General features: G+C 67.4%; 46 protein-coding genes and 1 tRNA gene (1 of these 47 running past the window's edge). 23 read left to right on the forward strand and 24 right to left on the reverse strand.

Annotation, left to right across the window (positions count from 1 at the left end):
* Nucleotides 1-128: 50S ribosomal protein L28 (gene rpmB / locus Q0082_RS06240; protein WP_298191033.1), on the reverse strand; the 128-nt coding region annotated here is incomplete at its 3' end.
* A gap of 125 nt (nucleotides 129-253) precedes the next feature.
* Here rpmB and Q0082_RS06245 point away from each other — a divergent pair.
* Nucleotides 254-709: a nucleoside deaminase gene (locus Q0082_RS06245; RefSeq protein ID WP_298190935.1), complete on the forward strand. Its 456-nt coding sequence runs from the start codon at nucleotides 254-256 to the stop codon at nucleotides 707-709.
* Between the two features lie 3 nt (nucleotides 710-712).
* Here the strand turns inward: Q0082_RS06245 and Q0082_RS06250 are convergent, their stop codons facing one another.
* From Q0082_RS06250 to Q0082_RS06270, 5 genes are read right to left on the reverse strand one after another with little or no spacing between them, the layout of a single operon-like run.
* A complete protein-coding gene (locus tag Q0082_RS06250) occupies nucleotides 713-1,099 on the reverse strand; it encodes a VOC family protein (protein WP_298190937.1) in 387 nt (128 codons plus the stop codon).
* Between the two features lie 51 nt (nucleotides 1,100-1,150).
* The gene (locus Q0082_RS06255; protein WP_298190939.1) at nucleotides 1,151-1,846 is read right to left on the reverse strand and encodes a ribonuclease T2; all 696 of its coding nucleotides are present in this window, start codon (nucleotides 1,844-1,846) and stop codon (nucleotides 1,151-1,153) included.
* A complete protein-coding gene (gene nadC, locus Q0082_RS06260; protein ID WP_298190941.1) occupies nucleotides 1,846-2,709 on the reverse strand; it encodes a carboxylating nicotinate-nucleotide diphosphorylase in 864 nt (287 codons plus the stop codon). The genes Q0082_RS06255 and nadC overlap by 1 nt, the downstream gene beginning before the upstream one ends.
* A gap of 51 nt (nucleotides 2,710-2,760) precedes the next feature.
* Nucleotides 2,761-3,558 (reverse strand): LytTR family transcriptional regulator DNA-binding domain-containing protein, encoded by a 798-nt coding sequence (locus Q0082_RS06265; protein WP_298190943.1) that lies wholly within the window; start codon nucleotides 3,556-3,558, stop codon nucleotides 2,761-2,763.
* A 3-nt stretch (nucleotides 3,559-3,561) separates the two neighbouring features.
* Nucleotides 3,562-4,719, reverse strand: a complete 1,158-nt coding sequence (locus Q0082_RS06270) for a histidine kinase (protein WP_298190946.1) — start codon at nucleotides 4,717-4,719, stop codon at nucleotides 3,562-3,564.
* A gap of 94 nt (nucleotides 4,720-4,813) precedes the next feature.
* Here Q0082_RS06270 and Q0082_RS06275 point away from each other — a divergent pair, with 94 nt between their 5' ends.
* Nucleotides 4,814-5,437, forward strand: coding sequence for an HD domain-containing protein (locus Q0082_RS06275; RefSeq protein WP_298190948.1), 624 nt, complete (start codon nucleotides 4,814-4,816; stop codon nucleotides 5,435-5,437).
* Here Q0082_RS06275 and Q0082_RS06280 read toward each other — a convergent pair.
* The 9 genes from Q0082_RS06280 to Q0082_RS06320 form a co-directional block, all read right to left on the reverse strand.
* Nucleotides 5,434-6,351: a M48 family metalloprotease gene (locus tag Q0082_RS06280; protein WP_298190950.1), complete on the reverse strand. Its 918-nt coding sequence runs from the start codon at nucleotides 6,349-6,351 to the stop codon at nucleotides 5,434-5,436. The two genes, Q0082_RS06275 and Q0082_RS06280, sit on opposite strands and share 4 nt — an antisense overlap.
* Nucleotide 6,352: 1 nt before the next feature.
* The gene (locus Q0082_RS06285; protein WP_298190951.1) at nucleotides 6,353-7,138 is read right to left on the reverse strand and encodes a DsbA family protein; all 786 of its coding nucleotides are present in this window, start codon (nucleotides 7,136-7,138) and stop codon (nucleotides 6,353-6,355) included.
* A gap of 31 nt (nucleotides 7,139-7,169) precedes the next feature.
* Nucleotides 7,170-8,492, reverse strand: a complete 1,323-nt coding sequence (locus Q0082_RS06290; RefSeq protein WP_298191034.1) for a M48 family metalloprotease — start codon at nucleotides 8,490-8,492, stop codon at nucleotides 7,170-7,172.
* Nucleotides 8,493-8,552: 60 nt separating this feature from the next.
* A complete protein-coding gene (locus Q0082_RS06295) occupies nucleotides 8,553-9,530 on the reverse strand; it encodes an alpha/beta hydrolase (protein ID WP_298190952.1) in 978 nt (325 codons plus the stop codon).
* Between the two features lie 43 nt (nucleotides 9,531-9,573).
* Nucleotides 9,574-10,983, reverse strand: a complete 1,410-nt coding sequence (locus Q0082_RS06300) for a hypothetical protein (RefSeq protein WP_298190953.1) — start codon at nucleotides 10,981-10,983, stop codon at nucleotides 9,574-9,576.
* A 131-nt stretch (nucleotides 10,984-11,114) separates the two neighbouring features.
* A complete protein-coding gene (locus Q0082_RS06305) occupies nucleotides 11,115-11,999 on the reverse strand; it encodes a CoA ester lyase (RefSeq protein ID WP_298190954.1) in 885 nt (294 codons plus the stop codon).
* An 85-nt stretch (nucleotides 12,000-12,084) separates the two neighbouring features.
* Nucleotides 12,085-12,579, reverse strand: coding sequence for a DUF2141 domain-containing protein (locus Q0082_RS06310; RefSeq protein ID WP_298190955.1), 495 nt, complete (start codon nucleotides 12,577-12,579; stop codon nucleotides 12,085-12,087).
* Nucleotides 12,576-13,286: a sterol desaturase family protein gene (locus Q0082_RS06315; protein WP_298190956.1), complete on the reverse strand. Its 711-nt coding sequence runs from the start codon at nucleotides 13,284-13,286 to the stop codon at nucleotides 12,576-12,578. The genes Q0082_RS06310 and Q0082_RS06315 overlap by 4 nt, the downstream gene beginning before the upstream one ends.
* A 129-nt stretch (nucleotides 13,287-13,415) precedes the next feature.
* The gene (locus tag Q0082_RS06320; protein WP_298190957.1) at nucleotides 13,416-14,942 is read right to left on the reverse strand and encodes a DEAD/DEAH box helicase; all 1,527 of its coding nucleotides are present in this window, start codon (nucleotides 14,940-14,942) and stop codon (nucleotides 13,416-13,418) included.
* A 285-nt stretch (nucleotides 14,943-15,227) separates the two neighbouring features.
* Here Q0082_RS06320 and Q0082_RS06325 point away from each other — a divergent pair, with 285 nt between their 5' ends.
* Together Q0082_RS06325 and Q0082_RS06330 are read left to right on the forward strand one after the other, a co-directional pair.
* On the forward strand, nucleotides 15,228-16,553 hold the full coding sequence (locus Q0082_RS06325) for a M20/M25/M40 family metallo-hydrolase (RefSeq protein ID WP_298190958.1): 1,326 nt from the start codon (nucleotides 15,228-15,230) through the stop codon (nucleotides 16,551-16,553).
* Nucleotides 16,553-16,738 carry a DUF1289 domain-containing protein gene (locus tag Q0082_RS06330; protein ID WP_298190959.1) on the forward strand — a complete coding sequence of 62 codons (186 nt, stop codon included), beginning with the start codon at nucleotides 16,553-16,555 and terminating at the stop codon, nucleotides 16,736-16,738. The genes Q0082_RS06325 and Q0082_RS06330 overlap by 1 nt, the downstream gene beginning before the upstream one ends.
* Here Q0082_RS06330 and Q0082_RS06335 read toward each other — a convergent pair.
* Nucleotides 16,711-18,093, reverse strand: coding sequence for an alginate export family protein (locus tag Q0082_RS06335; RefSeq protein ID WP_298190960.1), 1,383 nt, complete (start codon nucleotides 18,091-18,093; stop codon nucleotides 16,711-16,713). The genes Q0082_RS06330 and Q0082_RS06335 overlap by 28 nt on opposite strands.
* A gap of 378 nt (nucleotides 18,094-18,471) precedes the next feature.
* Here Q0082_RS06335 and Q0082_RS06340 point away from each other — a divergent pair, with 378 nt between their 5' ends.
* Complete coding sequence (locus tag Q0082_RS06340; protein WP_298190962.1) at nucleotides 18,472-19,047, forward strand: TMEM165/GDT1 family protein; 576 nt, start codon at nucleotides 18,472-18,474, stop codon at nucleotides 19,045-19,047.
* Here the strand turns inward: Q0082_RS06340 and Q0082_RS06345 are convergent.
* The gene (locus Q0082_RS06345; protein WP_298190963.1) at nucleotides 19,044-19,559 is read right to left on the reverse strand and encodes an MmcB family DNA repair protein; all 516 of its coding nucleotides are present in this window, start codon (nucleotides 19,557-19,559) and stop codon (nucleotides 19,044-19,046) included. The genes Q0082_RS06340 and Q0082_RS06345 overlap by 4 nt on opposite strands.
* 53 nt (nucleotides 19,560-19,612) lie before the next feature.
* Complete coding sequence (locus Q0082_RS06350; RefSeq protein WP_298190965.1) at nucleotides 19,613-19,930, reverse strand: hypothetical protein; 318 nt, start codon at nucleotides 19,928-19,930, stop codon at nucleotides 19,613-19,615.
* Nucleotides 19,931-20,111: 181 nt separating this feature from the next.
* Here Q0082_RS06350 and Q0082_RS06355 point away from each other — a divergent pair.
* The 8 genes from Q0082_RS06355 to Q0082_RS06390 all read left to right on the forward strand — a co-directional run bounded on the left by Q0082_RS06355 (nucleotide 20,112) and on the right by Q0082_RS06390 (nucleotide 26,485).
* Nucleotides 20,112-20,188: transfer RNA gene (locus Q0082_RS06355), tRNA-Arg, on the forward strand.
* Between the two features lie 190 nt (nucleotides 20,189-20,378).
* Nucleotides 20,379-20,621 (forward strand): hypothetical protein, encoded by a 243-nt coding sequence (locus tag Q0082_RS06360; protein WP_298190967.1) that lies wholly within the window; start codon nucleotides 20,379-20,381, stop codon nucleotides 20,619-20,621.
* Entirely contained in the window at nucleotides 20,618-22,882 is a 2,265-nt protein-coding gene (locus tag Q0082_RS06365) for a phage/plasmid primase, P4 family (protein ID WP_298190968.1), read from the forward strand. Before Q0082_RS06360 ends, Q0082_RS06365 begins: the two co-directional genes overlap by 4 nt.
* Nucleotides 22,883-23,142: 260 nt before the next feature.
* Complete coding sequence (locus Q0082_RS06370) at nucleotides 23,143-23,481, forward strand: HNH endonuclease signature motif containing protein (RefSeq protein WP_298190969.1); 339 nt, start codon at nucleotides 23,143-23,145, stop codon at nucleotides 23,479-23,481.
* Entirely contained in the window at nucleotides 23,478-23,714 is a 237-nt protein-coding gene (locus Q0082_RS06375) for a hypothetical protein (RefSeq protein WP_298190970.1), read from the forward strand. The genes Q0082_RS06370 and Q0082_RS06375 overlap by 4 nt, the downstream gene beginning before the upstream one ends.
* Before the next feature lie 111 nt (nucleotides 23,715-23,825).
* Nucleotides 23,826-24,068, forward strand: coding sequence for a hypothetical protein (locus Q0082_RS06380; RefSeq protein WP_298190971.1), 243 nt, complete (start codon nucleotides 23,826-23,828; stop codon nucleotides 24,066-24,068).
* Nucleotides 24,065-25,534 (forward strand): phage major capsid protein, encoded by a 1,470-nt coding sequence (locus Q0082_RS06385; protein ID WP_298190973.1) that lies wholly within the window; start codon nucleotides 24,065-24,067, stop codon nucleotides 25,532-25,534. The genes Q0082_RS06380 and Q0082_RS06385 overlap by 4 nt, the downstream gene beginning before the upstream one ends.
* A 321-nt stretch (nucleotides 25,535-25,855) precedes the next feature.
* Complete coding sequence (locus Q0082_RS06390; RefSeq protein ID WP_298190974.1) at nucleotides 25,856-26,485, forward strand: hypothetical protein; 630 nt, start codon at nucleotides 25,856-25,858, stop codon at nucleotides 26,483-26,485.
* Here the strand turns inward: Q0082_RS06390 and Q0082_RS06395 are convergent.
* Nucleotides 26,482-26,619 (reverse strand): hypothetical protein, encoded by a 138-nt coding sequence (locus tag Q0082_RS06395; protein WP_298190976.1) that lies wholly within the window; start codon nucleotides 26,617-26,619, stop codon nucleotides 26,482-26,484. The genes Q0082_RS06390 and Q0082_RS06395 overlap by 4 nt on opposite strands.
* Before the next feature lie 137 nt (nucleotides 26,620-26,756).
* Between Q0082_RS06395 and Q0082_RS06400 the strand changes: the two genes are divergently transcribed.
* The 4 genes from Q0082_RS06400 (at nucleotide 26,757) to Q0082_RS06415 (ending at nucleotide 29,390) form a co-directional block, all read left to right on the forward strand.
* A complete protein-coding gene (locus tag Q0082_RS06400) occupies nucleotides 26,757-27,278 on the forward strand; it encodes a hypothetical protein (protein WP_298190977.1) in 522 nt (173 codons plus the stop codon).
* 71 nt (nucleotides 27,279-27,349) lie between these two features.
* Nucleotides 27,350-27,502 (forward strand): hypothetical protein, encoded by a 153-nt coding sequence (locus Q0082_RS06405; protein WP_298190979.1) that lies wholly within the window; start codon nucleotides 27,350-27,352, stop codon nucleotides 27,500-27,502.
* A 93-nt stretch (nucleotides 27,503-27,595) separates the two neighbouring features.
* Nucleotides 27,596-28,132, forward strand: coding sequence for a hypothetical protein (locus Q0082_RS06410; RefSeq protein WP_298190981.1), 537 nt, complete (start codon nucleotides 27,596-27,598; stop codon nucleotides 28,130-28,132).
* The gene (locus Q0082_RS06415) at nucleotides 28,086-29,390 is read left to right on the forward strand and encodes a site-specific integrase (RefSeq protein WP_298190983.1); all 1,305 of its coding nucleotides are present in this window, start codon (nucleotides 28,086-28,088) and stop codon (nucleotides 29,388-29,390) included. Before Q0082_RS06410 ends, Q0082_RS06415 begins: the two co-directional genes overlap by 47 nt.
* 208 nt (nucleotides 29,391-29,598) lie before the next feature.
* Here Q0082_RS06415 and Q0082_RS06420 read toward each other — a convergent pair whose 3' ends face one another.
* The 5 genes from Q0082_RS06420 to Q0082_RS06440 all read right to left on the reverse strand — a co-directional run bounded on the left by Q0082_RS06420 (nucleotide 29,599) and on the right by Q0082_RS06440 (nucleotide 37,926).
* Nucleotides 29,599-31,116 carry a phosphomannomutase gene (locus tag Q0082_RS06420; protein WP_298190985.1) on the reverse strand — a complete coding sequence of 506 codons (1,518 nt, stop codon included), beginning with the start codon at nucleotides 31,114-31,116 and terminating at the stop codon, nucleotides 29,599-29,601.
* 126 nt (nucleotides 31,117-31,242) lie between these two features.
* Nucleotides 31,243-31,731 (reverse strand): GNAT family N-acetyltransferase, encoded by a 489-nt coding sequence (locus tag Q0082_RS06425; protein WP_298191035.1) that lies wholly within the window; start codon nucleotides 31,729-31,731, stop codon nucleotides 31,243-31,245.
* 61 nt (nucleotides 31,732-31,792) lie between these two features.
* The gene (gene ggt / locus Q0082_RS06430) at nucleotides 31,793-33,517 is read right to left on the reverse strand and encodes a gamma-glutamyltransferase (RefSeq protein WP_298190987.1); all 1,725 of its coding nucleotides are present in this window, start codon (nucleotides 33,515-33,517) and stop codon (nucleotides 31,793-31,795) included.
* 107 nt (nucleotides 33,518-33,624) lie between these two features.
* The gene (locus tag Q0082_RS06435; protein WP_298190989.1) at nucleotides 33,625-36,279 is read right to left on the reverse strand and encodes a TonB-dependent receptor; all 2,655 of its coding nucleotides are present in this window, start codon (nucleotides 36,277-36,279) and stop codon (nucleotides 33,625-33,627) included.
* A gap of 240 nt (nucleotides 36,280-36,519) precedes the next feature.
* Nucleotides 36,520-37,926: an HlyD family type I secretion periplasmic adaptor subunit gene (locus tag Q0082_RS06440; protein ID WP_298190991.1), complete on the reverse strand. Its 1,407-nt coding sequence runs from the start codon at nucleotides 37,924-37,926 to the stop codon at nucleotides 36,520-36,522.
* 157 nt (nucleotides 37,927-38,083) lie between these two features.
* Here Q0082_RS06440 and Q0082_RS06445 point away from each other — a divergent pair, with 157 nt between their 5' ends.
* The 6 genes from Q0082_RS06445 to Q0082_RS06470 all read left to right on the forward strand — a co-directional run.
* Nucleotides 38,084-40,348 carry an ATP-binding cassette domain-containing protein gene (locus tag Q0082_RS06445; RefSeq protein WP_298190993.1) on the forward strand — a complete coding sequence of 755 codons (2,265 nt, stop codon included), beginning with the start codon at nucleotides 38,084-38,086 and terminating at the stop codon, nucleotides 40,346-40,348.
* Nucleotides 40,349-40,440: 92 nt separating this feature from the next.
* Nucleotides 40,441-41,169, forward strand: a complete 729-nt coding sequence (locus tag Q0082_RS06450) for a hypothetical protein (RefSeq protein WP_298190995.1) — start codon at nucleotides 40,441-40,443, stop codon at nucleotides 41,167-41,169.
* A gap of 47 nt (nucleotides 41,170-41,216) precedes the next feature.
* Complete coding sequence (locus tag Q0082_RS06455) at nucleotides 41,217-42,872, forward strand: hypothetical protein (RefSeq protein WP_298190997.1); 1,656 nt, start codon at nucleotides 41,217-41,219, stop codon at nucleotides 42,870-42,872.
* Nucleotides 42,872-43,219 carry a PilZ domain-containing protein gene (locus tag Q0082_RS06460; RefSeq protein WP_298190999.1) on the forward strand — a complete coding sequence of 116 codons (348 nt, stop codon included), beginning with the start codon at nucleotides 42,872-42,874 and terminating at the stop codon, nucleotides 43,217-43,219. The genes Q0082_RS06455 and Q0082_RS06460 overlap by 1 nt, the downstream gene beginning before the upstream one ends.
* Before the next feature lie 80 nt (nucleotides 43,220-43,299).
* Nucleotides 43,300-45,372, forward strand: coding sequence for a TolC family outer membrane protein (locus Q0082_RS06465; RefSeq protein WP_298191001.1), 2,073 nt, complete (start codon nucleotides 43,300-43,302; stop codon nucleotides 45,370-45,372).
* Nucleotides 45,373-45,463: 91 nt separating this feature from the next.
* On the forward strand, nucleotides 45,464-57,671 hold the 5' portion of the coding sequence (locus Q0082_RS06470; RefSeq protein WP_298191003.1) for a hypothetical protein. It continues 7,739 nt past the right edge of the window; only the first 12,208 of its 19,947 coding nucleotides appear in the window; its start codon is at nucleotides 45,464-45,466; its stop codon lies beyond the right edge, outside the window.

Genomic DNA, 57,671 nt, shown 5'->3' on the forward strand with positions numbered 1-57,671 from the left:
AGCTTTTCCGACATGAGCGTGACGTTCTGCAGGTTGGGCAGGAACAGACGCTTGGTCTTGTTGTTGGCGTGGCTCACGTTGTGGCCGACCTGGCGGCCCTTACCGGTCAGTTCGCAGATGCGCGACATGGCTGAAAACTCGCTTGGATTTGAACGATCATGGATCGGGAAGGGCGCGCTCTTGCCGATCTGGGGGGCAAAGTCAAGGATTCGCACGTTGCGCGCAAGGCCCAAGGCGCGCTAGCCCGCACGGCATGACCCGCTGGCCCCTTCCCGAACCCATGCGCAAGGCGCTGGATGCCGCAGCGGAGGCGGCTGCGGGCGGTGAAGTGCCCATCGGTGCGGTGATCGTCAAGGATGGCGTGGTGATCGCCGCCGCACACAACACGCCCCGGCTGGACCACGATCCGACCGCCCATGCCGAGGTCCTGGCGATTCGTGCAGCGGCCGCCATCTTGGGGCAGGAACGGCTGACGGGCTGCGATCTGTGGGTCACGCTGGAGCCGTGCGCGATGTGCGCGGGCGCGATTGTCCACGCCCGGCTGGCGCGGGTCTACTACGCCGCCAGTGACCCAAAGGGCGGCGCGGTGGAGCACGGCGCGAAAGTATTCGACGCGCCCGGCTGCCTGCACCGGCCCGAAGTCTATTCCGGCATCGGCGAGGCCGAGGCGGCGGACCTTCTGCGCGATTTCTTCAAGGCGCGCCGCTGAGCCTCAGTCGACCGGCGGGGTCCCCGGCGGATACCACGAGACTTCGACCCGCAGCCCATCGGGATCGGGCAGGAACAGCGCGGTGGTGCCGCCCGGAAAGCGCTGCAGCCGGGCGACATGGCCAGCCGCTTCCATCACGGTGGCAAGCTCCTCCACCATCGCCACCGAAGGCGCGGTGAAGCCGAAGTGGTTGAGGCCGGGCCCATAGCGTTCGTATCCGGGGGTATCGTCCTTGGCCGGGCCGAACTGGATATGGAGGCCATCCTCGTTCGCCCAGATATGCGGCTTCTTCTGCATAAAGCCGAGCCGGGGCAGGAGCAGACCGTAGAATGCCGCGCTTGCCTTGGGATCACGCGAGAGGATCGTGAGGTGATCGAGCTTGAACGACAAGGTGGCCTCCCGAGTTTGTGCGCGTCTGGTTCGCGCAAGGCGGGCTTCCCGTTACAGGCCGCGCCAGATCTTGAGCGGGGCGACATCTTCGGCGCCGCGATCGGTGCAGGGCGCGGGCATGAAGTCCTTGCCGTAGCAGACGTGGACCTCTTGCAACCACCCGCGCGCATTGGCCTTCACGCGGATTGCAGCCGCAGGCAGGAACGGGGTGGCAGCGCGGAAGGCTGCACGAAAGTCTCCGGCGGTAAGGCCCTGCCGCCGGGATAGGCGCATCATGTCAGGGTAACGCAGCGAGCGGAGCAGCGCTGCGCCTGCCTTGAAATACCCCTCCGGCCTGCCCGCCATGCACGCGCCGTGCTTGGCCCATTCGTGCGCCATGAGATCGGGCGAGGGGGTCATGCACAAGTTGCGGCGCACCGTCTCTGCAGGCAGCGGCGCGGCCTCGCACCATTGCGGCCAGTTGCCGGGGGTCGATTCGGGCCAGAGACCGTGGAGAATGAAGCCGAAGCGCCCCAGTTCGCCCCCGCATTGGAACGCCGCGCGCGGATCGCGCCCGCGCGTGCGGCAGTATTCGGGCGACCAGCTGAGCGCGAGCGTGTAGCCCGCAATCGGCAGCACCCGACGCGGGCCATCCGGCGCCGGGAGCGCAGGGGCAGAGATCCGCGGTGGCACGCGGCATTGAGGCACCTCAGCCTGCGCTGCCATGGGCAGCAGGACCGCCAGGGCAAGAAACAGCCGGCGCAGCATCACAGCGGCGTGAAATCGAGCCCGATATCGGCAGCGGGCGCGCTTTGCGTCAGGCGGCCGACCGAGACGTAGTCCACCCCCGAAGCGGCGATCGCGCCGATGGTTTCGAGGCGGACGCCGCCCGAAGCCTCGCAAGGTGCCCGGCCGGCGACAAGTGCCACCGCCTCTCGCAGCAAGTCCGGACCCATGTTGTCGAGCAGCAGGCGGGTCGCACCGGCCTGCAGTGCGGGCTCGATCTGGTCGATATGGTCGACCTCGCAGATCACCTCACGCACCCCTGCCGCGAGCGCCCTGCGCACGGCTTCGGCGACGCCCCCCGCGACGAGCACGTGGTTGTCCTTGATCATCGCCGCGTCCCACAGCCCCATGCGGTGGTTCACCCCGCCGCCGGTGCGCACAGCGTACTTTTCGAGGTGCCTGAGGCCGGGGATGGTCTTGCGCGTATCCAGAAGGCGCGCTTTGGTTTCGCCCATCGCATCGACATAGCGCCGTGTGAGCGTGGCAACGCCCGAAAGGTGCTGGACGGTGTTGAGCGCGCTGCGCTCGGCGGTGAGCATCGCGCGGGCGCTGCCGGTGAGGCGCATCAGCGCGGAGCCGGGCGCGACCTGCGCTCCCTCTTCGACCAGCACTTCAATTGCCATCGCCGGATCAAGCGCGCGGAAGAAGGCGGCGGCGATGGGGAGCCCGCAAACGTTGATCGCATCTCGGCTGTCCATCACCCCGGCAAAGCGCGCCTCAGCGGGGATCACGCTCTCGCTCGTCACGTCATGCCCGCCGCCCGGAAGGCCGTGGCCCAGATCCTCGGCAAGCGTGGCGGCGACAAAGGCATCGAGATCGAAGCCGGGCAGGGTGAATATGCTCATGCCTTGCGGCCTAATCACCCTGCGCGCGGCTGTCGAGCATCCCGGTGGTTCCTAGTGGACGAAGCGCGCCACCACATCGCGGTAGGAGCGCGAGACTTTCACTTCCGAGCCGCTGTCGAGCACGAGGAAGCATTCGCCATTGGTATGCGGGCGTACCTGCCGCACGCGATCGAGGTTGACGATCTTCGAGCGGTGGACGCGCTGGAACACGCGCGGATCGAGCCGCCGTTCGAGGTCCTTCATCGTCTCGCGCAGGATCAGCGAATTGTCGCCAGTGTAGATGCACATGTAATCGCCCGCCGCCTCGATCCGCTCGATCGTATCGACATCGACACGGAAAATCTGGCCGCGGTCCTTGATGTTGATGAGCTTCTCGAACCGCCCGATCGCCGGTTCGCTGTCGTCGGGCATCGCGTCCATCGCATCGGGGGCCACTTCGGCGAGCACGGTCTTCAGTTTCTCCGCCTCTTCCAGTCCGCGCTTCTCGGCAAGCCGGGTGCGCGCGCGGTCGAGCGCGTCGGCGAGGCGGGCGGGTTCGACCGGCTTGAGGAGATAGTCCACCGCATTGGCCTCGAACGCGCGGATCGCGTGCTCGGAATAGGCCGTCACGAAGACGAACAGCGGCGGATCGATCTCGATCACTCCGCTCACCACGCTGAACCCGTCGAACCCGGGCATCTGGATATCGCAGAACACGAGATCGGGCTTCTCGGTCTTGATCTTGCGGATCGCCTCGCGCCCGTTGGAGCAGGTGTCGATCACTTCGACATCGGGGAAGGCTTCTAGCCGCAGCTGGAGTCCCTGGATCGCGAGCTTTTCGTCATCGACGAGGATCGTGCGAATGGTCATGCGCTACCTTTGCTGTGTGGCGAGCTGCGCAGCAGATTGCTGGCCCGAGGGTACTTCGCGCGCTTCAAAGGGCAGCTCGATCACCACCATGAAGCCTCCACCCGGTCGCTCGCCGATTTCGAACCGCTGGTTCTCGCCATAAGCCTGGGCGAGCCGGTCACGGATGTTGGCGAGCCCGACGCGCGTGGAGTCCGATTGAGAACTGGTCACGCCGAACAATGTCGAGGGGTCGGTGCCCGGTTGCAAGCCCGGGCCGGTGTCGGACACGGTGACTCGCAGCACCGGGCCGATGAGTTGCGCCGCAATGGTGATGGTGGCCCCCTCTTCGAGCGGACTGACGCCATACTTGATCGCGTTCTCGACCAGCGGCTGGAGCAGCAGCGAGGGCATCAGCGCAGGCGCGGCAGCATCATCGATGCGAAACTCGGTGCCGAGCCGCTCCTCGAAGCGCATCCGCTCGATATCGAGATAGAGCTTCAGCGTCTCGACTTCCTGCGCCACCGTCACGCGGCCGGTCGGCTCGTTGATCAGGGTGTAGCGCAGGAACGAGGAGAGCCGGCTCAGCATCGCGTTGGCGGGTTCGGTCTGTTTCAGGAGCACAAGCGTCGAGATCGAGTTCAGCGTGTTGAACAGGAAGTGCGGGTTGAGCTGGTAACGCAGCATCGCCAGCTGCGCCGAAGTTGCCTGCGCTTCCAGCCGCATGAGCTGGTCGTTCTGCTCCTCCACCTGCACGTAGAAGTTGATCGCGTAGTAGAGCGCCGACCATGCGCCAAGCAGCGTGAGATCGAGGTAGAACACGCCGAGGAACAGCTGCGCGAACCCGGAATCGCCGCCAGACCGGTAGAGGCTGATCACCCAGGAATCGATGAAAGCATAAAGCCCCACCGCAATCGCCAGCACCAGCGCAGTAATGCCCCAGGTGATCAGCGGGGTGCGGTTGATCAGCGCGCGGTAGATCACCGAAAGGATGAGGCTGATCGAAAAGCCGGTTATCGTCGCGATCAGCACGATGATCAGGAACGACCAAGGCTGCGCGTTGGCGAGGCTCGAAAGCGCACGCAGCAGCATCGCGCCGCCCCAGCCGAGCATCTGCAGACGCCAGAAGGCGCGGTTCTTGTTGCCGAAGAACGGCGTCGGGCGGAGCGGCAGATTCATTGCCATGCGGGGTGTGTAGCCCACAGATTGGCATCGCGCCACAGGTGGGCTTTGCGCGGCTGGGTAAAGCGGTTACTCTGCCGGCAAAAGGGAGAGAACCATGGATCATCACGGCGATTCCGCGGAGCGCGCGCAGTTCCATTCGATGGAGGAAGGCACGCAGGAAGACTGGGCAATCATCGCGCGCGATTATGTGGGCTTTGCCGCAGGCCTGCCAGACCGCGTGCTGGCGCACCTCAGGCTCCTCGATGGCGATTTCGGCGGCTTCCCGATCGACCGCCTCACCCACAGTCTGCAGACCGCGACCCGCGCCTACCGCGACGGCCGTCCCGAAAGCTACGTGGTGATGGCGCTGCTGCATGACATCGGCGACACGCTGGGTTCGTACAACCACCCCGAAATCGCCGCCGCGATCCTCCAGCCCTTCGTGAGCGAGGAAGAGCACTGGATCTGCCGCAACCACGGTGCGTTCCAGGGCTACTACTACTTCCACTACCTCGGCATTGATCGCAACGTGCGCGAGAAGCACCGGGGCAATCCGCATTTCGATGCCTGCGCCGAATTCTGCGCCAAGTACGATCAGAGCGCCTTCGATCCCGATTATGATACCCTTCCGCTCGATTTCTTCGAGCCGATGGTGCGCCGGGTCATGGCGCGCCCGCGCAGCGAGACGTCGATTCTGGCGATGGAAACGACCGCCGCGAAGGCAGGCGTTCCGGCTTAAGGCTCGCGCCGGAAACGCAGCGCCCAGTTGGTATCCGGCTGGGTGCGCATGACCGCGATTTCTTCCGCCATCTCCCGCGCGCGGGTGCTGGCCTTCCCGTGGCTCGCGCCCGGGATCACGAGCAAACCGCGCGGAGTGATCAGCCGGATCATGCGCAGGGCAGCTTCCGGCGAGTACCCGGCATTCGCCATGATCCAGACCGAGAGCCGGTCCGCCTCGCGCTCGGTGCGCCGAACGGCTGCCGTGGGCCGCTGGCCCGGGCCGAGCAGGGTTTCGTGATCGAGCGCCGCGTGGGCCAGTTCATGTGCCAGCACCGCCGCGATCATCGCTTCGTCGCGGCCGAGCTGGTCCAGCGCCCTGCGCCCGATGCGCACCTGGCTGCGGGTTGCACCGGCATTGTCCTTCGCATCATCGAGAATGAAGCGCACCCCGCACGAGGGCGCGGCCGGCACGGTCACTGCGCGCCCGTCGGCGAGCGTGAGCGCCACTTCGCCGCGCTGCGCCGCTGCCTGTTCGAGCCGCGCCTGCAAGGCCCAGACGCGGTCCCAGTTGCCCCGCGCCGGTGGCGGGCCAACCGGCGTGCCCTCGACTGCGGCGACGACTGCATTGGCAGCGAGTCCTGCCGCCTCCGCCGGGCTCCCCGCCGCCACCGCCGCCACCGCAATGTCTCCGGAAAGGCCATAGGCCGCGCGCGCCGCTGCCGGATCGGCGAAGGTCTGGACGTCGCCGAGCAGCAAGCCGGTCGCTGGCGCGGCGCGCGTGCAAAAGGCTGCGTTGGCATGGCTCAGCCGCCAGCCGATCGTCTGGACCAGCGCATCGTCCCGCTGCAGATCGTCTGCCGGCTGCGCCTGCGCCGGAACGGAGACCGCCAGCGCCAGCTCCAGGGCCAGCAGCGCAGCGCCCCGCCTCGCCACGTCAGCCCTTTCGCGCGGCGTTGATCGCCTGCTGCAGCGCCTCGCGCCCCACCGCGCCGGACAGCAGCTTGCCGCCCACGCTCCACGCCGGAGTGCCATTGATGCCAAGCTGCCGTGCAAGCCCGAGATTGCGCTCCAGTTCCTGCCGCACGCCCGGCTGCTGGGTGAAGGCAGCGGCCGCAGCGCCGTCCACACCCGCCGCATTGGCGGCTGCCGCGATGCTGGTGCTGCTTGGCCGTTCGCCGGAGAACATGGCCTTGTGGAAGGCGGCGTATTTGCCCTGCGCGGCAGCGGCGAGGCCCATGCGCGCGGCGGGTTCGCTTTCGGGGGCGATGATCGGGAGCTCGCGCACCACCACGCGCAGATCGGGATTGTCCTTCACCAGCGCTTCGACATCGGCCACGCTGCTGCGGCAATAGGTGCACGCAAAATCGGTGAACTCGACAAGCGTGACCTTGCCGCCCGGGTTGCCGAGTACGGCGCCGGGGAACGGCGTTTCGATCGCGCCGCGCAAGGGGGCCAGCCGGGCCTCGGTCTCGCGCGCCTGAAGCTTTTCCATCGCTTCGGGAAGGATTTCGGGGTGCTCTAGGATGTAGCTGCGCACCAGCGCTTCGATCGCGCCGCGCTGGCGGGCATTGATCCCGGCCTCGGCGAGCTGTCCCTCAAGCTTGGTCTCCGCCGCGGCGGCTTCCGCTCCGCTGCCCTCGCCATGCAGGGCCCACCACCCGCCGGCGGCTCCAGCTGCGCCGACAAGCAGCGCCAGGGCAAGAAACGGACTGAAACGCATGCATTGAACTCCTGCTGGGCCGTTCCCCGCGCTACCGCGACTTCTTCATCCGCTCAATCATCGCGCGCGCCGACATTGCGATATCCTGCGCGCGCAGCCAGTCGGGCGAGCCTTTGGGCAGTGCGGCCTCGGCAGCTTCGGCGCTGCGCAGCGCCTCGGGCAGCTGATATTCGCCGAGCTGCTGCTCCGCGCTGGCAAGCCGCGCACGCGGGATATCGCCCTGTGCTTCGTAGACCACGCCAAGCTGGTACCACGCGAACGGATTGTCCCGGTCGCGCGCCACGGCGGTCCGCAGCACGCGCTCGGCCTCGGGGAAATTGGCCTTGTCCTCGGTCGCGATCAGGGCGTGGCCAAGTGTGGTTGCGATCAGCGGCGTGTTGCGGGTCAGCTCCACCGCACGGCGCAGCGGGGCAAGCGCATCATTGGGCTTGCCCGATTCGAGCAGGACCTGTCCCTTCAGCTCAAGCGCATAGGGATCGTTCGGGTCCATCTTGAGCAGCGCGTCGGTTTCGGCGAGCGCCTTGTCCATCAGCGCTTCCTTGTGGAAGGCATAGGCCCGGGCGAGGTGCGCCGGTGCATCCTGCATCCAGTCGGGATAGGCGGCGAGCGTCGCGGCCGGCTCCGCCAGATAGCCCACCAGCTTGGCCTTCACCCGCAGGAACCGCGCCTGCAGCGCCGCGTCGCCGGGCTTGTCCCACGCCGGATCCTGCGAGAACGAATCCTGCAGTGTCGTCAGGCGGTCCGAGGTCATCGGGTGGGTCGAATAGAACTCGGCGTCGCTGTCGCGCTTGAAGCCGTAGCGGAACTCCATGTTCTGCAGCTTCTTGAAGAAGTCGATCGAGCCCTTGCCCGAGATGCCTGCCTTGGTCAGGAACTGCACGCTGGCCGCATCGGCAGAGGATTCCTGCGCGCGGCTGAACGCAAGGTATTTGCCGAGCGCCGCCTGCTGGCCGGCCATCATGATGCCGATGCCTGCATCGCCCGAACCTGCCGCCGCCGCCGCCGCGCCGAGCAGCAGGCTGAGGATGGTGATGCCGGTAGCGGGCTTGCCGCCCTCGTCGCCCCGGATCACATGGCCACCGGTGATGTGGCCAAGCTCGTGCGCGAAGACGCCTTGCACTTCCTGCGCGTTGTCCGCCGCGCTGATCAGGCCCGAATGGATATAGACCGCCTGTCCCCCCGCGACGAACGCGTTGATCGAGGGATCGTTGAGCAGCACCAGATCGATCGCGCGCGGGTTGAAGCCAGCCGCCGCCACGATCGGTGCGGCCATGTCCTGGAAGAAGGCTTCGGTCTCGGCATCGCGCAGCACCGATTGCGCGGCTGCCGGGACCGGCACGAGCAGCAGCGCGATGGTGGCCGCGAGGGCTTGGCCGAAGCGGCGGTGAAAGGGGTGTGTCACAATGAGCGCAGCTTATCCGCCGTTCGCCTGAACCACCGGTGAAGCGGTAACTCGGGCAAGGAACGGCAGCACTGCATCAAGGCCGCGCGGATCGCGCGAGAAGGGCCGGGCGAACAGCATGATCAGGCCCTCATGGGTCACCCCGTCCAGCAGCACCGCGCGCGTCGGCGCGCCGGCACGAGTCATGGTGCGCGCGAGTTCCACCGAATTGCGCGGGCGTACCCGTGTATCTGCGGTGCCGTGGACGAGCAGCAGCGGGGGCCCCCCGGCGCGGGCATGGACGACCGGCTGGGTTTCTTCGGGGCTCAGCGCCTTGCCGAAGCTGAAGCGGGTCGTATCGCTCTCGAACGGATAGAAATCGTAGGGACCAGAAAGGCCGACCACGCCGCGCAGGGCATCGGCGGAGAGGCCGCGGGCCGCCAGCCAGCGCTTGTCGAGCCCGAGCATGACCGCGTTGTAGGCCCCTGCGGAATGGCCCATCAGCACAATGCGGTTCGGATCGCCGCCCAGCGCGCGGGCATGATCCGCCACCCAGCGCAGCGCTGCCGCGCCATCTTCGAGCATGGCCGGATAGCGCACCTGCGGCGCCAGTCGATAGCCCGCGAGCACCACGGCATACCCTTGCGGTGCCAGCGCGCGGGCGATGAAGCGGTAGTCGTGCGGATCGCCCGACCGCCAGCCGCCGCCGTGAATGAACACCACGATCGGGAGCGGCCCCTTCGCAGCAGAGGCATCGGCGGGGAGGAACATCTCGAGCTTCTGCGCCGGATCGCTGCCATAGCGCGCTGATTCAACCAGACGGATCGCCCCGTCTCCGCCGTGCAGAACCTTGTCCGCGCTGTCGAGCAGCCCTACGGCGTTGCTGGCCAGCGCCAAACGGTAGGCGATAAATCCGCCGGTGCCGAGCAGCGCGAGGAGGATCAGCGTCCAGGCAAGCCACCGCCGTCTGGTCGTGCGTGCCTTGCGCGGGGGGTGCTCAGTGATAGCCATGGCGCATGGCTAGCTGGTTTTCCGCAGGCGGGGAAGCAGCCCTTCAGCCCAGCAGGCGGCGCGCGGCGCGCTCCAGCATCGGCTGGTCGTCGGCGATCTCGCCCAGCAGTACGGCTGTCCCGCCGGCCAGACGGCGCACCATGACCAGCGCGAACTCGGCGCCTTCCGGCTCCAGCGCATAAAGCGGCCGGTGATCGAGCGCGCGCAGGCTTTCGGCCAGCGTATCGCTCGGCTTCGGCGCGGTCTTGCCGGTTTCCTCGCGGCGCAGCTTGCGTTCCAGTGCGACCACGCCCTTGAGCCCGCCCGGCGCCTTTGCAAGGTAGCTGCCAAGCTCGCCGTAGCCGAGCCCGAGGCGCTGCGCGTGGGTGAGCGCAGTGGTGTATTCGGCGATGCGCGTCTTGTCGTAGTCCGCGCCGAACACCAGCTTGACCAGCGGGGTCAGCGGTGCGCGCGCCTGCATGGTGAGCCCGGCATCGGCGACCATCTCGGCATAGTCCTCGGGGGCATCCTCGGACGCCAGCGCAAAGTCCCACGCCCGCCCGATCGCGGCATAGAGCGCGCCGCGGGTGCGGTCTTCGCTGGCATGGGCAATGTGGGCCAGATCGCGCGCGGAGGCGAGCCAGTCGGCAAGGCAGGCAGGCTGCGAGTTGTCCAGTGCAAGGTCGAGGGCCGCTTCCTGCGGCTCGCCGGGAATGATCTCGGCGCCGAAATCGGCCAGATCGAGCAGTGCCGTCTCGTTCTCGGCGGCCAGTTCGCTGTCCGGTCCGTCGGCCCAACCGCCCAGCGGCAGCGCAGCAGGTCGGCGCGGGGCGAGCGTCGTGCTGCTCGGGCGCTGATCGAGCGACTGGTCGATCTCCAGCAGCAGCGCGTCGGTGGTCTGCTGGTCGGCCAGTTCCTTCCAGTTGATCACGCCATAGAGATAATCGATCGTCTCGTTGTCGGTCGAGAAGGGCAGGAGGATGCCGCGATAGAGGATCGTCTTGCCGCGCTGGTTGACGAATTCGGCCTCGAAGCCGATCGGCGCCTGGTTGGCGATAATCTGCAGATAGTGATCGGTGATGCGCGACAGCAGAGAGCGGCCGGGGATGTCGCTCAGGCGGCGCAGCGGGCTGCCTGCCTCGCATTCGTCAGCCAGCACCTGTCCGAGGAACGGGATCGCCGGGTCTTCGATACCCTGATCGAAGTGCAGCAGCACCGAATGGTCCGCGAAATCGGGCATGTGCCCTTCGAGCAGCGACTGGACAGGCGGGAACTGCCCCTGATCGAGCAGGCTGGCCCAGAAATTGTAGGCGCGCACCTGCATGCGGCGCTCGTCCTGCCCGATCGCTGGCGGCGGTGCGGCAACGGTGCCCTGCTCGTCGATCGATTCTTCGTAAGCGGTGTAGTCGGCGGCGTAGTCGAGAGGCTCCGGGCCTTCTGAACCGTCCCTGCCGATGCCACGATACGTATCCATGAACCAATCCCCGTGGTCGTCCAATGGGGCCCGTCATGGCGCAACATGGTAAAGATGTGCTTAAGTTGCGCCGTCGTTGACGGCACAATCGTTCGATTATGGCGCGTTTCTGTTCCGCAGCTGCGATCAGATCAGCGCGCCGCGATTGCCGCGGCCTTGGCCAGAAGGCGCTCGGCCATGTCGCGGTGGAGCAGTTCGGCCATCTTGCCGCACACCTTGAGCGCACCCTTGCCCGCATTGGCGGGGTCGGCAAAGGCGGCCACGATCGCCTCGGCCTCCGCCAATTCGGCCTCGCCCGGCGCGAATACGCGGTTGGCGGTTTCGATCTGGGAGGGATGGATCAGCGTCTTGCCATCAAGCCCCAGTTCGCGCGCCTGCATGCATTCGGCTTCCAGCCGGGCGGGATCGTCGATGGCGTTGCATACCCCGTCGAGCAGGACGAGGCCATAAGCGCGCGCCGCCATCAGCGCCTGCACCATGACCGGCACGAAGCCGGTGCGGCCCTGCAGCTGCGCCATGCCGGTTTCCTTGGCGAGATCGTTGAGCCCGAGCACGAAGCCCGCGAGCCGCGAAATGCGGGCAGCGGCGGCGATCCGCTCGAGCGCGAGGACGGCATGGGGCGTCTCGATCATCACCCACAGGCGCACGGCCGGATCATAACCTGCCCCGTCCATCGCCACCGAGAGCGCAACGACATCGGCAGCATCGTCCACCTTCGGCGCAAGGAGCGCGTGAAGCGGCGCATGCGCCAGCGCGGCAAGATCGGCCTTGCCCCAAGGCGATCCGAGCGGGTTGATCCGCGCGATCATCTGGCGGTGGCCGAAACCGCCTGCGGTCAGCTCCTCTACCAGCGCGACGCGGGCCTCGTCCTTCATTTCGGGGGCAACGGCGTCTTCAAGATCGAGCGCCACCGCATCGCAGGGCAGTGCGCGCGCCTTGTCGACGGCGCGGCGATTGCTGGCAGGCATGTAAAGCAGCGAGCGCAGCGGCTGCGCCGGGATCAGGGATTCGGGCACACACTTCTCCGACAAAGCATGGGGCGCAGAGGATGGGGCAAGGCCCCGGCCCTTTCCCTATGCCGCGTCGCTGCGCAAGCGAATGTTACAGGATATAGCGGACCTTGATCGCGGTCCTGAGCTGCACCGCCCCGACCTGGAACGAAGCCGCGCCAAAGCGTGGCGGGCCGAACTGCAGCGGCGCATCGCGCGAAAAGCCGAAGCCTTCTTTCGGCAGCATCATCATCTTGTCCATGCGGCCATTGCCGTTCTCGTCATGGAACAGCGCGATGGCATAGCGGCCCTGCGGCACGTCCTTGAACTGCACCGTCTCGCCATTCAGCGCCGGCACGGTGAGATGCCGCGCGTTCGGGTCCTTCTGGCAATCGGGGAAAGTCTTGGGGTTTGCTGTCATGCAGGCCATGATCTGGCCGCGGTTCGAGCGCAGGCCGTCGATCTCGACAAGGATCGAGCTGGGCAAGGCCGTACCCGCCTGCTGCGGCCCTACCGGACGCGCCGGGATCTGCGGCAGCGGCATCGCCCCGATGAGGAGCGGCGCGGCGACCACGGCCAGGCTCAAAGGCATTCCCTTGTGCTTCATGGCGCGGAAAGACCCTTGTCCGTCCCGCAGACGTGATCCCAGAAGCGAAAGTAGAGGCCGAAATTGCATCGATAGAGCTCGTGATGACGGTGATGGTGGCTCGCTGTTATCACCCATTGCCCTACAGTTGAGTGAACGAACCACTTGGGAAACATTTCCCAGCCCATATGATTGGTCACGCCCATCACGGTCATCACCGTGAGCACAAGGCCCAGCACGCCAGCGTGGATCGGCACCACGAACACCAGCGCGGGAATGAACAGGCCGACGATCGCAGCCTCGACAGGGTGGAAATTCATCGCCGCCCATGCCGTCGGCGGCCGGCTGGCGTGATGCACCGCATGCACCGCGCGGAACAACTGCGGACGGTGCATCCAGCGATGCGTCCAGTAGAACCAGGTATCGTGCAGCGCGAGGTAGACGAACAGCGAAACCGGCAGCCACCACAGCGGGTAGGCATTCACGTCAGTATAGACCCGCGTCCAGCCATAGTGCTGCCAGCCCCATGCGATGATCCCGGCCGGCACGCCGTAGATCGCGGCTGAGGCGAGGCTCCACGTGATCTCGCTGCGCATTTGCGCGCCAAGACCATCGTAGTGCCTCGGCCGCACCAGCCTCGTCAGCCAGGCAAACAGGCCGCTCACCGCAAGGTAGCGGACGGCCACGATCACCGTCATCACAAGGGCAGAGAGCCACAGTTCGCTCATGCGCGTCAGGCCCGGGGCTGGCTGGGAGGGGAATTCACGGTCACTTATGCCTCTATGCCAAGGCCTTGGGGCTGTGGACAGTCCGAACATCGGGCAGTCCACAGCCGCCATGGCGCATGGCTTCAGGCATCAGACGGCGCGCCGCACCTTGTTGCGGTGCTGGCCGACGCCGCCACCGCCGCCGCGATTGGGGCGAAACGTGCGGGGCTTCTCGCCCGCGGGCGCTTCGCCGCGATCGGCGCGGACGGGATTGCCCACCGGTCCGCGCTCGTTCGCGGCGCGGGGGTTGGCATCACGGGGGCGGCCATCGCGCCCCTGCGCGCGGCCACCGGGGGTGCGGTCGTCGCGGCGCGGTGAGTTGGCGCCATCGGCCCTGCCCTGTCCACCGCGGCCCCGATCTCCGCCACCGCGGTTGCCACCGCGTCCGCGTGCATCACGGTCATCGCGGCGCGCATCGCGCTCGGCTTCCTCGGGCTTGCGGCTGACGGCGGGCAGCTTCGCGGCCTCGGCCATGAAGCCCTCCGGCAGCGGCAGAGGCATCAGCTTGATGCCCGTCAGCTTCTCGATGTCCTTGAGGTAGGGCTTCTCGTCCGGCGCGCAGAAGCTGATCGCCTCACCGTCTGCGCCGGCGCGCGCGGTGCGGCCGATGCGGTGGACATATTGTTCGGCCACGTTGGGCAGTTCGAAGTTGAACACATGGCTCACCCCGGTCACGTCGATCCCGCGCGCGGCGATATCGGTGGCGACGAGGATGGGGCACGAACCCTGACGGAACGCATCCAGCGCAGCGGTGCGCTGCGCCTGGCTCTTGTTGCCGTGGATCGCGCGCGCGCTGATCGAGGCCGCAGAAAGATGGCGCACCACGCGGTCCGCACCGTGCTTGGTGCGGGTGAACACCAGCGCGCGGTCAAGCTTGCCGTCGGCCAGCAGCGCGCGAAGGCGCAGCGTGAGCAGCGCCTGCTTCTCGGCCTGGTTGACGAAGGTGACGAACTGCTCGACGCGCTCGGCCGTGCTCGCTTGCGGGGTCACTTCGACGCGCACCGGGTTGTTGATGAACTGCTTGCCGAGGTCCGCGATCGCCTTGGGCATGGTGGCGGAGAAGAACAGGCTCTGGCGCTCCTTGGGCAGCAGGTTCGCCACGCGCTTCAGCGCATGGATGAAGCCGAGGTCCATCATCTGGTCGGCCTCGTCGAGCACGAAGATCTCGACCCGGCTGAGCGTGAGCGCGCGCTGGTCGATCAGATCGAGCAGACGGCCAGGCGTTGCGACGAGGATATCGCAGCCCGGCACGAGGCGGCGGGCCTGCTTGCCCACCGGCACGCCGCCGAACACGCAATCGACTGTCAGGCGCAAGTTCTTGGCATAAGCCGCAATGTTCTCGGCGATCTGCGCGGCAAGCTCGCGCGTCGGCGAAAGCACCAGCATGCGGCACGAGGCGGGCTTGCGCGGCTTCATATCGGCAGCAAGGCGGTGGAGCGAGGGCAGCGCGAAGGCCGCGGTCTTGCCGGTGCCGGTCTGCGCGATGCCAAGCAGGTCGCGGCCTTCAAGCAGCGCGGGGATGGACTGGCGCTGGATCGGCGTCGGGTCGGTATAACCCTTGCTGGCAAGCGCGTGGAGGATCGGCTCGGCAAGGCCGAGATCGCTGAAATAAGACATGGGAATCCAATCGTTGTGTGGCGCGCGCGGCTTCATGCGGCGCGCAGGCAGAAGGTCGACCATGCGACCCATGCGTGAAGGGGAAGCCAAGCGAAGCAGCCGTTCGACCGGGGCGGGTCTCGCCCTGAATCGGCGGACCTCACGCTTGCCCGGGCCTGCGGCGGAAAGTCCGCTCGCCAGTCCTGCTGGAGGCGCGCTTAAGCGCAATTGCGCAGGAAAGCAAGGAAATTGCGCGGAAGGGTTGCAGGCTTTCCAAGTGCGGGCCTCTCGTTCTATCACGAAGCCATGCATCACCGCCTTGCCTCCGCGCTCCTCGCCGCTTCGCTCCTTCTCCCCGCCAGCGTTCACGCAGCGCCGGCTTTGACCGCGCCTGAAAAGCGCATGGTGGCGACTGTTGCGGCAAACGAGGCGCGCGATCTCGCGCTGCTCGAAAAGCTCGTCAACCAGAACTCCGGCTCCCGCAACATCGCCGGGGTCAAGGCCGTGGCCGAGATGGTGCGGCCCGAATTCGAGGCACTGGGCTTCTCCGTGAAGTGGCTGCCGATGGAGCAGACCGGGCGCGCCGGGCACCTTGTTGCAACGCATGGCGGCAAGCCTGGCGCTAAGCGCCTCCTGCTGATCGGCCACCTTGATACCGTGTTCGAGCCGGATTCGCCCTTCCAGACCTTCACGCGCAAGGGCGACCTCGCCACCGGCCCCGGCGTGGCGGACAACAAGGGCGGCGTTGTCGCCATGCTCGCCGCGCTGCGGGCGATGGCGGCGGCGGGCACGCTGAAGCAGGCCAACATCGTTGCCTACCTCACCGGCGACGAGGAAGACGCCGGCGATCCGCAGTCTGCCGCGCGCGCCGATCTCATTGCTGAAGGAAAGAAGGCCGACATCGCGCTCGATTTCGAAGGCCTCGCCCGCGATCTGGGGCCCGATGGGAAGCTCGTCGACATGGGCTCGATCGCGCGCCGCTCAGCTTATAGCTGGACCATCGAGGTCACTGCCAAGTCCGGCCATTCGAGCGGCGTGTTCGGCGCCGATGGCGATGGCGCGATCTATGCCCTCGCGCGCATGCTCTCCGCGATCCGCGCTGAAGTGCCCGAACCCAATCTCACGCTCAATGTCGGGATGATCGCAGGCGGCGCCGAAGCCGCGCTCGCTGCCGATCAGGCGCACGTGAGCGCCGCGGGCAAGACCAACATCATCCCCGCCAAGGCCGTCGCGCGCGGCGACTTGCGCACGCTCTCGCCAGAGCAGAACACCCGCGCGCAGGAGAAGATGGCCGCGATCGTCGCGCGCGCTTTCCCCGGTGCCACCGGCAAGATCACGTTCGAGGATGGCTACCCGCCGATGGCGCCGACCGATGCCAACCGTGCGCTGCTCGCGCGGCTCAATGATGTGAACGCCGCGCTCGGCCTTCCTGCGATGGCCCCGCTGGATCCGCTGAAGCGCGGCGCGGGCGATATCAGCTTCGTCGCCGCCGATGTGCCGGGCCTCGTCGGGCTCGGCCCCGCCAGCAAGGGTGACCACACCCCGGAAGAGACAGTCGATCTCAAGAGCCTCAACTTGCAGGCCAAGCGCGCCGCACTCCTCATCAGCCGGCTGGCGGCCGAGAAGCGCTGATGGATCATCCGCCCAGCCCCTGCACCGGCACATGCACGCTCGATCCGTTCACGAAGCTGTGCCGCGGCTGTGCGCGCACGATCGATGAAATCATGGTCTGGCCCACTGCGAGCGCCGCGCAGAAGCGCGCCATCCTCAGCGCGCTGGGCGAGCGCCTTCAAAGCGTCAGCGTCAGGTCGAAATAGCCGTAGACGCTATTGCCGCTGGCGGGTGCATTCGGCGCATCGCGCAGGAACCCCTGCTTGAATAGCACAGCGCCGCCAGTCTCCGCCTGCAGCAGCGCGGGCACGAGCCAGTGGCGCAACCGCACTTCGCCCTGATGTCCGGCAAAGCGCCCCGAAGCGCCCTTGGCATCGCGCACCCCGGTCGTCGCGAAGGCATCGCGCGGGTTCTCAAGCCAAAGTGCGCGATAGGAGAGCATCACGTCGGTGCGCTTGTCGGGTTCGGCCTCGAGCCGCAGTCCGGGCGAGACGATGTTGGTCCGCTGCAAGGCGCCATAAAGCGCCGTCGGCCCGAAATCGAAGCGCCGCGCGCCGAACAGCGTGTCGAACCGGCGATAATGCCCGGCCCGGCCACTGTCGCCGCTTGCCGCATCGAACAGCACGGCAAAGCGCGGCTTCCATGCGGCCTTGAGGGTATAGCCTTCCTCGGCATGGAGGAACCACGCCGAAACATCGAGATCGGCCATGTCCGCCGCTGCCGCGCTGCGCCGCGCGGTGCCGAACTGCCATGCGCCCTCGACGTCATGATCCCATTTGCCCACCGCCGGCCGCGCGAAGGTCCGTGCGCCCAAGGTCCACAGGCGGCGATTGCGGGTGAGCCGGTTGTCGCCATCCTGCTCGGCAAGGCGGTAGCCATAGGTCTCCAGCACCCCGCCCAGCACATCCGGCAGCGTGAGATGTGCGCCGAAGAACTGGACGCGCGCGGTCTCGAGGTCGAACTTGACCTTGTTGTCCCGCAGCCCTTGCGCATCATCGGGGCGGCGGATCTGCGGCATCGTCCAGAACGCCTGCAGCCGCGTGCTCCCATGCGTGGTCCATTCGAGGTTGGCGCCCGTGAAGCCATTCGTGGTCTGGCGGAAGCGGTTGCGCGCAACGAGCCGGCGCGAGCCGATATCCATGGTCTGGCGGCCCAGCGTCAGCAGTCCGTGGCCGCCCTTGGCGCCCTTCTTCCAGTTGCCCAGCTCGATCTTGGCATAGGCTTGCACCAGCTCCAGCGTATTCACGTCGGATGTCGTGATACTGGAGTTCGGCGCCTCGCCATAGGCGCGCGCGTCCCACAGCTCGCCGCCGAAGCGCACCGGCCCCGCGTCGTATTCGATGGCGAGCGTGGTGCGCAGCGAGAACAGCGAATCCGCCGTGGCCGGGCTGGGGCGGAACTGCCCGTCGATCCCTTCCACCCGCGTGCGGACCGTGGCGCTGATCGCAAGGTCGTCGGGCGCGCCCAGGGCTCCGGCCAGCGGGCCGGGCTTGGCCATGGCCGGTGCGGCGAACGGCAGCGCCGCCAAGGCCGCCAGGATCGGGAGTGCTCTTCGGGTCAAAGTCGCTTCCACAGGTCTGGTGCGCACCGCCTCCCGCTGCCGGGTCGATCTCTGGTGCTATGCACAAATGAATACAGCATTCGCAGGGCCCGTCCAGTCCTCTGTTGTCCAGTCCTGTGTTGCGCTGCGACCCTGAGCGCACTAAGGCACCCACGTCACTTGGGGAGTAGCCGCTGCACTGCTTGGTGCAGTCCCCTGCCAGATTGTTCTGGCGCGTCAACATGCTTGGCCGAGAGGTCATGGCGCAGGCGGCAGGCGCGGAGCTGCAACGTTTCACCTGCCGGGCGAGACTAATGGCACCATGTTTCCCTGTCCGGCCGGGCGGGGGAAGCACGGTGCCGTTGTCTCGATCCACTCGCCCGGCCACGGAACGCATCCATGCTCGAAGCCCTGTTCACCTCCACCGCCATCGTCGCGCTCGCCGAAATCGGCGACAAGACGCAGCTTCTCGCCATCGTGCTCGCCGCGCGATTCAAGCGGCCCGTGCCGATCGTGCTGGGCATTCTCGTCGCCACGCTTGCCAACCACTTCCTTGCCGCGCTGGCAGGATCGCTGGTGGCCGGATGGTTCGACGGGCCTGTCTTCCGCTATGCGGTCGCCGTTGGCTTCCTCGCCATGGCCGCCTGGACTCTGGTGCCCGACACGTTCGACGATGACGAGGCGCCTGCCGTCTCACGCGGCGGCGCCTTTCTCACCACGCTCGTTGCGTTCTTCTTCGTCGAAATGGGCGACAAGACGCAGATCGCCACGATCGCATTGGGCGCGCGCTTCCACGATGCCCTCGCGGTCACGGCGGGCACCACGCTCGGCATGATGCTGGCCAATGTGCCTGCAGTCCTGCTCGGCGGCGAACTGGTGAAGCGCGTCCCGCTCGCCGTTGTGCGCACGGTCGCCGCGCTCCTGTTTGCCGCGCTCGGCCTGTGGCTGCTGCTCGCGACCGCGGGCGTGCTCTAGGCCTCTTCGCCCCACCCGGCGCACTGCGGATCGCCCGCCACGGTGAGCCGCCGCAATGCGGCACGCGCCAGACGCTCGGTCTCGGTCTTGCGGCGCGCGGCGGCGAGCGGGAGGCTGGGCGCCGGGCGCAGGATCTCCGCGTCATAGCCGTCCGCCACGATCACGCCGCACACGTCCGGTCGGAACGCCGGGGTTTCGAGGCACGCGCGGTCGAGATGCGGGGCGAGGCCCCAGTAGAACCGGTCGCAGTACTCAAGGTAGTCCGGCCACTTTGCATCGCCGAGCAGGTCTGCGCGCGCCACCTTGATCTCCACGATCACGATGCGGCCCTTGCTGTCGATCCCCATCAGATCGGCGCGGCGGCCGGAACGGAGCGGCATTTCAGCAAGGCACCAGATCCCGTTCCGCGCAAACAGGCGGCCGATCCCGCGCGCGACGGCTTGCGCCTCGCGCTCGGCAGGGAGAGGGGCCGCGGGGAAGGGGGCGGCAAGGGGCAGGGCCGAATCAGGCATGGCCCGAGTTTAAGAACAAAAATGGAACAGCGCTAGAGGCTCGCTGTGGGCGCCTACCGCTCGATCCCGAGCGGCGGAATCAGTGCGAGGAGCCCGGCGCGTGACCTGTGGAACTCCTGCCACAAGGCAAGCGCCGCCGCTCCTGCAGGCGCGCCGCTGCCCTGCAGCGCCAGCAAGGCCGCGAGGCCGGGTTCGAGAATCGCGGCAAGATCGTCAACGCCCTGCTCGGCCATCCGCAACCGCCAACCGCCGGTATCGTGCATGATTGCGGGAAAATTGCGGATCTCGGGCGAGCGATACTCCGGCGCGACTCCGGCCAGTTCGCCGATGGCTCCCGCCGCTTGGTGCACCGCGGTCCACTTCAGCGTCATGTGGCTCGCCGGATGGCGGCCACGGGCGCGACTCGCATCGGATGAGGGGGGACGACTTGCCATGCACGGCAGAATAGACCGTAGCCCGCTACCAAATCGCTAAATGGCCGGTCTCCGGCCTCGAACGACCGGCATAAACCACTGGAACGCCGCGCGCGGCGCTGCTAGGCGGTTCCCCCACGCACCCGTAGCTCAGCTGGATAGAGCGCTGCCCTCCGAAGGCAGAGGCCACAGGTTCGAATCCTGTCGGGTGCACCAGTTTTCAAGAACTTAGTGGGCAATTTGCAGGGTCGATTTCCGGCCCGTGCGAGTCATGTGCGAGTTACGCCCCGGACGGGCAAAGCGACGGCGCGATTCTTGCCTATCGAGCCATGCGCCTTGCCAGCCTTCATTCGATCCGCCCCGAGCTGGCAACCATGCTCGCGGCTCTCGCGTTTGGCGGTGCGGCATGAGCGCGGTGATCAAGTCCCCGGCGACCCCGGTGCGCTCGTGGGCAATCCTGCGGCACGATAGCGGCGGCTGGATCGGGATGCTGATCGGCGGGCGCGACCCTGCGGACGAAGGCCCCGACCGCACCGACGTCGGCCCGTACAAGCTGGTCCGGCAAGCACTGCTGCGGCGCGAGGTTCGGCAGGGTTTGCCGATCATCATTTGCGCCGATCTGCCTCCGATGGGGAGCACAGCGGCATGACGGTGCATCCTGATCCGCAGGCCTTCCTCGCGTTCAACCGCGACGACGCGCGCAAGCTGCTCGACCGGCTCGACCATATCCACCTTGTCGCCATCCAGCCCGACGCGCCGAAGGGCACCATGCCGACCGGGCGCTATTTCGGCAGCGACGTGGACGCGGCTCTCGATTGGGCAGCGAAGGTCAACGGCAACGGTTCGGGCGTCTACTGGACGTTGAACTATGTCGGCCCCGGCACCGGCACCGGCACGAAGCCGCGCAAGAGCGACATTCAGGCGGCGCGCGGCGCGCATTGCGACCTCGACCCGCCGAAGGATGGCAGCGCATGGGACAAGGCCGGCGCGGCTGCAGCGCTCACTGCACTGCCTTGTGCGCCTTCCCTGATCCTCGACACCGGCAACGGCGTGCAGCCTGTCTGGTTGCTCGACCAACCGGCGCGCGATTGGCAGCCGGTGGAGGGCGTCAACGTGGCGCTGCGCACTACGCTGGGCGCGGACGACTGCCACAACATCGACCGGCTGATGCGCCTGCCCGGCAGCGTGAACTATCCGAACCGGACCAAGCGGGAACGCGGTTGCGTGGCCTGCATGGCGGGATGGATTCAGGAGGACACCGGGCAGCGTTATGCGGTGGCCGAACTGGTCGAGGCGTTTCCGCCTGCGAAGCCGACCGGCAAGGCCAGCGCGGCGGACGATCTGCCGGAGCGCCAGCGTACCAAGACCGCCGACCTGATCGCGAGAATCCGGCGCGGCGATGGCTGGCACAACAACATGCTCGCGCTGACTGCGCACCTGGTCGGGAAAGGACGCGGGACAGTGGAGATCCTGGCGATGGCCGATTGCCTCACTCTGGACGGCTACACGGTCGAGGAAACCCGCGACACGATGCGCGGCATGATCTCGGACGCGCGGCGCAAGTGGGAGCGCGCCGAGCCGGAGGACGAGGCAGCGCCGAAAAAGGTGCAGCGCAAGAACGCCAAGGACAAGGAGCCGAGCGAGGATGACGTTGCGCTCGAATTTACCGAGCGGCACCGCGACAATCTCCGGTTTGATCACGATGTAGATCGCTGGTTTGAATGGGACGGCACGCGGTGGCGCAAGGACGGCAAGCACCGGGCTTTCACCTACGCGCGCAAGGTGGCGCGCCAGATGAATGCAGCAGGTAAGGCCAACTTCGCTGCAGGCGTTGAACGGTTTGCGCGTGCCGATGAAGCGCACGCGGTTGACGCTAGCGTCTGGGATACCGATCCGATGCTACTGGGCACCCCGGCGGGCACGCTCGATCTGCACACTGGCAAGCTGCGCACTCCCCGGCCTAGCGACCACATCACGAAGCTTGCAGGCTGCGCACCGGAATCCGGCACGCCCGATCTGTGGCTGCGTTTTCTGGATGAAAGCCTGGGCGGCGACGCGGAGACCATCCGGTTTATCCAGCAATGGTTCGGCTACGCGCTAACCGGCGACACCCGCGAACATGCCCTTGCATTTGTCTTTGGCCCCGGCGGCAACGGCAAGAGCGTGCTGATCAATACGCTGATCGCTATCATGGGCGACTATGCTGTCACGGCGGCAATGGAGACCTTCACCGCATCGAAGTTCGACCGGCACCGGACCGAGCTTGCCATGCTGGCGGGCGCGCGTCTGGTAACAGCGAGCGAGACCGAGGAAGGGCGCGCATGGGCTGAGGCCAAGGTCAAACAGATGACCGGCGGTGACCCGATTACGGCCAACTTCATGAGGCAGGACAACTTCACCTTCAAACCGCAGTTCAAGCTCACGATCGCGGGCAACCACGCGCCGCAACTGGCCAACGTAGACGACGCCATGAAGCGCCGCTTCAACATCGTGCCGTTCATCAACACGCCCGCGAATCCTGATCGGGAATTGGAGGCAAAGCTGCGCGCCGAGCATGGGCGCATTCTGGCATGGGCAATCGTCGGTTGCCTCGACTGGCAGGAGAACGGACTGCTTCGCCCCAACGCGGTCAAGGCAGCGACCGCCAACTACTTCGAGGAGCAGGATCTGTTCGGCCAATGGCTTGGCGAAAGGTGCGTTGTGGGCCGCGACAAGTGGGAGCTGGCGACCCCGCTTTTCAATAGCTGGCGCGATTATGCACGCGAGGCAGGCGACGATGCAGGCAGCGCGAAAGGGTTTAGCGGGCGGCTGACAAAGCGCGGTTTCACTCATGGGCGCGCACCGGGCGGGCTGCGCAAGTACGATGGCTTGGCACTTCGCAGGAGCGGGAGTGACGCTTGTGACGGATAGTGACGCTTCTACCTGTTATCCTGACACGCGTGCGCGCGTGCGTGTGTGTGAGCTTATGGGGTTGACCCGTCACTATCCGTCACTCCCGGCCTATCCGTCACAACTTCGATCCATGATCGCACGCGGCTCTGCGCAGCCCCCCGAGGGGTGGATCGCCCTCTCTGGCCTTCCCAAGCAGCACCGCGCCCCATCCAAAATTCTCGCATCCGCAGTTGGAAACATGGGGGTCAAACCCCGGAAAATCGAAGGATTAGAGCGACATGCGCAATAGCACCCCGCGCAACAGCGCTACAGCCCGCACCGGCTGGAATCACGGCGGCAAGTCTCGACAGGAACGCGGCTACGGCGCGCATTGGGTGAAGCTTCGCCCGCTGATCCTCGCCCGCGACAAGCACTTGTGCCAGCCCTGTCTGGCCAAGGGCCAACTCACCCCGGCGACGGAAGTCGACCACATCGTGCCGAAGGCCAAAGGCGGCACGGATGACGCGGACAACTTGCGCTCGATCTGCACACCTTGCCACCGCGACAAGACGCTGCTCGACAACGGCGCGAGGCCAAAGCGCGCGTTTGGCAGCGATGGTTGGCCAATCGACCAATGAGCGCGCACGTCCCTCTCACCCGCCTGATCGAACGGACCAACGACGAAGGGCAGCGTGTGCTGTCTGGTTGGCTGGGCAAGGCCAAGGTGATCGGCCATCGCGGCAAAGACAGCGCCGATGGCAGCGCAACGTGGGTGCTTTACCTCGCTGCGCCGGATGACCGGGCGAATGAGGCCAAGAGGCGCGCATTCGTCAGGCGGTGCGGCAATGGCACCCCAGGGGGTGGATCATGAGCAAAACCGGCCGATCTCAGCACCACGGTACCTCATTCGCTTTAACGCAAAGCCCACTTTCCTCGCGCGCGCAGGCGGAACGCGCGCGCGAGGCTGGCATCAGGAGGCCCTATGCAACCGAACCATGATGAAACACCGCTTGCCGAAATGATCGCAACCTCGCGTCAGCTTGCATTGGCGGTTCTGGCGATAGGCCAGCGCAAGGGCATGCCCGGCGGCGATCTGGCCGAGCTGGCGGCGATGGCGATGGGCGAGGTGATGCTGCAGCACCTTGGCCTAGTCGGGACGGTCGAGCGCCTGCGCGATCTGGCGGACGTGATCGAGCGCGATCTGCTGGCAGCGATGGCGCATTGACCGGCGACGGGATTCGTGCTAGCGGCGTTCGTATTTCCCGCTGTCTCGACAGCGGAGGCCCGCAGGAGCTTCCTTCCCGCGCTCCCCCACACAAGGGGCAGGCCTCCGCACTGAAGCTTTGCCCCGCAGACACGGAATCGAACATGACCCAAATGCTAAATGAACTGCGGCGCAAGCGCATTGGTCTGATTCATGAAGCGCGCTCAACACTTCATGAACTGAGGGCAGAGGCATACAATCCGAATGGAAGCGACACCCTCTCGAAAGAGCTCGAACGGAAGCACGACGCTGTCATGCGTGACTTGGCTCTGGTCGACCTCGACATCGACGAGGAGCGCAGCGCCGAAGAGAGCGAAGCAACCCGCGCGGCGGCACGTCCCGGCATGGGCGAGGCCATCACGACCACGGGCGTTGCCCTGACGGAAAGCGACGAGTTTGCCCGCGTGTGGTCGCAGCGTTCCAATCACGCATGGACCGATGATCGCGGCAATCCGATTCGCGTGCTGCGGCCTACCGAACGCTTTGGCGACCAGCGCGCCAGCGGCCCTGCACTGGGCGATACCGTGCGCGCGATGATCACCGGCCCGCGCAACGAATCGGAGCGCCGCGCTCTGGCTGAAGGCACCAATTCTGCAGGCGGCTATACCGTCCCGACCCCGCTCGCGACCATGTTCATTGACCGGCTGCGGTCGCAGTCTGTGGCGATCAAGGCAGGCGCGCTGACGGTTCCGATGACAAGCGCGACCCTTGCAATGGCCCGCCTCGAAACCGATCCGACGATCGGCTGGCGCGCTGAAAATGCAGCACTGGCCGAAGGCGATCCGACCTTCGGGCGCGTGCTGCTGACGGCGAAATCGCTGGCCGGCATCGTGAAAATCAGCCGAGAACTGGCGCAGGACACGGCCAACGCTGGCACGATGATCGAACAGGCGCTCTCGCGCGCGATGGCGCTGGAAATCGACCGTGCGGCGATCTTCGGCGACGGTTCGAGCAACAGCCCGACCGGCATCACCGGGACCAGCGGGATCAACGAAGTCTCGATGGGCACCAACGGCGCCGTCCTGAACACCGACAAAATGCTCGACGCGATTTACGAGATGCTGCTCGACAACGCTTCGGCCCCGACCGCCGCGATCCTCCATCCCCGCACGATGATCGCACTGCAGAAGCTGAAGGACGGCCAGGGCATGCCGGTTACGCTGCCTTCGATGCTGGCCGCAGTACCGATGCTGATGACGACCGCCGCGCCGATCACGGAAACGCAGGGCAGCGCCACGAATGCCTCTTCGGTCGTCTTTGGTGATTTCCGCGAGCTGATCATCGGCATGCGGGAGAACATCACGATTCAGGTGCTGGACCAGCTCTACGCGGACAATGGGCAGATTGCCCTTGCGGTGCATGCTCGCTGCGATGTGCAGCTTGCCCACAAGGAAAGCTTCAGCCGCCTGAAGGGCATCATCCCCTAAGACCCCCTGAGCGTAGCGTGGCCGCTCCAAGCGCTACGCTCACCCGGCGGCGGTTCATGCGATGCGGAGCCGCCGCCGGTTCCATTTGCGGAGAATCTGAAATGGCGAAAGTTTTGCGCATTGTGGCGGTGATCGCGGGCGCAGCCGCGCTGATAGCGACCGGTCTCGGCGCGTTCGGCGTGGCGGCATTGGGTTCCACGGCAGGCGTTGCCGGTTCGGGCATCGCTTGGGCAACGATTGCCCAAGTCGCAGGCGCACCGGCCAAGCCTTCGGCGCTGGGCATCATCCCAAGAGGGGAAACCTATGACACTGCAAAACGGGATGATCTGGCAGGACGAAGTCCGCCTGTATTGCGACACGGCGGTTCTCGAATTGCCGAGCGCGAAAGTCTGGGCATTTGCCTCGAAAGCAATTCACGGCGTTGCAGCGCCCTACGCGGTAACGGCGACACTGATCGAACAACCTGATCGGGCGCAAGGCATCGTCCCGCTGGCAGAAGCCCTAGCGCGGTTTGGTCCGCACGGCCTGCCATCATCCGGCGACGTGCTGGGCGCGTGTCAGGATTGGCTAGCAGAGGCAGCGCGGGACCATGTGCAGGTTGGCCGCTTGCTGATCGGCTGCAACTATCCCGAAACCGGCCCCGAGCTGCTGATCATCGCAACCGACGATCTGGGATACGCAAAGCCCTTTGAGGCGGTGCAACTCGCCTCTTTCGCCTGTTCCAGCAACGAGAGCGTGGAATATTTGGACGCGGCGCGCGACGGCTTCGACAGGGACCGAATGCTGGCGCTGATCGACCGGCAGCGCGCTTCCCTCATGGATACGCCAGGCTACGGGACAACTTACGGCATTGGCGGCGAAGTGGTGGAAATCAGAGTGCAGCGCGGCGGCGTTGTGTCGTCTGCGGTGCGTCAGTGGCCCGACCGCGTGGGCGAAGTGATCCGGCCTTAGGCTTCAAGCGTGATCGCCAGCAACCGGCGGACAGCTTCCGGGCGCGATGGCTGATCGGGCTGGGCCGCAATCCACGTATCGAGCGCGGCAAGCTGATCGGGGGGAATGCGCACCGTCACCGGCGTTGCATTCACCGGCGGACGCCCTCGCGCTGATTTTCTGACATTACCAATTGACGACATGAATTGATAATGTCAGATAAGGCGAGCCGACGCAAGGATTAGGCCCCGAGCGTCGGCCCTAACCACACACGTTCACCGAAGGAACGAACATGGCTGACCTGACCGTAAAGGCGGACTCTGTCCGCAGCAATCCCGCACGTCCGACGCGCTTTGAACAGGCGGTGCAGCGCTACCACTACGCCCTGAACAAGCTGCGCACCGAACCGGACGACAGCGACGAAGCAAACGACCTGCTAGCCGATGCGCTTTGCCATGCCGAGCGCGGCGTCATGCGCGAACCGGTGGCCAACATCGAAGAGCTGCGCACCAAAGCCGATATCGTTTTTGACGCCCTCGACAGCATTCCGTCCGACGCCAGCGTGCGGAGCCTCTTTGCCGACCTGATCCGGCTGACCGGCGGCGGCCCTTCGCGCTTGTTCGATCCGGCCTACTGGCTGCAGCGCTTCGAACGCCTGGGCGGCGGCTGGGTTGTGCGGGACGACAAAGTGTTCCTGTTCTGGACGCACGACAAGGACATGATGAGCGATTGGCTGGTCGAACTGGAGGTGCGCGGCGGGCGCCCTGCGGTCGAAGCGCTGATCCTCGCCCGCAACGAAGCGCGGGAGGCGTGATCATGGCATCTGCAGCACTCACGCCCGCAAACAACGCTGGGCGCTCTCCTGCGGCCCTCCAGGGCGCAAACGTGGCCGAACTGATCGGCAACACCATCGAAGCCCTGATCGCGCTTTTGGACGCAATGGGCGGTGATCCTGACCTCGAAGAGGACGACCCGCACGGCCAGTGCGATGAGGACGGCGTCAACACCGCGCTGCATGTGCTGGCCCCGGCTGCATGATCGCGGTTGGCGGAGTTTAAACGACATTCCTCGTTTTCAGGATTGACATATTCCGCGCAGGGATTATCTTTCCTGAAAACGAGGAATGAAGCCATGAAGATCGCCGCTGCACAACGTAACCTGTCCCTTTATGATCTGGCCGACAAGCGCGTCGAGGCGATTGCAACGCAGCTTCGCGGCGCTGGCCTGCTTCCGAAGGGTGGGCGCGGACCATATGCGCCTGATGCCAACGAGGTCGAGATTGCCTTGTTTACGATCGCGGTTGGCGCTGGCGGCAAGGTGGCGGATGCTGTCGAGACTGCAATGGGACTTGCCAAAACGGTCGATGCGGACGGCCTGCAACTTCTGAAAGTTCTGGCGCACGCGGTCAGCGATACCGACAAGGCGCACTCTATCCAATGCGTCTACCTTTTTCCGGGCCGCCCTATGGCACGGATGGCGCTGCGCGATGGTTTGACCCGTCATTTCTTTGCGCCCGCCCACTGGACTGCGCACGGCTTCAATCCGGACGCGCAGGGGCAGGCCTTTGCTGGCCCGATTGGCTTCATTGGCGGTGCGGTGCTCGACCAAATGGCCCTCGACTTTGCGCAAAATCAGCCTGCAGGCGATGATGCGGGTGAGCTTTCCTAATGAGCGGCGCTGGCCTCTACGTGACGGACACGGAGCTTGCCGAGATCATCGGCGGCATAACGGCGCGGACCGTGCGCACTATGCGAGCGCGCGGATTGCCTACGGTGAAGATGGGCAAGGCGTACCTCTACCCTCGCGAAAAGGCGCTGGCATGGATTGCAGCGCAGGAGACTTCCTCATGCCCCGAGTCAACCGTGGAGCCCGCCTCGAATCCGTCAAGGGGCGTCCCGGCCTCTACATCGTCTGGTATGAGGCCGGGAGGCAGCGCCGCCGCAGCACTGGCACGACAGACAGCCGAGAGGCTGAAGCGCAGCTCGCCGCCTTCCTCCGGGAGCGTGAGCTTGCTGCACGCCCGGCAGGGCCGGCCGAACCGGACGAATACTTGATCGAAAGCGCGCTTGACTACTATGGCACCGTGCGCGCGCCTAAGGTGGCTGATCCAGCCCGCATTGGTTTCGCTCTATCTCCCTTGCTGGATTTCTGGGCAGGCGACAAGGTTTCAGCGATCACGGAAGAAACCTGTGGAGCCTACTGCCAGTGGCGCGGCAAAGCCCCGGCTACGCTTCGGCGCGAGCTCGCCACATTGCGCGCGGCGCTTATATTCGCCCAAAAGGCAAGGCGACTTACACTCGCACCGCACGTTTACTTGCCCGAAGCACCCGAAGGCAAAGACCGTTGGCTGACACAGAGCGAGGCGGCAGCGCTGCTGAACGCGGCGCGCAACAGCTATGCCAATGTTCGCCTTTACCTGCCCTTGTTCATCCTGATCGGGCTCTACACCGGCGCGCGCAAAGAGGCGATCCTGTCGCTCCGCTGGCCGCAGGTAGACCTCGATGCGGGCCGGATTGACTTTGCGCCGATCGGCACACGGCGGACGACCAAGCGCAAGGTGCGCGCAATGCCTATACCTAAACGACTCCTGACCTTCCTGCGGCTCGCAAGGCAGCGCGGCACCGATCTTGGCTATGTCGTGCATGACAGCGGCGCGCGCATCAAAGACATTGGTGGCGCGTGGGATGGCGACCCGGAACATCGCGGGCAAGGCAGCTTCGGCGGCGCGTGCAAGAAGGCTGCGCTGATCGGCGTCACACCCCACACGCTGCGGCACACTTGCGGCACCTGGATGGCGCAACGCGGCGTGCCACTTCACGACATCGGCGGTTGGCTTGGGCACACCGACGCCCGGACAAGCGCCCTCTATGCCCACCATCATCCCGACCACATGCACGCGGCCCTCGCGGCGGCTGATCGGAGATAGGAGCTGTGCGAGTTATGTGCGAGCAACGAACGTCAATTCCCGTTCCGTTCACGGGTTCAAAGCGGGAACGCGCGGCGAAAAACCGTGCAAATTCAGTCTTGGCAGGCCCTCCGAAGGCAGAGGCCACAGGTTCGAATCCTGTCGGGTGCGCCAGTTTCCTCTCATTTGCCGATTTGTGCAGCCTTGCAGGTGGCGGATGCGGCTGCGTTCAGCTTTCAGCGTGGGAGAGACCAAGCGCCGCCTTCACGCTGGTGAGGGCTTCCCGGTTCAGGGTGACTGCACGGGCCTCGCTGTCCGCCTCCGTATAGCAGCGCAGTTCGGGGGCGTTGCCGGATCGGCGCAAGTGGATGATCTCGCCGCTGGCAAAGGTCGTGCGGATGCCGTCGGTTGCGTCGATCGTGCTGGCCTCGCCGGCGGAGGCGCCAAACAGGTCGGTCTGCAGCGCCAGCTGCTGCTCGGCCGATCCTGCCTGCAGCATGCCGAACAGCTTCTCGCCCAGCTCCGGCGCAAACGCCTTGATCCGGTCACTGAAGGTCACCCGCTGCGGCAGGCTGGCGAGCTGCGCCGAAACGCTGCTGCCGGGGACCGTGAGCACCAGCAGGATTGGCAGCACCGCATCGCGCGTCGGAAGCGCAGTGGTCGTCGTACCGTCCGCACCGGGAATGTCGGAGCCGAGCAGGAAGCCGCCGTTTGCCTCGTAACCGCAGACCACCTCGCCCGGCGTGGTGCGCTCCTCGCTCATCGCGGCGATCACGTAAGGCGAACCGATCCGCGTGCGGCGGCAGCGCGGGAACAGGCCGGAAAGTTCGAGCGCGGTGTTGCTGCTGACCGGCGTGACGACCGCCGCTGCGCCCACGCGCGCTGCAGAAAGGATGCCGAGCACATCGCCGCGCATCCAGATGCCGGTCTCGTCGGCGAGCAGCGGGCGATCCGAATCGCCGTCGGTCGAGATGATGGCATCGAATGCGCCTTGGCTCGCCCAGTCGCGCGCCAGGATCACGTCCTCGTCGCGGATGGCCTCGGTATCGACGGGTATGAACGTCTCCGAGCGGCCGAGCAGCACGGCCTCGGCGCCAAGCTCGCGGACGATCCGCGCCAGAATGTCGCGGCCCACCGCGGAATGCTGGTAGATCCCGATGCGCTTGCCGCCGAGCGCGCCCGCACCGAAATGGTCGATGTAGCGCTGGACGTACGCGGTCTCGACATCGGTCACCGGCGGCAGCACTTCCGCCTCGGCCAGCATGCCTTCCGCCGTAAAGGTGAAGCTTGGCAGGTCGACCAGCTGGGCCGACATGCCCGCCTCGTCTTCCTTGAGCACTTCGCCGTGCGGCCGGTAGAACTTGATGCCGTTGCGGTCTGCCGGAATGTGGCTGCCCGTGACCATCAGACTGGGGATGCCTTGCGCGAAGCTGTAAAGCGCAAGTGCGGGGGTCGGCACATAGCCGCAGAAAACCGGGACGCCGCCCGAATCGCGCACCGCCCGCGCGCAGGCGGCGAGGATGCGCGGGGTGCTCGGCCGCAAGTCTCCGGCCAGCGCGATCCGCCCTCCGGCGGGAAACTCGCCGAGCCCGGCAAGGTAGGAGAGGAAGCCGCGCGTGTAGCCGTAGCAGACCCGGTCGGTCATCGCGATGACCGTGCCTCGCGCGCCGCTGGTGCCGAAGGCAACCCCGCTTTCGGCCATGAGGTCGCGTACAGTGATCTGCGCCATGCGGGTGTTCCGATCCATTCCGTTGCCGCAATCCGGCGCAGGTGCCTGGCAAGGCCTGCCCTGCTCTTCGCCCGAACCGCAACTGCGTTCAAGACCGAAGTGGACGGTTCACCGCAGCACCGGCGCAGCCCGCCCCCCGCGTCCCTAAAGCGGCTTGCCCATCCGGATGATCGGCACTTTCACGCCCTCGCGCGAGGTGGCCTCGATGGCCTCGATCTCCTGATAGCCGCAGGCCATATAGAGCGGCAGCCCGGCCAGCGTCGCCATCAGTTCCACGCGGCGGAAGCCCGCCGCGCGCGCTGCGTCTTCGCACAGCGCCATGATCCGCTTGCCGATGCCGCGACGGGCATGGGCCGGGTCGACATACATCGCGCGGATCTTGGCGGCATCCTTCGCAGGATCGAGCGGCAGCGGTTCGCGCGCGACGATGCTGTCGTCCCCGCCGAACAGCGTCGCCCGCCAGCTCCACCCGCCGCAGCCGACGAGCGTGCCCCCACCTTGGTCGGGCTCCAGGATCATGAAGTAGGTGCGGTCTTTCACCAGCTGGGTATCAAGCCCCATGATCTGGTGGCTGGCGGTCACCTGTTCCGGCGTCAGGAAGCCGCGCTGCAGCTCCTCGATCGCGCGCGTCATCAGCGCGCGCAGGGCGGGGAGGTCCTCCTCGGTCGCGAGCGCGTGGGTAAACGTCACCCGATCAGTACCCTGCAACGCTGCCTACCGGCAGGCGCGGATCGATTGCGCCGTAGAGCCGGTCGCGCCCGACCGGCGACTCACCCAGTGCGGGGCTGCCGACGAGGATCGCGGCGATCTGGTTCCAGTAGCGCATCGGCTCCAGCTTGTGCCCCTTGGCTTCCAGCGCAGCGCGGGTTTCGGCGCTGAGCGCATTGGGCTCCCAGAAGATCACGTCGGGCAGCCACTGCGCATGGATGCGCGAGGCATCGGTCGCCTCGGTGATCGTCATGCCGTGGTCGATCACGTTGAGCATGACTTGCAACACACCCGTCGGGATATGGCTCCCGCCGGGGGTGCCGACCACCATGACGAGCTTGCCGTCCTTGGTGACGATGGTCGGCGTCATCGAGGACAGCGGCCGCTTGCCCGGCGCGATGGCGTTGTTGGCGCCTTCTACCAGGCCGTACATGTTGGGCGCGCCGGGCTTTGCCGAGAAATCGTCCATCTCGTCGTTGAGCAGGATGCCGGTACCATCCGCCGTTACCCGCGCCCCGAACCAGTCATTGAGCGTGTAGGTGAGCGAGACGGCGTTGCCCGCGGCATCGACGATCGAGAAATGCGTGGTGCTCGCGCCTTCATGGCTCTGCCCGGGTACGCCGAGCGAGACGGAAGGCGTCGCCTTGTCCGCGCTGATCCCGCCGCGCAGCTGCGCCGCATAATCGGGCGAGATGAACTTGGCGATATCGGCCTTCACGAAGCCCGGATCGCCAAGGTTGACGTTGCGATCATGATAGGCGCGGCGCAGCGCTTCGGTCAGGTAGTGCACGTTCTGCGCCGAATGCCAGCCGAGCTCGCCCATCGGATAGGCCGAAAGGATGTTGAGCGTTTCGCAGATGACCACGCCGCCAGAACTCGGCGGCGGGGCGGAAATCACGTGATAGCCGCGGTAGTCGCACTCCAGCGGCGCGCGCTCGATGGCGCGGTAGGCGGCGAAATCGGCTTTGGTCAGGATGCCGCCATGCGCCTTGCTGGAGGCGGCGATCATCTCGGCGATCTCGCCCTTGTAGAACACGTCGGCGCCCTTGTCGGCGATCAGCTGGAGCATGCGGCCAAGATCGGCCTGCACGAAGCGGTGGCCCTTCTCGAATGGCTTGCCATTGTCGAGGAAGATCGCCGCGCTCGCCGGGTCCTTGGCGAAATCCTCAGCCCCTTCGGCGAGGAATGTGGCGTCGCCCCGGTCGAGCACGAACCCGTCACGCGCAAGGCTGATGGCCGAGGCCATGAGGCGCGCGCGGGAGAGGGTGCCGAATTTCTCGCGCGCGAGTTCCAGGCCCGCGACCGTCCCCGGCACGCCGACCGCCTTGTGACCGCGGGTCGAAAGCAGCGGGATCACCTTGCCCGCCTTGTCCTGATACATTGTCGGCGTGGCGGCGGCAGGCGCGGTTTCGCGGAAGTCGATGAAGCTGGTGCGGCCATCGGCAAAGCGCACCGTCATGAACCCGCCGCCGCCAATATTGCCGGCTTCGGGGAAAGTCACCGCCAGCGCATAGGCCACCGCGATCGCTGCATCGACCGCGTTGCCGCCCTCCTTGAGCACTTCGACGCCGGCATCGCTCGCCAACCGGTGCGCGGAGACGACCATGCCATGCTCGGCGCCGACCGGCACCAGCGAAGCGGCGTTGAGGGTCGTTCCGGAAAGCAGGGAAAGCGCCGCAAGGGCGGTGATTGCAGTCTTGCGCAGGGCCATGGTTGTCATCCTCTCAGGCGCACCTCTGCCCCTGCCGCGCCCAAAAGAAAAGGGGCGGGGAAGCCGAAACTTCCCCGCCCCCTTGCGGTTGGCTATTGCGCCGACCCTTAGTACTTCACGCTCGCACGCACGTACCAGAAGCCGCCGTTGAAGCCGAACGGACCGCCGTTACGCGGATAGATCTGGCCGTCGCCGGTGCTGTTGGTCAGCGTGTAGATCGGGTTCGAGGTCGAAGCCTTGATCCGGTCGGGCTTGGTGTTGAAGATGTTGTTGCCACCCACGGTCAGCTTGAAGTTTTCCATGAAGGTGTAGCTCACGTCGAGGTCAGCCGTGACCTTGGCACCGAACTCCTGACCGGGGTAGTCGCTCTCCACCCGCCACTTGCCGAAGTAGCGACCGGCGGCGCCGATCGAGAAGTCGCCCAGCGACCAGTTGGCCTGGAGGTTGAGGCGGTGCTTCGGAGCAAGGTTCTCCGCGTCGCTCTTCTGAGCAGCGCCGAGGGTGTTCGCGTCGAACTTGGTCACCTTGTTGCGGTTGTAGTTGTAGGCCAGCGTCATGTTCAGCTTGCCGCCGCCCAGATCGGTCCGGTAGCTGCCCACCACGTCGACGCCGCGGGTGCGGATGTCGAGCGAGTTGGTGAAGAACTGGACGTTGCCGCCCACGCCAACCGAAGCGAGCTCAGGCAGTGCAGCGATGTCGCTTGCGCCGACCACGAACGCCTTCGAGATGAAGATACGGTCGGTCACCTTGATCTGGTAGGCGTCAACCGTCAGCGTCAGCGCGCTCGAGGGCTGGAACACGAAACCGAAGCCGAAGTTGGTCGACTTCTCGGGCTTGAGCGCCTTCGAGCCGAAGTACTTCGCCACGTCGCTCGTCACCGGGAAGGTGCCGACCTGCACCGAGTTGCCCTGGAGGAAGTTGGTGGTCAGCACCGCGGTGTTGTTCTGGCCCGGGGTCGGGGCGTGGAAGCCCGAACCGGCGGTGCCACGCAGCGCGAACGTGTCGGTCACGTGGTAGATGCCGTTGAACTTGTAGACGAAGCGGCCACCGAACGAATCGTAGTGCTCGTAACGGCCCGCGGCACCCAGCGTGAGCTCCTTGGTCACGTCGGCTTCGGCGCCGACGTAGAAGCCGTAGCTGTTCTGGTGAGCAGTGCCGGCATACTTGGGCGACGTACCGCCGTAGCCGCTCGCTGCCGGATCGTAGACAGCGGTCTTCTCACCCGTCGGAGCATAGACGCCCGGCGCAGTCTGGACATAGAGATCATGCGCAACCGCGTAGGGGCCCGCGCCGTAGGACTGGAAGTCGCCTTCGGTCGAGGTGTAGGTCTCGCGGCGGAACTCCGCGCCGCCCGAGAACGTGATCGGGCTGGCGAGGCCGGCGTCGACCGCATAGGTCAGGTCGAGGTTGGCGTCGAATTCCTTCTGGATCAGCTTGCCGAACTCGAAGCTGGTCTGCGAGTCAGCGCCGAACGAGGGGCTGATCGAGTTGTACATCGACAGATCAAGCGAGTTGCGGCTCAGCGAGGCCGAGAGGTCCCAGGTGAACGCGCTGTCGGTCTTGCCCTTCCAGCCCACGGTACCATAGGCCTGATCGGTCCGCCCGACGAAGATCGGCGTGAAGCCGGCCGGGTAGATCGAGGTCAGGTTGAAGACGTTGCCGTCCTTGACATAGGCGCCAGCGGGGCAGGTCGGGTTACCGGCCGGGCACTGCGTCTTGTAGTAGGGCGCCTGGAAGAAGTTGCGGCCGCCGATCGTGCCGGTCTTGAGCGTGCCCGAGCCATCGTCGAACTCGAACGTGCTCGAACCCTGGTACGAGGAGCGGAAGTTGAAGCTCTGCTCGGCCTTGGCGTGCGCGAAGTTGCCGAAGGCATAGACCTTGCTGTTGTCGGTCACGTCGTAGGCGGCGTTGACAACGGCCTTCCAGCCTTCGCTTGGCGAGTTGCCCCAGATCTGGGCGGGCAGCGGCGCGAACGGCAGCTTGTCGGCAAGGTTCGGGTTTTCTGCAGCGAAGCGCGCGGCGATCGGGCGGGTCACGCCGCGGCTCGTGCGGCCGTCGTTGTTGTACTCGCCCGAAACGTTGATGAAGCCGCGGTCCGACTTGAGGCCGGCGTTGGCAGCAACCTGATAGCTCTTGCCGTCGCCGGCATAGAACTGGCCGTAGCGACCGACGAGCTCGAAGCCGCCGTTGTCGCGCAGGCCGTAGTTCAGCACGCCCGCGATGGCGTCCGAACCGTACTGGGCGGTCGCGCCGTCGCGCAGCACTTCGAGGCCCTTGATTGCAATCGCCGGGATCGCCGAAATGTCAGGACCCTGCGAGCCGAACGACAGGCCGGTGTCACCACCGTTGTAGACCTGCACCAGCGCCGAGCGGTTGTAGCGCTTGCCATTGAGCATGACGAGCAGCTGGTCGCCCGGAAGGCCGCGCAGCGAGGGCGCGCGCACGAAGGTCGAGGCGTCCGAGATCGAGTTCTGGCCGACGAAGAACGACGGCACGAGGTTGCGGACCGAGTCCAGCAGGTTCGCGGTCGGCTGCGAGCTGAGATCAGCCGCGCTGATCACGTCGATCGGCGAGGCCGAGTCAGCGACGGTGCGGTCGGTACGGCGGGTACCGATGACGACGATGCTCTGCGCGGCGGCGGCATCATCAGCAGGCGCAGCAGTGGCCTGCGCAAAGGCGGCCTGAGGAGCCGCAACGCCGCCGAAGGCAGCGGCGGACGCGAGCAGTGCGCCGCGCAGCGCGAGGTTAGAAAGATTTCGCACGGATTGAATACCCCCTGATATGAGCAGCCGAGCATGAAGAGCCCCCCGGTCTGCCTCCGGTTGATGGGGCCGTGGATATTCCTTCGATTGAAAGTGTAAACAGCTTTGGGGTGCAATCCCGATGCCGCAAATGCGAAATCGGACATTGTGTGACATTTTTGCTATTGTCAGTGCGGCGCTGCCACAGGCGTTTTTGCTAGGGATTGAATGCCTTAGCCGCTGCCGGGGAGAAAGGCCCGCCTACTCGCGCAGGGCCTCCTGCGAGATGCGGATCAGCGGCCCCAGCACATAGTTGAGGATCGTCTGGCGGCCCGAACGGATCGCCACTTCGCCCGTCATGCCCGGGATTACCGGCATTCCCGCCCCGAAACTCGCCCGCCCCGCATCAAGCCGCACGCGGTAATAGAGCCCGCCGCGCGGGTCCTGGATCGCATCGGGCGAAACATCGACCACCTTGGCCTCCAGCGAGCCGTAGACGGTGGAATCATAGGCCGAGATCTTGATCCGCGCGGGCAGGCCCGGCCAAATATTGCTGCGGTCCTTGGGCGCAATGCGCGCCTCGATGATGACCTGGCTGTCTGCCGGCACGATCTCGGCCACAGGCTCGCCGCCGCGGATCACCCCGCCGGCGCTGCGCACGTTGAGCCGGTTGATCACGCCATCGACCGGCGCACGGATTTCCTCACGCGCCACGCGGTCCTGCACCGCGCCGAACTGCTCGTCAGCCTTGGCGAGTTCGAGCCTGAGTTGCGCGGCTTGCGCGCGTACCTGTTCCATGTCGCTTGCCCAGATCTCGCCGCGCCGCGCCGCGGATTCGCCAAGGCCTGCGGAGGATTGCGGGATCTGGTTCGCCACATCGGCAATCCGCGTGCGCAGCGAAAGCAGCGCCGCGCGCTTGTCGAGCACGTCGCGCTCCGAAACGGCATCTTCGGCATAGGCGCGCTCCAGTTTGGAGAGCTGCTCCATCGCCAGCCGCTCCTCGCTGCGCAGATTGGAGAGCCGCGCCTGGAGCGAGCCGACTTCGGCCGATTTCGCGCGCGCCTGCTGGTTGATCACGCCCACCTGGCTCATCCGCTGCGCCCGCCGCGAGGCGAACAGTCCGGTCTCGCTCGCTGCGATCTCGGGCGCCTGCGCGGCAAGCTCGACCGGCGGCACGAAGCTCCCGGCGCCGGCAATCTCTGCATCGAGCCGGGCGAGGATGATGCGCTTCGCGACAAGATCGGTCCGCGCGCTTTCGATGGCTGCGCCGGTCGAGGCATTGCTGATGCGCATCAGCACCTGCCCCTTGCGTACCCGCTGGCCTTCCTGGACGAGGATCTCCTTCACGATCCCGCCTTCGAGGTGCTGCACCAGCTGGTTCTGCGCCTGCGGCAGCACGCGACCCGCACCGCGCGTCACCTTGTCCACGGTGAACAGCGCCATCCACAGCAGCACGAGCGCGAAGGTGATCGCCAGCGCCTTCAGCAGGCGCGAGGGCGCACCAATCCCGATCCGCGCGCTCCATGGCATCGCGGTGCCGATCGGCTGGCTGGCAAGCACCAGCTTGCCGCCCAGCATGGCCTCGGCCTCGCCGGGGCGCAGTTCGTCGAACAGGCTGGCCCCGCCGAGCGAGACGATGAGCGATTGGCGAAGGCGCGCAAGGCGCATGGCAAGACCCCTGGTAGGATTGGCGTGTTACCAACGCATTTACCGTTCATTATCCTTGTTTCGCCTTGAGCCCCCCTTACGCGCATTCCCGTAAGGCCCGCTTTACCCCGCATTTTCCATAAACTGGCACTCCCGGCTCGAAAGCAGGGTACTTGCCATGACCAGTTCGCCTTCCGCCCAGCCCGATGCCAGCCCCGCCGGCATGCTCGGCCGGATCTTCCGACGCCCTGCGCCGGCCCCGCGGCCCGGCGCCGAGGGCCTTGCCGCCATCAGCCCCCTGCCGATGCTTGCCGCGCTCGAGGCGCTCGCGACCGCGCGGGGGATTGCGGCCGGCTCCGCCACGCTCGGCGCGGCGCTGCCGATGGCGCAGGAAGGCATCGCAATAAAGCTCGCCCCGCTGGCGCTCGCGCGTGTCGGGCTGGAAGCGTACTGGCGCCCGCTCGGCCGTCATGCCCCGGAAGCGGCGGATCTGCCGCTGCTCCTGCCTCTTGCCAGCGGCGGCGCGGTGCTCCTCATCGCACTGTGCGGCGAAGGCCAGGTTTCGGTGCGCGATGCTGCGGGTGATCAGGTGGTGCCATATGCCGGGTTGCGCCCGCTGCTGGCGGGCGATGCACTGCACAGCGGCCCGGTCGATCCGGTCAGCGGCGCCAGCGAAGCGCACGAACGCGACCTCATCCGCCGCAATCCCCGCGCGTGGCTGCTCGGCGCCTATCTCGCCGAGCGCCGCCAGCTTGGGCAGATGCTGGTGGCAAGCGCGCTGCTCAATCTCTGCGCGCTCGCGATCCCGCTCTACATGCGCGCGATCTACGACCGGGTGGTGCCCAATCTCGCGATCGAGAGCCTCTGGGCCCTGTCCATCGGTGTCGTGCTGGTGCTGGTGTTCGAACTGCTGCTCAAGAAGATCAAGGCGCGCTTTGTCGATGCGGTGGCAACCCGCGTCGGGCAGGCCGTGCAGCACCGCGCGGTCATCACCGTTCTGCGCGCCCGCAAGCCGACGCCGGGCATGGGCTTCGGCGCGATGCTGACGGCCCTGCGCGATCTTGAACAGCTCTCGCTGCTCGTGCCGAGTGCCATCGCCACGTTCTGTGTCGACCTGCCTTTCGTCGTCCTGCTCTTTGCGCTGATTGCGGCGATCGGCGGGTTTTCCGTGCTCGGCCCCATTCTCGGCGCGCTCGGGCTGATCCTCGTCGGCACGGTCTGCAACTATGCGCTCAAGCTCGCCAGTCGCCGCACCTCGAAGCTCGTCCAGGCGCGCAGCGACATTACCGCCGAACTCACCACCGGCTGGACCACGATCAAGGCGAACCATGCCGAGGGTCTGTTCGAAGGGCGATGGGATCTCATCTCGGACCATCTCGCGATGGCGGGCAAGCACGTGCGGCACTGGACCGAACTCCCCGCATCCGCCTCGGGCCTGCTCGTGCAATTCGTCACCGTTATGGTCGTCGTGATCGGCGTGCTGCAGATCAAGGCCGGGCTGATGACGACCGGCGCGCTGATCGCGGTCGTGCTGCTCACCGGCCGTGCGATGGTGCCGGTTGCCGCCACTGTCAGCATGTTTGCGCGTGCCTACCAGAGCCTCGCGCAGTTTCAGGCGCTCGCAGGACTGCTCCAGACCGAGCCAGAGCGGGACGTTTCCGATCCAGCCGTCAGCCTTGCCCCGGTGCGCGGCGCGCTCGCGGTCGCGGGTCTTTCGCACACCTTCGCGGGCAGTGGCGCGCCGAGCCTTGCCGGCCTCACCTTCAGCCTGCGCGCGGGCGAACGCGTCGCGCTGATCGGCAAGTCGGGCTCGGGCAAGTCGACACTGCTCCAGCTGCTTGCCGGTCTCGTGCCCGCCGAAGTGGGGCTGGTCACGCTCGATGGCCATGCGCTCGACCGGTTCGCCATCCCCCACCTCAGGCAGAACGTGATCTACAGCGCGCAGGATGCGATGATCTTCGAAGGCACCGTCTGGCACAACATCCTGCTTGGCATGCCCGAGCCCGAGGCCGAGGTGGTCGAGCGTGCGATACGCTGCTCGGGGCTCGACAGTTTCGTCGCGCGCACGGCCGAGGGCTACATGCGCCAGGTCGGCGCGCGCGGCGCGGCGCTTTCGGGCGGCCAGCGCCAGTCGCTCCTCCTCGCCCGCGCGCTGGTGCGCGATCCCAAGGTGCTGCTGCTCGACGAGCCCACCGCCTCGCTTGATATCGCCAGCGAACAGGCGGTCATTGCCGGGCTGGCAGAGGCGACGCGGGGACGCACGCTGGTTGTCGCAACGCACCGGCTTGCCCTGCTTGAGATCGTCGATCGGGTGATCTGGCTCGAGGAAGGCCGCATCGTGGCGGACCGGCCAAAAGCCGAAGTCCTGGCCCAGCTCGCGAGCCAGCAGGCGGGCCGCAACGGGGAAGCGAATGGTAAACAGCCCCCTAGGGAAGCGGCCTGAGCGGCCTCGCCCAGACCCCTTAAGCACGATGGCTTATGGCCAGTTAAGCATGGCGCCGCGCCTTCTTGCGCCGCCCTCCGAAGGAGCATGACGTGGCAGGCGCATCCGCCGATGGCGAAGTCAATCACTGGCCGGCCTTCGTGGACGTGCTCACCACCGTGATCATGGTGGTAACGTTCCTGCTCGTGATCATGAGCGCCGCGGTCATGCAACTGTCGCAGCGCGTGATTGCCAATTTCAAGCAGCAGCTGATCGAGCAGGAGCAGAAAAAGCAGAATGTCGGCAAGGACGGCAAACCCGTTGCCTGCGCCCCGGGCGCAGTGCCGGTGCTGTCCCCGCGCGATGCCGCTCCCGGCACCTCGGTTTCCGAACTCGGCGCGGTGCTGCGCTCTCCCACGGTCACCGACGGCGCCGAACGCCTCTCGATCCGCACGCGCGAGACGCCCGAGACGCTGAAGCTGCAGGTCAAGGCAGAGGAGCAGCCGACCGATGTCAGCGGTGTCGAAGTCAAGACTGCAGATACCCTGCTCAAGATCGGCTTCGCACCCAATGCCGCGACCTATGACGATGCCAATGCCGCGCGCGTGGTCGGTTTCATCAGGAGCAAGGCGCGGCCTGGCACGAAGTATGAGATCTGGTCCTTTGCGCCGCAGACGCGCTCGGTCTCCGAAGCGCAGCGCGTCGCGTTCTACCGCGCGGCGATGACCCGCAACCTGCTCCTGCGCGCAGGCCTCGCGCCCGCCGATGTCACAACCCAGATCCGCGTCACCGACGCGGCCTCTCCCGATGGGCACATGGTGCGCGTGGTGATCAAGCCATGATCGCCGCGTTCCGCTCCGCCCCCGGTTCCGCCTCCGGATCCACTGCCATGGAAAAGAAGCTGCGTGCCGAACTCGTCAAGATGGCCGTCATCATGGCGGTCCTCATCGGGCTCGGCATCTATGCCCACGAATTCGTCATCGATGGCATCAAGGCCAAGATGGCGCTCAACCTCTCGATCTTCGCCATCTTCGGGGTCGCGGCGGGCATCGCCTTCCGCAACGTTCTTTCGCTGCGCAACGAGGTCGTCGCCTTGCGCGCGCTCCAGGTCGATTACGGCGAGCGAGCCAAGCGTCCGCGCGATCCCTATGCGCAGCCGGCGGTGGTCTTCTCCGAACCCGAGCTCCTCGGCCAGGGCTACCGCCTGATCGCCGAGGAGCTCGGCAAGCAGGACAATCTCGAGATCGGCGCGGACACCGTCCAGACGCTGCTCCATGATGTCGACCAGCGCATCAATGATCGCAAGTCGACGATCCTCTACTTCTCCGGCCTGATGGTCTTCCTCGGCCTGCTCGGCGCGTTCATGGGCCTGATGAAAACGGTCCACTCGGTCTCTGATCTGATCGGCGCGATGGACTTGTCTGGCGCGGCCGGGGCGGACAGCTTCGGCAAGATGATCGAGGGCATGAAGGCCCCCTTGAACGGCATGTCGGTCGGCTTCTCCTCGTCGCTGTTCGGCCTGATGACCTCGATGGTCCTTGGCGCGCTCGAACGCTGCATGACGAGCGCGATGAAGACGCTGCGCAATGAATTCGAGCACTGGCTGTCAAACCTTGCGCAACTCGAATCCGGCCAGAGCGAAGCCGTCGCCAGCCCCAGCCGCGATTTCGGCTCGGTGCGCCGCGCGATCGAGGCGGGCGCGGCCGAACTCGCCGAGCTGCGCGCCGCCATCATCGGCCTTGCCCACGGCGCGGAGGCCAGCCGGGCCGAGATCGTCGGGCTCGCGGGTGCCGTCGGTGCCCTCTCCGACGTGGTCGCCGATCTGTCCGACCCGCGCCGGATCCTGCGCCCGGTGGCCGATGCCGTCGCGGAGCTTGCGCACAACCAGTCCGCCATGCTGGCCCAGATCACCACGCTGCACGAGGATGCCGCGGCAGACCGCGCGCATATCCGCGCAACGCTCGCCGCGCTCGGCGTCCTTGCCGAACGGTCGGCAGTGCTTGATGGCGACGAGATCCACCGCCAGCTGGATAACCTGATCACGCTGTCGGGCGAGGCGCAGCAGCTTCCGCGCGTCTCGCCCGAGCTGCGTGAGACCGCGTCCGACGCGCCGCCCTCCCTGATGGCCCGCCTCGCGGCCTCGCTCGGGCTTTCGCCGCGCAGCCCCGCGCGCCGCCAGCTTGTCGAAGCCCGGCGCCTGCGCCGCGAAGTGCACGCAGGCCTTGCGGCCAATCGCCGCGCAATGCGCGAACTCGGCGCACGGCTCGATCGGCGGCTGGAGCGGCTTGCGGTTGCCGAGGCGCATCACCGCGATGCCATCGCCCGGCTCGCCATGCGCAGCGCCGAGCATCGCGCCTCGTTTGAAACCTTTGCCGCTGCCTTCGAGGCGGGCAGCCCCTCCGAAGCTGATGCCATCGCGCTGGGCGATGCGCGCACCCAGATGGACCGGCTGCGCCGCCGTCTCGGCATGCGCTTCGAAGATCCTGCGCCGGAGCAGCCCGCCAGCGCTATAATCCCGTCCACCCCCCAGCGCGGAGCCTTGTGATGGCGCTGCATTTTCACCCGTTCGGACGCCGCCCGGTGTTCTCGCGCGCCGATGAGCGCCACGCTTGCCGGATCGATGGCGAGATCGTGCTGACCGAGAAGATGGTGAGCTACGAGGGCCGCCTCATCAACCTGTCGCGCGGCGGCGCGATGTTCCGCCCGCGCCTGGCCTATCTGATGAACCGCCGCGGCGATGCGGTGCAGGTCCAGGTCGCGGGCCTCGCGCTCCCGGGCGAGATCGTGGCGACATCACCGCTCGGCTTCGGCGTCCGCTTCGAGACGCCGCTTACCGAAGGCGAGCTTGCGCATCTGCTCGCCCACCACACGGCAGAAATCGAGCCTGCCTGACTAAGCTGCCTGACCCCTGCGTCCGTCCCGGCAGGCGCCAAAGGGCTATCCCCTAGGGTCTGCTTGCGCGGCCATTAACCATGTTGGCCGCACACCGGGTCGCGATCGAAAAGGTCATGAAGGAAGCCAAGGTGCCGCATCTCCTTGCCCATCCGCCGCTCACGGCGCTCGCTGCCGCCCTTATGGCCGGCGGATCGCTTGCGGTCTCCGCGGCCGGCGCGGCAGAGCCTGCGGTGGCGCCGGAGGGCGTGCCGCATGCGCCGCCGCTGGCCTATGCCCTCGAAGGGCTCGAGGGAGGCGACTTCGTCACAGTGGCCGGCGTGGGGCCGGGTCATGCGTCCTCTCGGCTGCCAGCTCGTACCGAACCTGCCGCTGAACAGCCCCAACCCCCGCCAGCGCCCCCGCCGGCACCCCCGCCGATGCTGGAAGCGCAGCCGGTGATCCGGCTCGTGCTGGCTCGGCCGCTGCTCCCGGCTCCGTTCGCGCCCGCCATACTCAGCGATCTTGTCCCGCCGCTACCGGTTGCGGCGCTCGCCGCACCGCGCGCCCCGGTGCTGCCACAAGGCCCCATGCCCGATGGCTCGACCCTTGCTGCCAATATGGCGCCTGCGCCCGAGTTTCCCGCTGCCGCAGCGAATGAGACCTCCGGCGTCGAGCCTTCTGTCGCCGAGACCACTGTGGCCGAACTCCCCGCGCTCGATCCCGCGCAGCCAGCCGTGCTCTCCCGCCTCGATGGCCCCGGCCCGCTCCCCGCGCTGCGCCCGCTTGCCGAACTGGTCAGTCCTGCAGAACCGGCCCGCGCACCTGCACCGATGCCTGCATCTGCAACGCCCGATCCCGCCGCCATCGATGCAGAGGAGCCCGCTGCTCCGGCTGCGCCTGCCAACCCGGCCGAGACGGAATCGCTCACCGATGCGATCGTCGCCTCTTTGCGCGGCAACCCGGAAATCCAGATCTCGCTCGCCCAGCAGGACGACGCCCGCTACGGCGTCGACGAGGCGCGCGCCAACTACCTCCCCCGCGTCGACGTGACAGGCGCCTGGGGCCGCGAGTTCGCGCGCAACATTCCGCAGGCTCCCACCCAGCGCTTCCGCAGCGAGGCGACGATCGCGCTCAACCAGAACCTGTGGGACTTCGGCGTCACCATCAACGACATCAAGCGCGCGCGGGCCAGCTACCGCTCGGCGCAATGGGGCACGCGCGAGCGGATCGAGGCGATTTCCTACGATATCGCCAATGCCTATCTCGGCGTGCTGCTCCAGCAGAAGCTCGTCACGCTGGCGGATGCTGAGATCGCCTCGGTGCGCAAGATCCTGCGCATCGTCACCGTCCAGAAGGACCTCGGCCTCACCACCCCCGCCGATGTCGAGCGCGCGCAGACCCGGCTCGACAACGTGCGATCGCAGCTGCTGGATCGGCAAAGCGCGCTCGAACAGGCACGCAATGCCTACAAGCGCCTCACCGATCACATGCCGCTGCCCGCCGCCGAAGTGCCCGCCGCCGGCGCAGCGCTGCCCGAAAGCGCCGATGTCGCGGTCGATCTCATCGACACGCGCAGCCCGCGCCTCGCGCAGGCGGTCGAGGATCGCCGTTCGCTCGACAAGCAGTATGATAGCCAGGCCGATACTGCGCTGCCGCGTCTCGGTCTCACCATCGCCAGCGATTACCGGCAGGACGTGCTCGGCTCGACCGGGCGCGCGGTCGATGCGCGGGCCATGGTGACGTTCTCCTACCGGCTCTACAACGGCGGTGCCGCCACCGCGACCAAGCGCCGCATCGGCGCGCGGCTGCGCCAGGCCGATTACGAACTGGATCGCCGCCGCCGCGAGGTGGAGCAGGACATCCGCATCGATTACGCCAGTCTCGGCGCCGCGCGCGAGAAGATCGCCACGATCGAAGCGGAAATCACCTCGGCCGAGCGCGTTGCCGATCTCTACAAGCAGCAGTTCCGCGGCGGGCGGCGCACGGTGTTCGATCTGCTCGATGCCGAACAGCTGCTCTTCGCCGCGCGCGCGAAGCAGGCCGCCAATCTCATCGCGCTCCGCGCTGCCGAATACCGCGTGCTGCAGAAGCTTGGCGGCCTGTTCGATCTCGTCAGCGGCGGCCAGCCGCTGCCCGAACTCGCGCAGCCCGCGCCCGGGAGTGACGACTGAGCCCGCACGCATACGGGAAATCCCGGAGGCTCGCCCAGCCCAAGCCCTAATTTCGCGGCGCTAGGATCGGGCGCCCAGCATTCGAGGTCCTATGGTCAACAAGGTTCGCGCCAAATCGGGTTCCACCGGCAAGCTCAGGGGGGGCAAGGCCTCCGCCGGTCTTGCGCCCGATGCCAAGGGGCCAGCCTCTGGCGAGGGCACGGACGCGGTCGTCCACAAGCAGGACATCGGCGCCGCAAAAGTCGTCCAGCTCGATGCCGACGACAAGGCGCGGCTCGGCATCAAGTACGCCCCGTTCAAGGTCGAGATCGCTGACGTCGACGTCGTGCTCGTCTTCAACGACCGTTCGCGCATCATCATTCCGGGCATGGCGCTTGCCGCGTTCTCGGGCCGCAAGCCGGTCATCCTGTTCGCCGACAAGGAGTTCTCGGCAGATCAGGCCGTCGGCATGGTCGGCGAGATCACGCCGCAGAACCCCGGCCTCGAACTGCATCTCAGCAGCGCCGATGCGACGAAGCCTGCGGAAGCGGCCAAGCCGCCCGCGGCGGTCCAGCCCGAGGATTCGGCGCAGGCCCAGGCCGAGGCCGCGGCCAAGGAGGAAAAGCAGCACAAGTCCGACGAGACCGGCAAGGCGCTGACCGAGAAGATCAGCGATTCGCAGCCGCAGAGCCCCTCGACGCCGGGCGTCCAGTCCCCCCGCGCCGCTGATCCCGCGCCCGACGATGCGCTGGGGCCCGCAGGGATCGGCAAGCTCGTCCCCAAGCTGACCTTCGAGCTGTTCAACAGCGAAGGCGTCACCCGCAGCACCGAGAATGGCGAGACGGTGATCAAGGGCGATACCGGCGGACCGGATTCCTCGAAGAACAGCGGCTTCCGCGCCCAATCAGCGCCGGAAAGCATCGACGGCACTTCGGGCAGCGATGTGATCTTCGCCGACGATCCCGCCCACGCACCGCAGGGCAATAGCTTTCGCGTGCTGAATGTCGTCGCCGAAGTGCCCGCCAAGGGGCTCGACCTGCTCGAAGTCCTGATCCCGTCGCTTCCGGCGGGCTACGGCATCGTCAACGGCACGCTCACCGAGAAGGGCTGGCTGGTCTCGGTCGATCAGGCCAAGATCACCAAGCTGACGACGACCGTCGACGAGACGGGCAAGACCGTCCCCGTCCCCGCGAGCCAGTCGCACTTCTCTTTCGAGCTCGAGCTTACCTACAAGCTGCCTCCCACCGCCACCGCGGCCGGGGACAACGGCTTCAAGGACGAGTTCTATCTTCCCGTGCTGCTCGGCCTCTCGTCCGATGGCAAGACCTCGACCTTCGCGGTCTCGGTCTCGACGCATTTCGGCATCAGGGACGTGACCGACGAGGCCGGGATGACGGTGAAGGATCCCGTCACCGGCGAGCCGATCTACGTCCTCTTCTCCAATCCGCCCGGCACCAATATCTCGGCCGGGGCGGGAGATGATCATATCCATGCCGGCGCAGGGGCAGACCGCATCGATGGCGGCACCGGCTTCGATTTCGCCGACTATCACCTCTCGGGCGAAGGCGTCGATGCGAACCTCGGTAGCGGCAAGGGCAAGGGCGGCGCCGCGGAAGGCGATAGCTACGTCAGCGTCGAGGGCCTGATCGGCTCCGATTTCGACGACCGCCTGACCGGTGATGGTGGCGACAACACGCTGATTGGCGGCAAGGGCGCGGATGTGCTCGATGGCGGCGCGGGCACCGATACGGTGGACTACACGCATGCGCTCGATGGCGCGCCCGTGGGCACAGAGGGCATCGAGGTGTTCCTCGACGGTGCCCCGGCGCGCGGAGGCGAGGCCGAGGGCGACCGGCTCACCAGCGTCGAGCATGTCATCGCCACGGACCGTGATGATACGATCCATGGCGGCGCGGCCGGCGAATGGATCGAGGCCGGGGCGGGCGATGACCGCCTGATCTCGAGCGCCGGCGCAGATCGCTTCGATGGCGGCGCGGGCACCGATACGCTCGACTACAGCGGCGCGGCCAGCGGCGTCGATGCCCGGCTGGACGGCACCGCCGGCAAGGGCGGCGATGCAGCAGGCGATACGGCGACTGGCGTCGAGAACCTGATCGGCTCCGCGTACGATGACGTGCTCACCGGCGACGGCGGCGACAACCGCATCACCGGCGGCGCCGGTGCTGACCGTATCGACGGCGCGGGCGGCGTCGATACGGTCGATTTCAGCACCAGCGATGTCGCGGTCGAAGTCTATCTCGATGGCCGCACCAGCCGCGGCGGCGAGGCGGAAGGCGATACCTACGCCAATATCGAAATCCTGAACGGCAGCGCCTTTGGCGATCGCCTTGTCGGTGGACGCGGCGAGGAAACCCTCTCCGGCGGCGCGGGCGACGATGTGCTCGAAGGCGGCTTCGGCGCCGATGCGCTCGATGGCGGTGCGGGCCTCGATATCGCGAGCTATGCGGGCTCGGCCGCCGCTGTGCAGGTCGCGCTCGATGGCTCGCTGCGCGATGGCGGCGATGCGGTGGGCGATGTGTTCACCAGCATCGAAGGCCTCGAAGGCTCGTCTTTTGGCGATACGCTGCTCGGCTCGGCTGGCGGCGATGTGCTGCGCGGCCTCGGCGGCGATGACCTCCTCGCCGGCCTCGGCGGCGCCGACGCGCTCGAGGGCGGCGCGGGCTTTGACACCGCGGACTACAGCGGCTCGCGCTTTGGCGTGACAGTGCGCCTCGATGGCACGCTTTCCGAAGGCGGCGATGCCGATGGCGATCGGCTGACCGGCATCGAGAAGGTCGTCGGCAGCGCGCACGATGATATCTTGCTCGGCGCCGGGGCGGTTGAAACGCTGTCCGGCGGCGATGGTGACGACAGCCTCGCGGGCGGCGCGGGCGCGGATACGTTGATCGGCGGCGGCGGGATCGATACAGCCGATTACACCGGCTCGGGCGCGGGCGTCACCGTTTCGCTCGATGGGACGGCAGGCCGGGGCGGCGATGCGGCAGGCGATGTCCTGCGCGGGATCGAAACGCTGGCCGGTTCGGCCTTTGCCGATCGCCTCGGCGGCGATGCGGGCGACAATGTGCTGCAAGGCGGGGCAGGCGACGACACCCTCACCGGCGATTTCGGGGCCGATACCCTTGCCGGCGGCGATGGCTTCGATACGGCAGACTATGCCTCCGCAGGCGGCGCGGTCACCGTGCGGCTCGATGGCAATGCCTCCTCCGGTGACATTGCCGAGGGCGATCGGCTCTCGGGCATCGAACGCCTCGTCGGCGGCGCTTACGCCGATACCCTGATCGGCGACAGCGCGGACAATACGCTCGAAGGCGGCGCGGGCGATGATACCCTGCGCGGCGGGCTCGGCGCGGACGCCCTCGTCGGCGGGAGCGGCGCGGACACGGCCGACTACAGCGATTCCGCAGCAGCGGTGCAGATTGATCTCGCGGCGGGCACCGGGCTTGGCGGCAGCGCGGCCGGCGATACCTTCCGCGGGATCGAGAACCTCACTGGCTCGGACCAGGCCGACCGCCTGAGCGGCGATGCCGGTGCCAATCGCCTTTCCGGCGGCTCTGGCGACGACGTGCTGGCCGGCGGCGGTGGCGCGGATCTGCTGCAGGGCGGTGAGGGGCTCGACACCGCAGACTACAGCGGCTCGCGCGCCGCGGTCGCTGTCGCGCTCGATGGCTCGGCGGGGAGCGGCGGCGATGCCGCGGGCGACCAGCTCCAGGGCATCGAGGCCCTCACCGGCTCGGCCTTTGCCGACCGGCTTTCCGGCAATGAAGGCACCAACACGCTGGACGGCGGTGCGGGCAACGACGTGCTCACCGGGCTTGGCGGGGCGGACCGGCTGGTCGGCGGCGCCGGGTTCGACACGGCGGACTACAGCCTCAGCGCGACCGGCGTCGTCGTCGGCACCGATGGCGCGGTCGGCCTCGGCGGCGATGCGCAGGGCGACACGCTCACCGGCATCGAACGCGTCCTCGGCTCGGCCTTCGACGACCGCCTGTCCGGCGGAACGGACGCCGATACGCTCGATGGCGGCGCGGGCAACGACCGGCTCGACGGCGGCGCAGGCGCGGATCGGCTGATCGGCGGCCTCGGCACCGATATTGCCGATTATGCCCGCTCCGAAGCCGGGGTGAACGCCGGCCTTGATGGCGGTGCCAACACCGGCGGCGATGCCGAGGGCGATACCTACAGCGGCGTCGAAGGCATCTCCGGCTCGGCTTTCGGCGATACCCTGCGCGGTTCCGCCGATGCCGACGTGCTGCTTGGCCAGGGCGGCAACGACACGCTCTTCGGCAGCGCCGGGGCCGACGTGCTCGATGGCGGTGCCGGATCGGATAGCGCCGATTACAGCGCCAGCGATGCCGGCGTGCGCATTGATCTCTCGCTCGGCAGTGCCAGCGGCGGCGATGCCGAAGGAGACACGCTGGCCGGGCTCGAAGGCGTGATCGGCTCGGACTTTGCCGATAGCCTCGATGGGTCTGCTGCCAGCGAACGGCTGATCGGCGGCGGCGGCGACGATATCATCGAAGGCCGCGGCGGCGCGGACGTCCTCGACGGCGGTGACGGTATCGATACCGTCAGCTACGAGGACAGCCGCACCGGAATCTCGCTGACCCTCGATGGCACGGCGGGCGAAAGCGGCGATGCCGAAGGCGATTCGGTCACAGGCTTCGAACATGTCGTGGGCTCGGACTACAACGACCGCATCACTGGCGTCGGCGCGGCGGAAATTTTCGAAGGCGGCGGCGGTGATGACCGCCTGTCCGGCGCGGGCGGCAATGACACCCTGATCGGCGATACCGGCGACGATGTCCTGAACGGCGGCGCGGGGGCGGACACGCTCGAAGGCGGGCTCGGCTTCGATACGGCGGCCTATGACGGCTCGGCGGCCGCCATCACCATCGATCTCGGCGCGGGCAGCGGCGCGGGCGGGGATGCGCAAGGCGATCGGCTCTCCGGCATCGAAAGCGTGCTCGGATCGGCCTTCGATGATCGGCTCACCGGCGGAGCGGCGGCGGAGCGGCTCAGCGGCGGCGACGGTGACGATGTGCTGAGCGGTGCGGCGGGCGATGACACCTTGCTCGGCGGCGCGGGCGACGACGTGATCGATGGCGGCAGCGGCGCCGATGCGATCGATGGCGGCGCAGGCCACGACCGCGTGGACTACAGCCTCTCGGGCTCCGGCGTCAGCGTCTATCTCGATGGCGTCACCGGCTTCGGCGGCACCGCTACCGGCGATACGCTGGCAAGCATCGAGGACGTGACGGGCAGCGGCTACGACGACATGCTGAGCGGCGCCGGCGCAGATGAGACGCTGCGCGGCGGCGGCGGCAATGACCTTCTCGCCGGGCGCGCCGGCGCGGACCTGCTTGATGGCGGCGCGGGCTTCGATACCGCCGATTACGGCACGTCGGCTGCGGGCGTGACGGTCGATCTGGCAACCGGCACCGGCACCGGCGGCGATGCAGAGGGCGATACCCTTGTCTCGGTCGAGCGCCTGCTCGGCTCTTCGGGCGCCGACACCCTGTCTGGCGCCGACGGCGAGGAAACCATAGAAGGCGGTGCGGGCGACGATGCGCTCTCCGGGCGCGCCGGGGCGGACACCCTCCTTGGCGGCGCCGGCAACGATAGCCTTTATGGCGGTGAAGGCGCGGACACGCTCGATGGCGGCAGCGGGTTCGATACCGTCGACTACTCGGCCTCGTCTGAAGCCATTGTCGCGGGGCTGGGCGGCAGCATCGGCATCGGCGGCGATGCGCAGGGCGATACGCTTACCGGGATCGAGCGCCTTGTCGGTTCGGCTTTCGGCGACCGCCTGCTCGGCAGCCTCAACGACGATATGCTCGAAGGCGGCGCGGGCGATGACACGCTCATTGGCGGCGAGGGCAACGACACGCTGCGGGGCGGTGCTGGCAACGATACGCTGGATGGTGGCGCGGGCGCGGACCGCATCGACGGCGGCGAGGGGCTCGACACGGTCGACTACGGCAGCTCGGCCGCAGCTGTCACCGTTCGGCTCGATGGCACGGTCAGCACCGGCGGCGATGCCGATGGCGACCAGCTCCTCGGCATCGAAAACCTCACCGGCTCGGCCTATGACGATACGCTGATCGGCGATGCGGCAGCCGAGACGATTTCCGGCGGCGCGGGCGACGATACCATCCAGGGCGGTGCGGGCGATGATCGCCTGCTCGGTGGTAGCGGCGACGATGCGCTATCGGGCGGCCTCGGCGCAGACGTGATCGACGGCGGCTCGGGCATCAACACCGCAAGCTATGCCAGTGCTGCCGCCGGGGTCAGCATCGACCTTTCCGGCGCGGTCGGCACCGCGGGCGAGGCAACAGGCGATACGCTTGCCAATATCCAGCGCCTCGTCGGCTCGGCCTTTGCCGATACGCTCGGCGGCGGGGCCGGCAGCGAGACGATCCTTGCCGGCGCGGGCGACGATGCCTTGCGCGGCAGTGTCGGGGCCGATGTGCTCGATGGCGGCAGCGGCACCGATCTGGTGGATTACAGCACCAGCGACGGCGCGGTCACGGTTGCGCTCGATGGCTCGATCGGGATCGGCGGCGATGCAGCAGGCGATCAGCTCAGTCGCATCGAAGGCGTGATCGGCTCCTCGCTCGACGACCGGTTGAGCGGCAGTGCCACCGCCAACGTCCTCGGCGGCGGCGCAGGCAACGATACGCTCGCGGGGGGGGGTGGCGACGACACCTTGCTCGGCGGGGCTGGCAACGATCTCCTCGATGGCGGCGCGGGGTCGGACCTCATCGACGGCGGCGAAGGCGCCGATACCGTCGACTATGCGGATTCGAGCTCGGGAGTCTCGGTCTCGGTCGATGGCTCGGTGTCCACCGGCGGCGCCGCCGAAGGCGACCGGCTGGTCGGTGTCGAGAACCTCATCGGCTCGGCCTTCGCCGATACCCTGCGCGGCACGGCGGCCGATGACAGTCTCGTCGGCGGGGCAGGCGACGATGTCCTCGCCGGGCGCGGCGGGGCAGACCAGCTCGTCGGCGGTGCCGGCTACGATACCGCAGACTACGGCGATGCCGCAGCCGCCGTCACCGTGTCGCTCGCAAGCGGTCTCGGCACCGCGGGCGATGCGGCGGGCGACCGGCTCGAAAGCATCGAGCGCCTGCTCGGCTCGTCCTTCGCCGATAGCCTCACCGGCTCCTCGCAGGCCGATACGCTCGACGGCGGCGCCGGCAACGATGTGCTGTCCGGACTTGGCGGCGACGATATCATCCTCGGCGGCGCGGGCGACGACATGATCGATGGCGGCGCGGGTGCCGATGCCATCGACGGCGGGCTTGGCCGCGATACGGTCGACTATTCGGCCTCACTGGTCGGAGTCACCGTCACGCTTGCCGGGGGCACCAGTGCAAGCGGCCTTGCCGAAGGCGACGTGCTCACCGGCATCGAGGAAGTGATCGGCTCAGCCGATGACGACGCCATCACCGGCGGCGCAGCAGACGAGACACTGCGCGGCGGCGCGGGCGATGACATCTTGCGCGGCGGTGCAGGCGCCGATCTGCTCGATGGCGGCGCGGGCACCGATACGGCCGACTATTCGCGCGCGGCCGCCGGCATCGCGCTCAGCCTGGTGACGGGCGGTAGCGGCGGCGAGGCGGCAGGCGACAGTTTCGCTGGTATCGAGATCGTCGAGGGCAGCGCCTTTGCCGATACCATCGCAGGCTCGGACAGCGATGATACCTTGCGCGGGCGCGGCGGCGGAGACCGGCTCGATGGCGGGCTCGGCGCCGATCTGCTCGATGGCGGCGCCGGCAGCGATACCCTGCGCGGCGGCGCGGGGGCAGACATGCTGCTGGGGGGGGCCGGGTCCGATACGGCGGATTACTCGACCTCCGCTGCCGGGATCGCGATTAACCTCGATGGCTCGCTTTCGGCCGGAGGGGATGCGCAGGGCGATACGCTGTCTTCGATCGAAAACGCGATCGGTTCGGCCTTCGACGATGCGATTACCGGCACCTCGCAGGGCGAAACGCTGGACGGCGGCGCCGGCAACGATGTGCTCTCCGGCCAGGGCGGCAGCGATACGCTGCTCGGCGGCGCGGGTGATGATCGGCTCACCGGCGGCATCGGCGCCGACCGGCTCGATGGCGGCCTCGGTTTCGATACGGCAAGCTACGCCGATTCCGCTGCCGGGGTCACGGTGCGGCTTGATGGCGGCCCGGCATCGGGCGGCGATGCCGAGGGCGATGTGCTCACCGGCATCGAAGGCGTGATCGGCTCGGCGCAGAACGACACGATCATCGGCGGCACGGCGGACGACCGGCTCGATGGCGGTGCGGGTGACGATGCGCTCACTGGCGGTGCGGGCGACGATATCCTGCTCGGCGGCAGCGGCGACGATGTGATCGTCGGCGGGCTCGGCGCCGACCAGATCGATGGCGGCACCGGCAGCAACACCGCCAGTTATTCAGGCGCAGCCGCGGGCGTCGCGGTCGATCTCTCGGGCGCGGCGGGCACCGGCGGCGAGGCGGCGGGCGATACGCTCACCGGAATTGCGCGCCTGATCGGCTCGGCCTTCGCCGATACCCTCGGCGGCGGCGATGGTGCGGAAACGATCCTCGGCGGCGCGGGCGATGACATGCTGCTCGGCAGCGCGGGCAACGATCTGCTCGATGGCGGCAGCGGGTCCGATACCGTCAGCTACGCCGGCTCGGGCAGCGCGGTCACCGCCTATCTCGATGGCCGCGCCGGCAGCGGCGGTGATGGCGCAGGCGATGTGCTCACCGCCATCGAAGGCCTTGTCGGTTCGGCCTTCGATGATCAGCTCAGCGGCAGCGACAACGCCGACCTGCTCGATGGGGGCACCGGCAACGATACCCTGCGCGGCGGCGGCGGCAGCGATACGCTGACAGGTGGCGCTGGCAACGACGTGATTGTCGGCGGCGATGGCGCCGATGCGATCGATGGCGGGCTCGGCGCCGATACGGCGAGCTATGCCGACGCAACCAGCGCGGTGACCGTTTCGCTCGATGGTAGCGCCGGCAGCGGCGGCGCTGCAGGCGATACGCTGACGGGCATCGAAATCCTGATCGGCACCGGTTTCGACGACCGGCTCGGCGGCGGCGCAGCGAGCGAGACGATCCGCGCGGGCGATGGCAACGATACCCTGCTCGGCAGCCTAGGCAGCGATGCGCTGGTCGGCGGCGATGGTACCGACAGCGCGGACTATTCGGGTTCGACGGCCGCGATCAACGCCGGGCTCGATGGGCGCAGCGGCAGCGGCGGTTTTGCCGAAGGCGATCGCCTCACCGCGATCGAGCGCCTCGTCGGCTCGGGCTTCGGCGATACGCTCGCCGGCGGCACCGGCAGCGAAACGCTCGATGGCGGTGCGGGGGATGATACGCTTACCGGCTCCATCGGCGCGGACACGCTGATCGGCGGCAGCGGTTTCGACACCGCGGATTATTCGGCCTCCACCGGCGGCGTGACGGTCGCCACCGATGGTGCCGCCGGCGGCAGCGGCGATGCGGCTGGCGATACGCTCAGCGGGATCGAACGCGTGGTCGGCTCGGCGCTCGCCGATACGCTCGGCGGCAGCACGGGTGCAGACACGCTCGAAGGTGGGGCCGGGGGCGATACGCTGACGGGCGGCGCGGGCAACGATACCCTGCTCGGCGGCGCGGGCGACGACGCGATCACTGGCGGCACTGGTGCTGATACCATTGATGGTGGCACCGGCATCGACCGGCTGAGCTATGCGGCATCCACCGCGGGCATCCAGCTCAATCTCGTCACCGGCGCGGGTCTCGGCGGCGATGCTGCGGGCGATCGGGTTAGCGGGATCGAGCAGGTCGATGGGTCCGACTTTGCCGATACGATCACCGGCAGCGGGGCGGACGAGGTGCTTTCGGGGGGGGCGGGCAACGACACGCTCGCCGGCGGTGCGGGCAGCGATATGCTCTCCGGCGGCCTTGGCAACGATGCGCTCAGCGGCGGGGCCGGGGCGGACCAGCTCGACGGCGGCACCGGATTCGATACTGCCGACTACAGCGCCAGCACGGGCGCGGTGCAGATCACGCTCGATGGCTCGACCGCGACCGGCGGCGATGCCGAGGGCGACAGCCTGACTGGCATCGAGCGCGTCGTCGGCTCGGCCTTCGGCGATACGATCATTGGCGGTTCGGCCGCCGAAACACTCGAGGGCGGCGCCGGGAACGACACGCTCACCGGCAGCGGCGGCGGTGATACCCTGCTGGGCGGCGCGGGCGACGATCTCCTGCGCGGCGGCACGGGCGCGGACGTGCTCACCGGCGGCGACGGGTTCGATACCGCCGATTACGGAGCGTCCGATGCGGCGGTGCAGATCGTCCTTGATGGCTCGGCGGCACAGGGCGGTGATGCCGCCGGAGACGTTCTGTCCGCGATCGAGCGCGTCAACGGCTCTGCCTTCGATGATACGATCACCGGTAGCGCGGGTGCGGAAACGCTGTCCGGCAGCGCGGGTGACGATACGCTGACCGGCCTTGCCGGGGGCGATACACTGTCTGGCGGATCGGGCGACGATACCCTCGATGGCGGCGCGGGCGCAGACCGCATCGATGGCGGCAGCGGGCTCGACACAGTGACTTACGCGGCCTCGTCGGCAGCGGTCGCCGCGTCGCTTGGCGGCATCGCCGGCAGCGGCGGCGATGCCGCGGGCGATACGATCAGCAATGTCGAGGTGCTGCGCGGCTCGGCCTTCGGCGATACGCTGACCGGTCGTAGCGGGGCGGACACGCTGCTGGGCGATGCGGGCGATGATACGCTCGTCGGCACGGCCGGATCCGATACGCTCGACGGCGGAGACGGCTTCGATACCGCTGATTATTCTGCCTCCGCCGGCGGCGTCACCGTCAATCTCGATGGCACGGTTTCCTCGGGCGGCGATGCGGCGGGCGACAGCCTTACCGCGATCGAGCGCGTGGTTGGCTCGGCCCAGGCCGATGCCCTGCGCGGCGCCGATGGCAACGATACGCTCGAGGGCGGCGGTGGCAACGATGCGCTGAGCGGCGGCGTGGGCGCAGACCGCCTGCTCGGCCAGGCGGGAGACGACACGCTGGTCGGCGGGCTCGGTGCCGACGTGCTCGATGGCGGGCTCGGCAGCGATACAATCGACTATTCAGGCTCGGCAGCCGGGGTCAACGCCGGGCTCGACGGCGCGGCCAACACCGGCGGCGATGCGGCAGGCGACACGATCACCGGCGCCGAAGTGCTGATCGGCACCGCATTCGCCGATACGCTGCGCGGCGGCGCATCCGCAGATACCCTGCTGGGCGGCGCAGGCGACGACACGCTGCGCGCCAGCGCCGGCGCCGACGTGCTCGATGGCGGCAGCGGCTTTGACAACGCAGACTATTCGGCGAGCAGCGCCGGGGTCACCATCAATCTCGGCGCCGGCACGGGCACCGGCGGCGATGCGGCGGGCGATACGCTGACGGGGATCGAGCAGGTCACCGGCTCCGCGCAGGCTGACCGGCTCACTGGCAGCAACAATGCAGATGTCCTCCTCGGTGGCGGCGGAGACGACGTGCTCGCGGGCGGCCTCGGCGACGATGCGCTGAACGGCGGCAGCGGCAACGATACGTTGACTGGCGGCGCGGGCAGCGATCTGCTCGATGGCGGCGCCGGAACCGATACGGCAGACTATTCGGCATCGATCCAGGCCGTGCGCGTCGCACTCGATGGCAGCGCCAGCGCGGGCGGCGATGCCGATGGCGATACGCTGGCCGGGATCGAGATCGTGATCGGCTCGGCGCAGGGCGACAGGCTGATCGGCGCCGCCGCCAACGAGACGCTGCAGGGCGGCGCGGGCGATGACACCCTGATCGGGGCGGGCGGCGCCGATGCGCTGATCGGCGGCGATGGCTTCGACACGGCAGACTATTCGGCCGCCACCGCCCGCATCGCCGTCGCGCTCGATGGCAGCGCGGGCACCGCGGGCGATGCCACCGGCGATACCCTCACCACGATCGAGCAGCTGATCGGCACCGGGTTCGACGATACGCTCGGCGGCTCGGCCGGGGATGACACGATCCTCGGCGGCAGCGGCGCGGATACGCTGAGCGGCGCAGCCGGTAACGATACGCTCACCGGTGGCACGGGCGACGATACGCTGATCGGCGGTGCCGGGGCCGATGCGCTCGACGGCGGCATCGGCTTCGATACCGCAAGCTATGCGGCCTCGGCCAGCGCGGTCACGGTCACGCTCGGCGGCCCGGCGGGCAGTCGCGGCGATGCGGCAGGCGATACGCTGGTCAACATCGAGCAGCTGATCGGGTCGGCCTTCGACGACCGCC

Source organism: Novosphingobium sp. (assembly GCF_027489515.1).
Classification (GTDB): domain Bacteria; phylum Pseudomonadota; class Alphaproteobacteria; order Sphingomonadales; family Sphingomonadaceae; genus Novosphingobium.

Excerpts from the sequence above, each read along its gene's own strand:
- Q0082_RS06245 (WP_298190935.1), top strand. The coding sequence starts at position 254 with ATGACCCGCTGGCCCCTTCCCGAACCCATGCGCAAGGCGCTGGATGCC.
- Q0082_RS06255 (WP_298190939.1), bottom strand. The coding sequence starts at position 1,846 with ATGCTGCGCCGGCTGTTTCTTGCCCTGGCGGTCCTGCTGCCCATGGCA.
- nadC (WP_298190941.1), bottom strand. The coding sequence starts at position 2,709 with ATGAGCATATTCACCCTGCCCGGCTTCGATCTCGATGCCTTTGTCGCC.
- Q0082_RS06265 (WP_298190943.1), bottom strand. The coding sequence starts at position 3,558 with ATGACCATTCGCACGATCCTCGTCGATGACGAAAAGCTCGCGATCCAG.
- Q0082_RS06270 (WP_298190946.1), bottom strand. The coding sequence starts at position 4,719 with ATGGCAATGAATCTGCCGCTCCGCCCGACGCCGTTCTTCGGCAACAAG.
- Q0082_RS06275 (WP_298190948.1), top strand. The coding sequence starts at position 4,814 with ATGGATCATCACGGCGATTCCGCGGAGCGCGCGCAGTTCCATTCGATG.
- Q0082_RS06285 (WP_298190951.1), bottom strand. The coding sequence starts at position 7,138 with ATGCGTTTCAGTCCGTTTCTTGCCCTGGCGCTGCTTGTCGGCGCAGCT.
- Q0082_RS06295 (WP_298190952.1), bottom strand. The coding sequence starts at position 9,530 with ATGGCTATCACTGAGCACCCCCCGCGCAAGGCACGCACGACCAGACGG.
- Q0082_RS06300 (WP_298190953.1), bottom strand. The coding sequence starts at position 10,983 with ATGGATACGTATCGTGGCATCGGCAGGGACGGTTCAGAAGGCCCGGAG.
- Q0082_RS06310 (WP_298190955.1), bottom strand. The coding sequence starts at position 12,579 with ATGAAGCACAAGGGAATGCCTTTGAGCCTGGCCGTGGTCGCCGCGCCG.
- Q0082_RS06315 (WP_298190956.1), bottom strand. The coding sequence starts at position 13,286 with ATGAGCGAACTGTGGCTCTCTGCCCTTGTGATGACGGTGATCGTGGCC.
- Q0082_RS06320 (WP_298190957.1), bottom strand. The coding sequence starts at position 14,942 with ATGTCTTATTTCAGCGATCTCGGCCTTGCCGAGCCGATCCTCCACGCG.
- Q0082_RS06325 (WP_298190958.1), top strand. The coding sequence starts at position 15,228 with ATGCATCACCGCCTTGCCTCCGCGCTCCTCGCCGCTTCGCTCCTTCTC.
- Q0082_RS06330 (WP_298190959.1), top strand. The coding sequence starts at position 16,553 with ATGGATCATCCGCCCAGCCCCTGCACCGGCACATGCACGCTCGATCCG.
- Q0082_RS06340 (WP_298190962.1), top strand. The coding sequence starts at position 18,472 with ATGCTCGAAGCCCTGTTCACCTCCACCGCCATCGTCGCGCTCGCCGAA.
- Q0082_RS06345 (WP_298190963.1), bottom strand. The coding sequence starts at position 19,559 with ATGCCTGATTCGGCCCTGCCCCTTGCCGCCCCCTTCCCCGCGGCCCCT.
- Q0082_RS06350 (WP_298190965.1), bottom strand. The coding sequence starts at position 19,930 with ATGACGCTGAAGTGGACCGCGGTGCACCAAGCGGCGGGAGCCATCGGC.
- Q0082_RS06360 (WP_298190967.1), top strand. The coding sequence starts at position 20,379 with ATGAGCGCGGTGATCAAGTCCCCGGCGACCCCGGTGCGCTCGTGGGCA.
- Q0082_RS06365 (WP_298190968.1), top strand. The coding sequence starts at position 20,618 with ATGACGGTGCATCCTGATCCGCAGGCCTTCCTCGCGTTCAACCGCGAC.
- Q0082_RS06370 (WP_298190969.1), top strand. The coding sequence starts at position 23,143 with ATGCGCAATAGCACCCCGCGCAACAGCGCTACAGCCCGCACCGGCTGG.
- Q0082_RS06375 (WP_298190970.1), top strand. The coding sequence starts at position 23,478 with ATGAGCGCGCACGTCCCTCTCACCCGCCTGATCGAACGGACCAACGAC.
- Q0082_RS06380 (WP_298190971.1), top strand. The coding sequence starts at position 23,826 with ATGCAACCGAACCATGATGAAACACCGCTTGCCGAAATGATCGCAACC.
- Q0082_RS06390 (WP_298190974.1), top strand. The coding sequence starts at position 25,856 with ATGATCTGGCAGGACGAAGTCCGCCTGTATTGCGACACGGCGGTTCTC.
- Q0082_RS06400 (WP_298190977.1), top strand. The coding sequence starts at position 26,757 with ATGGCTGACCTGACCGTAAAGGCGGACTCTGTCCGCAGCAATCCCGCA.
- Q0082_RS06410 (WP_298190981.1), top strand. The coding sequence starts at position 27,596 with ATGAAGATCGCCGCTGCACAACGTAACCTGTCCCTTTATGATCTGGCC.
- Q0082_RS06420 (WP_298190985.1), bottom strand. The coding sequence starts at position 31,116 with ATGGATCGGAACACCCGCATGGCGCAGATCACTGTACGCGACCTCATG.
- Q0082_RS06425 (WP_298191035.1), bottom strand. The coding sequence starts at position 31,731 with ATGACGCGCGCGATCGAGGAGCTGCAGCGCGGCTTCCTGACGCCGGAA.
- ggt (WP_298190987.1), bottom strand. The coding sequence starts at position 33,517 with ATGGCCCTGCGCAAGACTGCAATCACCGCCCTTGCGGCGCTTTCCCTG.
- Q0082_RS06440 (WP_298190991.1), bottom strand. The coding sequence starts at position 37,926 with ATGCGCCTTGCGCGCCTTCGCCAATCGCTCATCGTCTCGCTCGGCGGG.
- Q0082_RS06445 (WP_298190993.1), top strand. The coding sequence starts at position 38,084 with ATGACCAGTTCGCCTTCCGCCCAGCCCGATGCCAGCCCCGCCGGCATG.
- Q0082_RS06455 (WP_298190997.1), top strand. The coding sequence starts at position 41,217 with ATGGAAAAGAAGCTGCGTGCCGAACTCGTCAAGATGGCCGTCATCATG.
- Q0082_RS06460 (WP_298190999.1), top strand. The coding sequence starts at position 42,872 with ATGGCGCTGCATTTTCACCCGTTCGGACGCCGCCCGGTGTTCTCGCGC.
- Q0082_RS06465 (WP_298191001.1), top strand. The coding sequence starts at position 43,300 with ATGTTGGCCGCACACCGGGTCGCGATCGAAAAGGTCATGAAGGAAGCC.